At 55.8% G+C, this 57,671-nt stretch carries 48 protein-coding genes, 1 pseudogene and 1 other annotated feature (2 of these 50 running past the window's edge); of the genes and pseudogenes, 13 read left to right on the forward strand and 36 right to left on the reverse strand.

Features of this window, described 5'->3' with window-relative positions:
* From HSX14_RS30710 to HSX14_RS30740, 7 genes are all read right to left on the reverse strand, one after another.
* Positions 1-656: the 5' end (the start) of an SAVED domain-containing protein gene (locus tag HSX14_RS30710; protein ID WP_173178133.1), read on the reverse strand. It extends 892 nt beyond the left edge of the window; 656 of the gene's 1,548 nt are visible here — the first part of the coding sequence; it begins with the start codon at positions 654-656; its stop codon lies beyond the left edge, outside the window.
* Positions 657-691: 35 nt separating this feature from the next.
* Complete coding sequence (locus HSX14_RS30715) at positions 692-1,414, reverse strand: AAA family ATPase (RefSeq protein ID WP_228723519.1); 723 nt, start codon at positions 1,412-1,414, stop codon at positions 692-694.
* A gap of 70 nt (positions 1,415-1,484) precedes the next feature.
* Positions 1,485-2,707, reverse strand: a protein-coding gene (locus tag HSX14_RS30720; RefSeq protein WP_173180457.1) for an IS3 family transposase whose coding sequence is annotated in 2 segments (ribosomal slippage) — positions 1,485-2,422 and positions 2,422-2,707 — 1,224 coding nt in all. Because the reading frame shifts where the segments join, the coding sequence is not laid out codon by codon here.
* Positions 2,313-2,429 (reverse strand) — a sequence feature (AL1L pseudoknot). Its footprint overlaps the gene before it by 117 nt.
* 47 nt (positions 2,708-2,754) lie before the next feature.
* Positions 2,755-3,594, reverse strand: coding sequence for an ATP-binding protein (locus tag HSX14_RS30725; RefSeq protein WP_173174576.1), 840 nt, complete (start codon positions 3,592-3,594; stop codon positions 2,755-2,757).
* A gap of 2 nt (positions 3,595-3,596) precedes the next feature.
* Positions 3,597-5,600, reverse strand: a complete 2,004-nt coding sequence (locus tag HSX14_RS30730) for a hypothetical protein (RefSeq protein WP_173174578.1) — start codon at positions 5,598-5,600, stop codon at positions 3,597-3,599.
* A complete protein-coding gene (locus tag HSX14_RS30735; RefSeq protein ID WP_173174580.1) occupies positions 5,597-6,322 on the reverse strand; it encodes a PDDEXK family nuclease in 726 nt (241 codons plus the stop codon). Before HSX14_RS30735 ends, HSX14_RS30730 begins: the two co-directional genes overlap by 4 nt.
* Positions 6,323-6,845: 523 nt before the next feature.
* Positions 6,846-7,124, reverse strand: a complete 279-nt coding sequence (locus HSX14_RS30740) for a ras-related protein Rab (protein WP_173174582.1) — start codon at positions 7,122-7,124, stop codon at positions 6,846-6,848.
* Between the two features lie 252 nt (positions 7,125-7,376).
* Between HSX14_RS30740 and HSX14_RS31775 the strand changes: the two genes are divergently transcribed.
* Positions 7,377-8,363: a TniQ family protein gene (locus HSX14_RS31775; protein ID WP_173174584.1), complete on the forward strand. Its 987-nt coding sequence runs from the start codon at positions 7,377-7,379 to the stop codon at positions 8,361-8,363.
* Positions 8,329-9,015, forward strand: a complete 687-nt coding sequence (locus HSX14_RS31780; protein ID WP_173174586.1) for a TnsD family Tn7-like transposition protein — start codon at positions 8,329-8,331, stop codon at positions 9,013-9,015. Before HSX14_RS31775 ends, HSX14_RS31780 begins: the two co-directional genes overlap by 35 nt.
* Positions 9,016-9,163: 148 nt before the next feature.
* On the opposite strand, the gene HSX14_RS30755 is transcribed toward HSX14_RS31780, so the two are convergent.
* The 5 genes from HSX14_RS30755 to HSX14_RS30775 form a co-directional block, all read right to left on the reverse strand.
* On the reverse strand, positions 9,164-9,352 hold the full coding sequence (locus HSX14_RS30755; protein WP_173174574.1) for a hypothetical protein: 189 nt from the start codon (positions 9,350-9,352) through the stop codon (positions 9,164-9,166).
* 350 nt (positions 9,353-9,702) lie between these two features.
* Positions 9,703-10,551 (reverse strand): hypothetical protein, encoded by an 849-nt coding sequence (locus tag HSX14_RS31060; RefSeq protein ID WP_197970206.1) that lies wholly within the window; start codon positions 10,549-10,551, stop codon positions 9,703-9,705.
* A gap of 15 nt (positions 10,552-10,566) precedes the next feature.
* On the reverse strand, positions 10,567-11,268 hold the full coding sequence (locus HSX14_RS30765; RefSeq protein ID WP_173174588.1) for a helix-turn-helix domain-containing protein: 702 nt from the start codon (positions 11,266-11,268) through the stop codon (positions 10,567-10,569).
* Positions 11,269-11,279: 11 nt separating this feature from the next.
* Positions 11,280-12,089: a TIGR04255 family protein gene (locus HSX14_RS30770; RefSeq protein ID WP_173174590.1), complete on the reverse strand. Its 810-nt coding sequence runs from the start codon at positions 12,087-12,089 to the stop codon at positions 11,280-11,282.
* A 292-nt stretch (positions 12,090-12,381) separates the two neighbouring features.
* Positions 12,382-12,747, reverse strand: coding sequence for a histone-like nucleoid-structuring protein, MvaT/MvaU family (locus HSX14_RS30775; protein WP_173174592.1), 366 nt, complete (start codon positions 12,745-12,747; stop codon positions 12,382-12,384).
* A gap of 433 nt (positions 12,748-13,180) precedes the next feature.
* Between HSX14_RS30775 and HSX14_RS30780 the strand changes: the two genes are divergently transcribed.
* The gene (locus tag HSX14_RS30780) at positions 13,181-14,155 is read left to right on the forward strand and encodes a hypothetical protein (protein WP_173174594.1); all 975 of its coding nucleotides are present in this window, start codon (positions 13,181-13,183) and stop codon (positions 14,153-14,155) included.
* A 191-nt stretch (positions 14,156-14,346) separates the two neighbouring features.
* Here the strand turns inward: HSX14_RS30780 and HSX14_RS30785 are convergent, their stop codons facing one another.
* Positions 14,347-15,378, reverse strand: a complete 1,032-nt coding sequence (locus tag HSX14_RS30785; RefSeq protein ID WP_173174596.1) for a TniQ family protein — start codon at positions 15,376-15,378, stop codon at positions 14,347-14,349.
* Positions 15,379-15,812: 434 nt separating this feature from the next.
* Here HSX14_RS30785 and HSX14_RS30790 point away from each other — a divergent pair, with 434 nt between their 5' ends.
* The 5 genes from HSX14_RS30790 (at position 15,813) to HSX14_RS30810 (ending at position 25,741) form a co-directional block, all read left to right on the forward strand.
* Positions 15,813-19,142 (forward strand): NACHT domain-containing protein, encoded by a 3,330-nt coding sequence (locus HSX14_RS30790; RefSeq protein WP_049339737.1) that lies wholly within the window; start codon positions 15,813-15,815, stop codon positions 19,140-19,142.
* Positions 19,143-20,330: 1,188 nt separating this feature from the next.
* Positions 20,331-20,588: a hypothetical protein gene (locus HSX14_RS30795; RefSeq protein ID WP_034067233.1), complete on the forward strand. Its 258-nt coding sequence runs from the start codon at positions 20,331-20,333 to the stop codon at positions 20,586-20,588.
* Positions 20,589-20,591: 3 nt separating this feature from the next.
* A complete protein-coding gene (locus tag HSX14_RS30800) occupies positions 20,592-21,404 on the forward strand; it encodes a hypothetical protein (RefSeq protein WP_123809931.1) in 813 nt (270 codons plus the stop codon).
* A 556-nt stretch (positions 21,405-21,960) separates the two neighbouring features.
* Positions 21,961-22,755 (forward strand): Hachiman antiphage defense system protein HamA, encoded by a 795-nt coding sequence (locus tag HSX14_RS30805; RefSeq protein WP_023434378.1) that lies wholly within the window; start codon positions 21,961-21,963, stop codon positions 22,753-22,755.
* Positions 22,756-22,918: 163 nt separating this feature from the next.
* Complete coding sequence (locus HSX14_RS30810) at positions 22,919-25,741, forward strand: DEAD/DEAH box helicase (RefSeq protein WP_223193929.1); 2,823 nt, start codon at positions 22,919-22,921, stop codon at positions 25,739-25,741.
* Between the two features lie 15 nt (positions 25,742-25,756).
* Here HSX14_RS30810 and HSX14_RS30815 read toward each other — a convergent pair whose 3' ends face one another.
* The 11 genes and pseudogenes from HSX14_RS30815 to HSX14_RS30870 all read right to left on the reverse strand — a co-directional run bounded on the left by HSX14_RS30815 (position 25,757) and on the right by HSX14_RS30870 (position 36,327).
* Positions 25,757-26,071 (reverse strand): hypothetical protein, encoded by a 315-nt coding sequence (locus HSX14_RS30815; RefSeq protein ID WP_023434381.1) that lies wholly within the window; start codon positions 26,069-26,071, stop codon positions 25,757-25,759.
* A 379-nt stretch (positions 26,072-26,450) separates the two neighbouring features.
* The gene (istB, locus tag HSX14_RS30820; protein WP_023434382.1) at positions 26,451-27,206 is read right to left on the reverse strand and encodes an IS21-like element helper ATPase IstB; all 756 of its coding nucleotides are present in this window, start codon (positions 27,204-27,206) and stop codon (positions 26,451-26,453) included.
* Positions 27,207-27,223: 17 nt separating this feature from the next.
* Positions 27,224-28,090 (reverse strand): annotated as a pseudogene (locus HSX14_RS30825) (Mu transposase domain-containing protein); the annotation flags it as partial.
* A 27-nt stretch (positions 28,091-28,117) separates the two neighbouring features.
* Positions 28,118-31,036, reverse strand: coding sequence for a Tn3-like element ISPa38 family transposase (locus HSX14_RS30830; RefSeq protein ID WP_049339758.1), 2,919 nt, complete (start codon positions 31,034-31,036; stop codon positions 28,118-28,120).
* Positions 31,037-31,060: 24 nt separating this feature from the next.
* Positions 31,061-31,825: an IS6-like element IS6100 family transposase gene (locus HSX14_RS30835; RefSeq protein ID WP_001389365.1), complete on the reverse strand. Its 765-nt coding sequence runs from the start codon at positions 31,823-31,825 to the stop codon at positions 31,061-31,063.
* Positions 31,826-32,331: 506 nt separating this feature from the next.
* Positions 32,332-32,832, reverse strand: a complete 501-nt coding sequence (locus tag HSX14_RS30845) for a GNAT family N-acetyltransferase (protein ID WP_000376623.1) — start codon at positions 32,830-32,832, stop codon at positions 32,332-32,334.
* Between the two features lie 127 nt (positions 32,833-32,959).
* Positions 32,960-33,799, reverse strand: coding sequence for a sulfonamide-resistant dihydropteroate synthase Sul1 (gene sul1, locus HSX14_RS30850; protein WP_000259031.1), 840 nt, complete (start codon positions 33,797-33,799; stop codon positions 32,960-32,962).
* Positions 33,793-34,140 (reverse strand): quaternary ammonium compound efflux SMR transporter QacE delta 1, encoded by a 348-nt coding sequence (locus HSX14_RS30855; protein ID WP_000679427.1) that lies wholly within the window; start codon positions 34,138-34,140, stop codon positions 33,793-33,795. Before HSX14_RS30855 ends, sul1 begins: the two co-directional genes overlap by 7 nt.
* A gap of 186 nt (positions 34,141-34,326) precedes the next feature.
* Positions 34,327-34,824 carry a trimethoprim-resistant dihydrofolate reductase DfrA33 gene (gene dfrA33, locus HSX14_RS30860; protein WP_071846242.1) on the reverse strand — a complete coding sequence of 166 codons (498 nt, stop codon included), beginning with the start codon at positions 34,822-34,824 and terminating at the stop codon, positions 34,327-34,329.
* Between the two features lie 136 nt (positions 34,825-34,960).
* Positions 34,961-35,365, reverse strand: a complete 405-nt coding sequence (locus tag HSX14_RS30865; protein WP_092376631.1) for a DUF4345 domain-containing protein — start codon at positions 35,363-35,365, stop codon at positions 34,961-34,963.
* A complete protein-coding gene (locus HSX14_RS30870; protein WP_092376627.1) occupies positions 35,362-36,327 on the reverse strand; it encodes a sterol desaturase family protein in 966 nt (321 codons plus the stop codon). Before HSX14_RS30870 ends, HSX14_RS30865 begins: the two co-directional genes overlap by 4 nt.
* Positions 36,328-36,454: 127 nt before the next feature.
* Between HSX14_RS30870 and HSX14_RS30875 the strand changes: the two genes are divergently transcribed.
* Positions 36,455-37,459, forward strand: coding sequence for an AraC family transcriptional regulator (locus HSX14_RS30875; protein WP_092376624.1), 1,005 nt, complete (start codon positions 36,455-36,457; stop codon positions 37,457-37,459).
* Positions 37,460-37,697: 238 nt separating this feature from the next.
* A complete protein-coding gene (gene intI1, locus HSX14_RS30880; RefSeq protein ID WP_000845048.1) occupies positions 37,698-38,711 on the forward strand; it encodes a class 1 integron integrase IntI1 in 1,014 nt (337 codons plus the stop codon).
* A 760-nt stretch (positions 38,712-39,471) separates the two neighbouring features.
* Here the strand turns inward: intI1 and HSX14_RS30885 are convergent.
* Genes HSX14_RS30885 through HSX14_RS30895 form a run of 3 tightly spaced genes read right to left on the reverse strand, consistent with a single transcriptional unit; the run spans position 39,472 to position 43,783 of the window.
* The gene (locus HSX14_RS30885; RefSeq protein ID WP_033874681.1) at positions 39,472-40,821 is read right to left on the reverse strand and encodes a hypothetical protein; all 1,350 of its coding nucleotides are present in this window, start codon (positions 40,819-40,821) and stop codon (positions 39,472-39,474) included.
* Positions 40,818-42,824, reverse strand: a complete 2,007-nt coding sequence (locus HSX14_RS31345) for a hypothetical protein (protein WP_033997546.1) — start codon at positions 42,822-42,824, stop codon at positions 40,818-40,820. The genes HSX14_RS30885 and HSX14_RS31345 overlap by 4 nt, the downstream gene beginning before the upstream one ends.
* Positions 42,821-43,783: a PDDEXK family nuclease gene (locus tag HSX14_RS30895; protein ID WP_050153135.1), complete on the reverse strand. Its 963-nt coding sequence runs from the start codon at positions 43,781-43,783 to the stop codon at positions 42,821-42,823. The genes HSX14_RS31345 and HSX14_RS30895 overlap by 4 nt, the downstream gene beginning before the upstream one ends.
* A gap of 666 nt (positions 43,784-44,449) precedes the next feature.
* On the opposite strand from HSX14_RS30895, the gene HSX14_RS30900 reads away from it, so the two are divergent.
* From HSX14_RS30900 to HSX14_RS31350, 3 genes are all read left to right on the forward strand, one after another.
* Complete coding sequence (locus HSX14_RS30900) at positions 44,450-46,138, forward strand: TnsD family Tn7-like transposition protein (protein WP_096867948.1); 1,689 nt, start codon at positions 44,450-44,452, stop codon at positions 46,136-46,138.
* A gap of 96 nt (positions 46,139-46,234) precedes the next feature.
* Positions 46,235-46,498, forward strand: coding sequence for a BPSL0761 family protein (locus HSX14_RS31490; protein ID WP_071534601.1), 264 nt, complete (start codon positions 46,235-46,237; stop codon positions 46,496-46,498).
* A 62-nt stretch (positions 46,499-46,560) separates the two neighbouring features.
* Complete coding sequence (locus HSX14_RS31350) at positions 46,561-47,118, forward strand: DUF6088 family protein (RefSeq protein WP_071534603.1); 558 nt, start codon at positions 46,561-46,563, stop codon at positions 47,116-47,118.
* A 218-nt stretch (positions 47,119-47,336) separates the two neighbouring features.
* Here HSX14_RS31350 and HSX14_RS30905 read toward each other — a convergent pair whose 3' ends face one another.
* The 9 genes from HSX14_RS30905 to HSX14_RS30945 form a co-directional block, all read right to left on the reverse strand.
* The gene (locus tag HSX14_RS30905) at positions 47,337-48,482 is read right to left on the reverse strand and encodes a TniQ family protein (protein ID WP_123809929.1); all 1,146 of its coding nucleotides are present in this window, start codon (positions 48,480-48,482) and stop codon (positions 47,337-47,339) included.
* A gap of 169 nt (positions 48,483-48,651) precedes the next feature.
* Positions 48,652-50,484 carry a glutamine--fructose-6-phosphate transaminase (isomerizing) gene (glmS, locus tag HSX14_RS30910; RefSeq protein ID WP_173174598.1) on the reverse strand — a complete coding sequence of 611 codons (1,833 nt, stop codon included), beginning with the start codon at positions 50,482-50,484 and terminating at the stop codon, positions 48,652-48,654.
* A gap of 12 nt (positions 50,485-50,496) precedes the next feature.
* Positions 50,497-51,267, reverse strand: coding sequence for a DeoR family transcriptional regulator (locus HSX14_RS30915; protein ID WP_173174600.1), 771 nt, complete (start codon positions 51,265-51,267; stop codon positions 50,497-50,499).
* A 141-nt stretch (positions 51,268-51,408) separates the two neighbouring features.
* Positions 51,409-52,770: a bifunctional UDP-N-acetylglucosamine diphosphorylase/glucosamine-1-phosphate N-acetyltransferase GlmU gene (glmU, locus tag HSX14_RS30920; RefSeq protein WP_173174602.1), complete on the reverse strand. Its 1,362-nt coding sequence runs from the start codon at positions 52,768-52,770 to the stop codon at positions 51,409-51,411.
* 98 nt (positions 52,771-52,868) lie between these two features.
* Entirely contained in the window at positions 52,869-53,294 is a 426-nt protein-coding gene (locus tag HSX14_RS30925) for a F0F1 ATP synthase subunit epsilon (protein ID WP_111259219.1), read from the reverse strand.
* A 43-nt stretch (positions 53,295-53,337) separates the two neighbouring features.
* Positions 53,338-54,714 (reverse strand): F0F1 ATP synthase subunit beta, encoded by a 1,377-nt coding sequence (atpD, locus tag HSX14_RS30930; protein WP_111259220.1) that lies wholly within the window; start codon positions 54,712-54,714, stop codon positions 53,338-53,340.
* Positions 54,715-54,744: 30 nt separating this feature from the next.
* The gene (gene atpG / locus HSX14_RS30935) at positions 54,745-55,605 is read right to left on the reverse strand and encodes a F0F1 ATP synthase subunit gamma (protein ID WP_111259221.1); all 861 of its coding nucleotides are present in this window, start codon (positions 55,603-55,605) and stop codon (positions 54,745-54,747) included.
* Between the two features lie 50 nt (positions 55,606-55,655).
* On the reverse strand, positions 55,656-57,200 hold the full coding sequence (gene atpA, locus HSX14_RS30940; RefSeq protein ID WP_173174604.1) for a F0F1 ATP synthase subunit alpha: 1,545 nt from the start codon (positions 57,198-57,200) through the stop codon (positions 55,656-55,658).
* 21 nt (positions 57,201-57,221) lie between these two features.
* On the reverse strand, positions 57,222-57,671 hold the 3' portion of the coding sequence (locus HSX14_RS30945) for a F0F1 ATP synthase subunit delta (protein ID WP_173174606.1). 87 nt of this gene lie beyond the right edge of the window; only the last 450 of its 537 coding nucleotides appear in the window; its start codon lies beyond the right edge, outside the window; the stop codon is at positions 57,222-57,224.

Genomic DNA, 57,671 nt, shown 5'->3' on the forward strand with positions numbered 1-57,671 from the left:
ACGCTCGCGTTCGGCTCAGGCCTAACCAACCCATTCGCACGACATGCGCTGTCCAAAAGATCGCGCAACCCATCCAACGAGTCGCGGGTCAGGTGGAAAGCCAGACGATTACAAAGTGCCCGTAGCTCCTCTTCTTCTACACCGAGGTGGTCGCGCCACAGCTTACGCAAGCTCCCAGTCGCACTACGCTCAGTTGTTCCTTGAAACAGCTTATCCACATCGAGATTTAGGGACTTTGAGCGAATGCATTTCGCCAAGGCATCAGCTAGATCTGCCATGTGGTTGGTGACTAAAACCAGCCTAGACGTGCACTCATTGGCCATGTCATGTCGATGCGCAGCGAGAGCACGCTGCAGCATAGAGGTGGTAGTCGCATTGATATAATCGGGTCGTACTAGATCCCCATGAGTAAACGAGCCAGGGATCGCGTGCCACTTACATTGCATTCGTTCAATATGAACCGAGTTGCCTCGATGATCTTGAGGCGCGCGACGAGGATCATATTCAACCCAAATATCGTCGAACCCTTTCAACCCGGACTCGAAACCCACGCGGATGATTGGGCCTCCTTCGTCGAGCAAGCGGGCGGCATAAAGCCAGAACATTCGCGCTTGAAACACATCACCATCACGACGAGTGACAACTGCTTGCGTCATAACTCTGCCTCTCTGATCAGTCACACAGCAGTGACTCAGCGATCCTGGAACGCTGGCGTGGGCTTCATTGCTTGAGCGGTGAGCAGTGCCTCACGCGCGTCCACGGCCTTGTTCGGATAGGCAGCAAGAATGATGGAAGGAATCAGTCGCTGGTTGATATCCGAGAATGTAAAGCCAGGCTCATTCGCTTCCCGGGGTCCTGTCAGCTTCACTAGCTGGTCAATCGCAAGAGCCGGAAGACCTAGGCCTTCTAGTTTCGAACTCAACAAATAGCGCCGCTGGGCCTCGTCAGGGCGACCAAACGTCAGTACCTCAGCGGCTCGCCGCTGCACTGCGGGATCAAGAGCTTTGAGTCGATTGGTACACATCAGCACTGCCGCTGGAAGCTTCTGGTTGGCAATGCGGTCAATGCCTCGAATGAAGGCATTTACCCCTGCACGATCCTCGTGGTGCATCTGTGCATTTTCTCGGGATTGGGCCAAAGCATCAGCTTCGTCAATCAGCAGCAACACAGCACCGCGGGCCTTCCCGCTTGAGTTCTTGAGCTTCTCTGCAGCCTCGATGGTGTAGTCGAATGCGGCTGAAACCAGTTGGGTCATTTCTCCCACACGGCCCTGTCCGCGAGTCGCGAGGCTCAAAGGGTAGAGGGTGATGTCGATACCCTCTTGCCGAGCGACAGCATCACCGATGGTTTCAGCAAGTTCGGTTTTACCCGAGCCGACATCACCTGCCAGAACGGCTAAAGGGGGACGGCGCATAACCGCATCAACAGCTGCGCGGGCCTGCGGGTGAATCGCCCCGGCTTTTGTGGAGGCCGTTTCGTTTAAGTCAGGCCGCCATGGCCTGACCTGCTTGTTGCTGGTGGAAGTTTGCCTCAGCCTCCGCAGGCGGGATATAGCCGATTGAGCTCAACAGGCGCTGGTGGTTGTACCAGTGCACCCATTTCAAGGTCGCCATCTCAACAGCCTCGCGGCTCTTCCACGACTGGCGGTAAATCAGCTCGGCCTTGTACAGCCCGTTGATAGTCTCAGCCAAGGCGTTGTCGTAGCTGTCGCCCTTGCTGCCAACCGAGGGTTCAATACCGGCCTCTGCCAGCCGCTCGGTGTAGCGGATCGAGACATACTGGCTGCCACGGTCGCTGTGATGGATCAGACCACCCGTGCAATGCGGCTGGCGGGCATACAGGGCTTGCTCCAGAGCATCCAGCACGAAGTCGGTCTTCATGCTGGTACTGACTCGCCAGCCAACGATCCGCCGCGCAAACACGTCAATCACGAAGGCCACATACAGCCAGCCCTGCCAGGTCGACACGTACGTGAAGTCCGACACCCACAGCTGATTTGGACGGTCGGCATGGAACTGGCGCTGCACACGATCCAGCGGACAGAGCGACTTGTCGCCGGCCACCGTTGTTCGCATGACCTGGCCGCGCCTGATGCCCTGTAATCCAGCCCGACGCATCAACCGCTCCACCGTGCATCTGGCCACCTCGGTGCCTTCTCGCCGGAGCTGCTTCCAGACCTTCATCGCGCCATAACACTGCATGTTGGTGTCCCATACACGCTGGATTTCCAGGATCAATGCGTCATCGCGTCGAGCACGGCAGCAACGTAATGCCGGGTTGCGCTGCTGAGCCGCGTGCCTGCGGTAACCGGACGGGGCGATCTGCAAGACACGGCAGATCGACTCGACCCCGAGACGGTCACGATGCTGATCGACAAATGCCCTCAGGATTTGGTGCGGCGGTCGAGCTCCGCCTGGGCAAAATACGCACTGGCCAGGCGCAGAATCTCGTTGGCTTTGCGCAGCTCGCGGTTCTCGCGCTCCAGGGCCTTTATGCGCTCGCGCTCTTCGCTGGTCTGACCAGGGCGCTGACCGGCATCGGTCTGCTGGCGGCGAATCCAGCCATGCAGGGTTTGCGCTGCGCAGCCGATTTTCGGCGCAATGGCCTCAATGGCCGCCCACTCGGAGGGGTAGTCGTTCAGGTGTTCCAGAACCATGCGCACAGCACGTTCACGGACTTCGGGGGAGTAGGTCGTAGTCTTTCTCATGGCCTCATCTTCTCAAGAGTTGGGGCCTCCACGAAACCCGGGGCGATTCACACTGTCATATAAGACCCCATCACCCTGACACACTCATGCACATAGGCCTTCCAGTCATCGCTTTCTGGATCATCAGGCTCAAGTATCCGCGGGTTTGCTGTAAGTCTCTGTGTATCCTCTGCATTTCGATTAAATAATGCATTTTGCAGACTGTAATTAGAAACATACAGAAGCGGCACGCCCAAATTGGCGAAGGTGAGGATCTGAGCAGTAATCATGGTAGTTGCGCTGCTAAGTGTTACGTGCTGCATCTCGTCCATGATTAGAAGAGGCAGCCCATACTTCCCGGAGAATGACCTTGCCAGCACCATCAGCTGAGGCGCTTTTAGAGCTCGGTTTACCGGATCCTCGCTAGCGCTTTGAACCATGTCGTACAAGATCTGCTTCGGAGTTCCCTTATCACGCCCCGTAGTTACCCAATGAGAAATTATATTTATTTTTGTGCCAAGAACTTGGGATTGATACTCAGCAGGCCCGGGCAGTACCTTTAGCAGGGCACTGATCAATGCGGTCTTCCCAACGCCAGCCAGACCAGTAAGGCAGACCGGCATCACTTCTTCAGAAGCAGGGTGGAATATGCTTCTATTGTACGAGACCTCATCAGGATACTTGCGTGAACAGTACCAAGCAGAGCTTTCAATCATTTCGCAAATAAAATCAAATGCAAAATCATTTGGCAAAAAAATTGCCTTAAGCTGGCTCTCTAACCGAAATGATGCAGTATGTACGTTGCACCCCTCCAACCCAGCTATAGGGTCTGGCCGAACCGTAGTTCGCTCCTTAATGTATTTGCGCTCAGACCGCCCTGCATATCTGTCTACGAACAGGTTGTGCATCTCTATCGCCCTTGAAGCTGCTTCTGGTCAGCTTCAGCTCTGCGAACACTTGCCGTTCTTTTATATCGGCCAGTCTTTCTCTCACCGCTATCCATCGTCTCGCCGGTACTTTCATAGAAATCCTCATCAGCTATTGCATGCACAGCAGGCACTGCTCGTCGATGCTTGGATTTAGTTTTTGCCCTGATCTTTGCTAGCTCCTCCAATTCAAATATCGTAATGAACTTCTCTTCGTCTGCAACGCGAATCGGATACCTAGCGGACAGCTCATAAATGACGCCCCTATGCTCAAGCCAGATGTACCGAACACACATGTTCATAACATACGCACTGGCCGAAATAGAGCCATTACGAGCGACGTAATCGAATAAGCCTGACGATTCGAGCTCTGTTAAGAAGTAGTTAAACCCTTCGAGATAAATTCCATCTCGCTTTATAGTAACTGACCGTGGAGCCAAGAAATTTCGTACGGCGTTGTCAAATGCCATTGCACGAGCCGAAGTTCTCCCTCGCAGGCTAAAATACGACCAAATATTATGTGGCGTTGGTGCAAACTCTTCCTTCCACATTCGCGGTGTTAAACGCGCACTGGCGTCAGAAGAATGATTGTGTGCTATGGCTCTTGCGATTTCTCGTTTTGCGAGTTGGATGTAATCCAGCCTACTCTGAAAATGTCCTTTATCATCTGGCACATTTTTCTTACGCCTATGAGAGGACTCAACCGTCGCCTTCGATTGCCCCGACTCAGAGGGCGTTAGCTCTAATGTGCTAATCCAGTCATGTCCGAATTTAATTTCCAGCGCCGCGCCGGGGCCTCTATCAGTAACAATGTCAGGTCCCAACCCTTCACAAGGCCATTCATGTCGAGACTTGTAGCCGAAAAGAGATTGAAACTTGCCTTTATTTATAGCCATGGAAAACAAAGCCATTTTGTAGGCTTCTAGACTTTCTGCGCCACGCGCAAATCCGATACCAAGAATAGCTCCAGACAAGACGCAAACCGCTTTTACTACGCAGAAAGCGGGGATCATTGTCTCTCCATCCAGCGAGACTACCTTCTCGCAAAGATAATATCCATCAAACTCCACCTTCTCATACACACTGCTTAATCCCTCTGAGAATTTACCCACATGCCCAGATTTGGCCTTGGCAGCATACTTGCCCTTTTGATGCTCTTGAATATCCTTTTCATCAAACATCACACTAACCCAGTAGTTGAACTGATCTATGGACGGGAACGGAACTGAATCCGGATGAATAAATTTTTCATTATCTGAGTCATCCATGATCGCGATACATCCAAACTCTCTTTCAAGTACTTTCCGGTATGTGCTCTTCCTTGACTCGTGCGGTCCGCCATAGCGCTTAAATCCAGACTTAATTTTCTTCTTCATTTCAGAATCAGCATTGAACATTGCTGGAGCACCGTACTGATCACGCCGCCCAAATCGGCTCTCCTGTCCCTTGGCCTCCCGATCCCACCCGCCAATATTGCTAAACTCCGGCATTAACGCCCAGACATTGTCGCTAAACAAGGTATAAGCAAAAAACCAGAGTTTGAATCTGCCAGGATTTTGCTTTCGCCCTTTCTGTGAAGCCAAATAATTAAGCATCCTGTTCGGATTGTCCGACTTAAGAATTTCTTCTCTATTACATATGGCTTCGTGTATGACCTCATAGCGACCCTGCACATACTGAGAGTATGTTTTAACAGTAGAGCGCCTAGACTGCTCCAGAAAAGAGATATCAATATCTTCTAACTTTGAAAGCCAGATTGGAAATTTACGCTGCACTTCTGCATGAGTGATCTTCCCCTCTACTAGCCCCTCTTCAAAATCGTCTCTTGGCATGCTTATAAACTGCGCCGCATACACTGTATCGTGCTTATTGAATACAACCAGCCTTACTCTCTCGATTTCGGCGATGCTACAAAGAAAATAATACTCAACACCCGTAACCAACCCGCAGAACTTCTCTTTCACTATCAACTGGTCACCAATCTTCATTTCTCCACCTCCCTGAACAGGTGAGCGTAGTGATCTAACGCATCTTCAAATTTAATAGAAAATGGGCTATCGATCAGAATTGGTGAGAACATATCTACCGGAAGCTTTCTTTCCCAAATATTCTGGTACAGCCTGGCTAAAAACTCGTGCTGCCTTCCCCAGTGCGATGAGTACCTTTTAATTGTTTCATTCACCGGCAGACCAGAAAGAATCGCGGATTTAACTTCTTCGTCAAAATCTGCCCCTAACGACCTATCAGAAATCGCCGGAGCTCCATGCCAACTGAACAGAAAGTTCAAATTGGACCGAAACTCCTTATCGATGTCATCACGCGAGAGCTCAATAGTGCGAATGCCTGCCGCTTTATAGTGCTCTCGTTCGATTTTCTGCCGCAGCTGCGCTCTCTCTTTGTCTCTCTGTTGCGCGGCCAAACTTTTCATACTCGTGCGGTTCTTCTCGGAGAAGTCGCGGTGGTCAAGTTTGATGGTCCAGTTGACGCAGTACGGCTGCCCGAGATAATTCCTGAGGTACAACAGCAAATCCCCCAGAAAGGGGTAAGGAGCGACGTATGGCTCGCCCTGTTCATCAACTAGGTGGACCCGGTCGTGGCCACAGTTAAGTGCTTGCGCTATCTCCACCGTCCCAAGCACAGGAGGTAGGTCCATGCCTACTGCCAGGGGATGCCCATGTAACGGGTGCACAGCCGATATGGGATGAAGCATTCGCTGCTCGTGGAGCTCGAATAGATCGGGGTGATAGAGCCCAAACTGGGCAAAGACCCGCTCAGTCGTGGACAGTACGTGGATTACCCGGCGTAACCGCGCCGACAATAGTTGGCTGGGCCTCGACCCTCTCGGCGCTTCACCTCGTACAGCACGGATTCCAGGCTGATACTCCATTCCCCACAAGAAGTGGCTTTGCCTGGCCATGATTCGCTGATAGCGCTGAATTTTTGATTGCATCTCCGAACCTCACTTTCTACCCACCGCTCGTCGGATGCGTTTCCGCTGCTTTTCCCCCCTTGTTGCGCTCTGTCGGACACGGAGCACAACCGAGGGATGAACGGGAGCCTCGCCTTGAGCGATTCTGATTTTTTGGGGAAAAAGGGGACCTGTGTGGCGCTTGACGCACCACATGGTGAGATAGAAAATGGATTCGTCGGGTAGCAATCTGACAAATCCGCAAAGGCCCAAGTCTCCACAACTTGGGCTTTTGTCTATCTAGCCCCTAGTAGTTAGCTAGTTCTCATTCGATACCCTCATTGCTGGTAGCAGCCTGGCGACTTTTCACCAGCCAGCTAGCTACTTCCGTTGTTAGCGCAAATCGGCCACGCCGATGCTCAATCTCAAAAATCGGTAACCCTATAGTTCCTCTCGCATAAGCACGCTGAAGTGCCTCCTGCGAAGGAAACCCCATCACGAGCCATAAATCCCGGACACCAATCAGCTCTCCATAACGAGTCGCCAAGCTCTGGCGAATCTCGTTGAACAGCTGTGCGATCTCTCGAGGATCCTGGTCACTCACTGGCTAGGGTCTCCGCCTCATAGCAGCCTTGTTTAGACTCAATAAAGAATTTTCTAGGTTATTAAAAGCAGAGTTTTTACTCCTACTTTTACATAAATTTATACACCGTTGAGTGTCTCATACCTCTTTAGAAGTCGGGGAGACTATAGTCCCGCGCCGTGGCCAGGAACGTAAGGAATCAATCGGGAGGACCTTCTGGTCTCTTTAAATCGAACTAAGCTCGAGAAATGAAGCTGCATAAAGCCATCTCGTATGCCTCCTTTGGCCGCCGAAATCTCGCCTCATCCATCGACTCCAATAAGGTCATGGCTGCCTAACGAATCGCTATTCAGCCTGTGCAGCAGAAACCATATTTTTTGGGGCAACACTCTGCCGGCGCAAACCTGTGAGCGACTGTTCGGTCATGCCCAACAGGGAACGCAGCACGACCTCCCCTCCAATGTGAGGGTCTTGGCAGATCGTACGGGCGGATCACTCGGCTCAGCCGCCGAAATCATTCGGCAGCACACAATCCTGCGCTTTTTTGCACCGTTCCAATCGTATGACGGAGCACTAGCTGCTGAGCAGGCCATGCTCGGCCCCCACCTTGGCTCTTTGAAATTCCGACTCGGCCTGATAACGGGACGATTCGGTGCCCAGCATCCGCTTAGAGCCTGCCCCGAATGCATGGAAGAAGACATAGCCAGGTTCGGGATGACGTATTGGCACCTGGATCATCAGTACCCCGGGGTACTCATCTGCTCCACCCATCTCGAGTTATTGAGGGAGTCGATCTACAAGCGGATGTGGAGAGGCCGCTTCTCATGGTGCCTACCGGCGCTCCATGAGCTGGTCCGCTGTGAGGACCCCGGGCTGAGTTCCCGGTCTCGCCTTCAACACATAACAGATGCCTGCCTGCGACTGGCAGGCATTGGCTTTAACACCTGGATCGATATAACACGTCTTAAGCATGCGTACGCCGCAGCGATTGCTGGAATTTCCCATTGGCCTGGCCGGCACTGCTCGCTACCTTCCTCAGCAATCGAGTCATTCACCAAATTCACGAAGCCTCTGCAGGCGATTCACCCCTTTGATGCGCTGCCCGCAAATGATCAGCAGGCAGAAGCCTATCTACGCTACCTGCTTCTACCACCAAGGTCGCCGGGGCATCCGCTGAGGCATCTGGCGGCGATCACCTGGATGTTCGAATCCTTCGACCAGTTTCTTGAGGCCAAGCAAGGGCCCAGAACCTTCAGATGAACCACAACACTCTAGGCCTTCTCTCCCCGTAACCATCCCACTAGCTAGGCCGGAGTCACTAAAGCTGCAACGGCTGAAGCCAAAACTCCTAAAGCCTCAGCTCCGCCGAGAGGCTCTGGATCTCCTTAAGCGTGGCCACGACAAGAACACGGTCTGCCTACGAATTGGGATGTCCATTTCTACAGTGAACAAGCTGCTACAAGCTGAGCCTGCGGTGAAGGAGGCCTGGAAAGCGGCACTCAAAAAACGGGAATGCGCTCACCATCGCGCTCAGTGGTGCAGGCTTGCACGGAAGCATCCAGGCGACTCACCGCAACAATTACGTAAGTTGATTCCAAGCATTTATGCCTGGCTCTACAGGAATGACAAAGGCTGGCTAGCGGAGCAGACCTCCCGTCTCCCGAGCGGCCGCCACGGTAATCACTCGAAGGTGGACTGGGGCGCTAGGGATAGGAATCTAGAGAAGCGTGCTCGTGAGCGGATTGGGGCGCTCTCTGAGCGCCCTCTAGGTCTCGGACAGGTTCACTTGCTCATCCCTGAACTGCCGTCCTGCCTCAGAAAAAAGGATCGATATCCCCTAACACTGGGGTACCTACAAAAAGTCCTGCATGCTCGGCCCGAAAAAAGAACAGAAGACGAGCCACATAGCTAAGCCAGCAGCGAGAACGTTGAATACACCGTCTAGCCCCACGAAATGCCGGGGTCCAGCAGGGCACTTCAGCTAAGGAAGGGGATGGATGAGGGCAAAAAAGGAGGGGGAACCCCCTCCTAGACAAAAGGCATCACTTCATTAAGTCCGCTCAATGGAGCGGAGAATCGTCATCCGGCTCAATGCTGTCCAAATCAAGCTCACCTTGAAGAGGTGCGCGAGACTTCGCCGGTTTGACTTCTTCTACCTCGAAACAGAACGCCGTTTTGCCTACCTCGTGAGCAAACAAACGACGACCGTTTTTGAGGGTAATGAAAGGCCTACAAATCATGGTGCCCATGTACTAATCTCCAGTACAGAGAACCTCAGAGGCACCGAAGGTCGAAAACCGTCGGTCTAGTAGGCTTGTCAGGGGAAATTAACGTGCGTAATATCTTTCCCCGCAAATGATAAATCCTAGCCTCCAAGGTTGGGTTGCGTTTAGTGCCTCTCGGTTTTGCCGAACCTTGAAAGCACGGTTTAAGGCTCACTGTGACGCTATGCGTCTAGTGGGCTTTTTGCTGCTCAGAAAATTCCTGCAGCAATTCTCATAATCCCATGATATTTGTCTCTAAGTCAATAGGGATTTTTCTCGGGATCATCATATTTTTCAGCTGGTTACCTTTATCGATCAGGCCGGACTCCATAGGGTCAAATTCCCAACACGGGCTGATGAGGGTCAGTACGAAGGCTGACATAGTCGGCCTGCCATTTTTTCAGCACTTGCGACTGGGCATATGAAAGAGCGGTATCGGCGACAACCTCGACGTCTACCAACTCAATCCACTGCCAGACCTCCGCCCCGCCCTCGTTACGCCTCATACACCGCGCCCGAAAAAGGCCCTCAATGTCGCTCTTTGCTCTCTCCGCAATCGCCAGACTGGCGCCTGGATCAACGCCCGTGGAATAGAGCAGAGTAATGACCAGCTCATGCGGGTCATCAGGCCCGTCTCTTCTCACATCCTCCCCCGAATCTACATCGAAGAAGATTGCTGGTATGGAATAGCCGCTGCCCTTTAAGAGCCGCGGAAGGCGTTCTGCCACCCCAACCTTTGCAAGCCGATCATTGAACTCATCAGAAAATGCTGCTCGCCGATATCGAGCCGCCAGCCATATCTGGAATGTGTTGAGCTCTTCCATCGACATCAGGTGCTGTGTGCTCGGCGCATGCCGAAGGAGCAGCTCTTTAGGGACAGCAATTTTTCCAGAGGCATCCAGGTCCGCATGGAGATGTGTGCCGCCTGCCGTAAGGCCGGTATGTAAGCGCCGAAGGCTTTTGCAGCAAGTAAAGGCGCCGTCCAGGGCACTCTCTTCAATTATGCGGCCGAGAATAATCTCGACCCTTGGCTCCAACTCAACGGGGCGAGCTAGATCGCAATCATGCGTAGCCACGATAGCTATCGAGTCGGAACCGTCGCTCGAGAGGCCAATAGCATCCAGCTGGTCTTGCAGCAGAATGTCCCCCTGTCTCCATGGCGTACTTCCGTCCCGATCGGCCATCTAGGGGCTCCGAAATTACACCGACTTGTCGCCGGTGGATGCGCCCATATCACCGAGACTCACGGGAACATCTCGACCTTTGAGTCGCTCGCTCAGGCGAGCCCTTTCTGTCGCCTCTCTTGCCAGCATGCTGATCAGTATCTCTGCAGCATGTCTACCTTCCTCGCCTGATTTCAGATGCTCAAGCATGGTCTTGCCGCCAGGTAGCTTTCGCTTGATAGCAGACGAAGAGCCAGCCAAACCATGCTCCTGAAGCAGGCGAGCGGCATTCGCCAGCTCGGTGAGCAACTGCAGGTTATGATCTGCAAGACGCTCTCCAGCCTGCCAGTTGTAAATGGCTTGCCGGGAAACGCCGAAGAACTGGGCAAGCTCAGTTACTGAGGGCTTCAGAGCCTCTCGCACGAATGCCAGCTCTTCTGACGGGGCTGCTACCTCTGGGGCGACAGCACCAGGGATTACCCCATTGTGATTCAGCTCGCTTACGCGGAAGCTCCTGCTTTCACGAATTGCCGCGCTTAGATTCTCCGAGGTGAGCGCCCCACCAGTACCAACCACGAGAAGCATCAGAGCAGCACTTCCATAGCGTACAAAAGCAGTGGAAATCGCAGATGCCGCATCATGCTGAGGCGTGACGCTCACAGGCTCATGAAGATACTTTGTAACCATAAGGCTCTTTGCCAGCTGGCGTTTCGCAGCGACGTCTTGTCTGATTTGCATTCCATTGCTCCTTAAGCATTCCATGTATTGAGCGCATGCTCTGTAACGCTAGCGTGGAAGCACCGCTTAATGTGCTCGTGCAATGCCCCCATACCAGACTGAATATCACCTAAGTCGAATACACGGCGCTCTATCCGGGACCCGTCTATATCCAGAACAGCATGGACCCCCTCAATGCCCTCGAAGCGAGGCTGTAGTTTCATCATGCTGGGGCCCACTAAGTCCGGAGGTAGCGCGAGCTTTCCGGCTTGAACGATCGCCCTGGCGATAATTTGGCCCACACCCTCAACGAGAAGGGCGGACTCAGTGAAGGTGTGCCCAAAGATGGAGTCGGTCATTTTTTCGGACAGACCCAATAATGCCGGCTCTAAGTAAAGACTCAGCGCCTCTCCGGAACCAGGAACGACTGCATCCAGGTAACGCAGCCCAAGGCGCTCAGAATAACTAAGCCCGCCTACCGCTTCGGTAAGAACCTCGAGGCCGACCTTCAACTGCCCAAAGAACTCCTCATAATTCTCATAGGTAGTCGAGAAGAGCGACAGGGCGGTCTGCTCCAAGATGAAGGTCCGAGAGCCATCCATCGAGGCGAAGTGGTACACCTCCATCTGCTGAAAAGGCGGCTGCCCCTCATGGCCGCCGTCCATACCCGGGAGACCAGACACCACAAATCTCATCTGGTTTAAGCGCTTGAAGTCAGGGAAACCCAGCTTACGCATCCGCTCCTGGATGTGTGGCAGATAGGTGCTCAAGGAAAGCAACGGGTTATGCACCACCTGCCCGATGGTGAAGAACACCGGTGCATTTTTTAGCTGCTCGCCCATTATCATGATCCTTGATTGGTTTACACTCTGCTTGACAGTTTACACCCTGCTTTACACACAGGCAAACCAGCTACCTCCTCTGAGCTGAACGCTTAGAACCTGAAGGCTTGCGCCGGGAGCTGGCCGGCCTGAGCCGCGCCGAGGTGTGGCTTGGCGACCTGCCCGACGTCGAGCGCCTGCACGTCGCCGCGTGACGCGTCACGCTGAAAAGAAAGAGCCCCGCACGAGCGGGGCTTTTTTGTGGCTGGCGTTCAGCGCGAGCCGATGCCGGCATCCGCCTGGCGCACAGCGCTTATTGCAGCCAGCTCTCTACCTTCTCACTGCCATGTTGCTCTTTCCAGGCCTTCAGGACCTTGTGATTCCCACCCTTCGTCTCGACCACCTCGCCGGTCTGCGGGTTCTTGTAAACCTTCACTTGGCGCTGCCGGCGCTGGCCACGAGCTGAAGCAACAGCGGACGCCCCATTCGAACGGGCTTGCGGATCCAGAATAGCGATGATGTTTCTCAAGCCAACACCGTACTCAGCCATCAGATTACGAAGCTTTTCCTCAAACTCGATTTCGCGTTTGAGTTCTTTATCGTTCTTCAGCTCATCCAGCTGCTTAAGCTGCGCGGCGAGTTTAGCTTCGAGGGCTTTGAATTCAGCAAGTTTGGACATACGTTGGCCTTTTTCTGGATGGGAGTGGCATTGCGCTACTGTACTTTGACCACACTGCTAGCGAAAGAATTTATCGAGCTACGTGGCTATCTCGTTGCTGGCCTCCAACAAGCTTCAGTGCGGACTCAGTCAACATCAGTCACCATGAATCAGCGATGGGACTGTTCAGGTTTTCGTTGGTGAGGCTGAACATCTAGGAGAGTGATCCCGCATGCATCGAGCCATGACTCGACGTTGTCACGAGCTACAGACGGACAAGGCTGGTCTGGGTATTCGAGGGTATAGATAGAGAATGCGACAGCTTTCAGATTAGGCACGTTTCGCGCCTGCAGAACCAAATGTCGCACCTCACCACTTACGCAGGGGGCTCTGTGGTCTTGGAAGGAACTCTATTCTGAGCAAACGGAACTGATCTGAGAAAGGAGTCCCGACAGTGGTTTTGTCCGTTTACGGCTCTCAAGCTGCAAGCGTTTTTCGTCTACTCGGATCTGATGAGAACAGTGGAACATATGCCCTTGGTTGGGCTTTAGAGCAGAGCCCAACGTTACTAAAAGCATTGCTTCATCGAGTGTTCGGAAAGGGACTCGCGGTTCGCCAGGTTCAGATCGATCTACAGCGCCATGACAAGAATGGTGGGTTCACAGACGTCGAAATCATGGGCGAAGATTTTCACCTGATCATCGAGGCGAAGCGCGGATCCTCGGTTGCCGGCGAAGCACAGCTCTCCAAGTACTTGCCGCGCCTACGGAGCGACGTCCAATTCAAGTGCATTCTTTCGATCAGCTACAGCTCGGAGCTCAACGCAACTCGACGGTTGCCTGAGGCGTACCGGGAGTCTGTACCCCATGTCTCTTGGGATGACCTTCGGAAAATGGCCATTCAGGCACGCGCCAAGGCTTCCAGCTATGAAGAGAAAATGTGGCTCCGCGAGCTAATCGAGCACTACAAGGAGTATTCACCGTTGCAGCGTGTATTGAGTAACCAGGTGTACATGGTCGTATTGTCGCATGAGCGCATCCATCCTGGTGATCCCTATTTGTACATTGATGTCGTGAAGGTCGATGGCCATTACTACCACCCCATCGGCAAGAGCGGATGGCCGGAGGAAGCCCCCAATTACATTGGCTTCAGGTTCGGTGCCCGACTGCAATCGATACATCACATCGAGAGCTACCGGAGAGTTAAGAGCCCATCTCTGATAGACCCGCGATGGAGCATCGGCTCAACACATGAGTTCGTTGTCTACAAACTTGGGCCGGCGATGGTTCCGGCTAAGGCCCTGGTTAACGGCAAGATCTACCCCACCAGCCGGTTCTGGTGCGCTATCGACACCTTGCTTTCAGGTGCGTACTCCTCAATTGCTGAGGCGCGCTTTGAGACTGAGAGACGAAGGAAGGAGTCTAGTTAGGGCTCTGCCAGCGCCTGCCTTTGGTTAAACATTGCAAGTTGCGATGGCAGCAATCGGCCGATTCTGTTGAAAAAGTAGCGACCTCCCCGTGCCGACGGCAGAATCACTCTGTCGGTGAGCGCGGAGGCGAACAACATGATGGGACAGCTACCGAGTGGGCAGCAGCGCCTGTTCTCGAATTGTCACAGCCTTTAACTCAGAAGAGTTTTCGATCTGGACGGCGGAATGGTTTCATCGGCGTGGTAGATTGGGCCTGCGGCAATAAAATTAATATAGTTAGCACAGTATCGAAAAAACTGCCTATAAATATGGCACCTTTCGACATCATCTTTAACGACCGTATTTGCGAAATCATTGAAATCATCGAAAATTGCAGCCAAAACGTAAGGTAACCCCCAGACTTTAAATTTTCCAAACTCTATTATTTGCAAGCAGTTCCAAGAAAAAACGTCATAATGAACATCATTCATTGAATGTTGGAATTTGAGCTTTATATTTTCCTGATCAACCAAACCAAGCGCAAACAGCCTTCTCTTTATAAGCCCTGCTAACTGATCCTGCTTAAGCTGATACTTATAACTGAAAAGATCAATAACAAACTTCGATAGCTTCCACTCTGCCAAGTCATTGTTAGCCTCAGGTTTAAGGTCGAGCACGCTGAATCCGCACTCGCATGTGGTCCAAGGGGTCTCAAAAAAGTGTCGATATATAAGATAAGGCTTATGACAGCCTCCGCAAGCACTAACCAGCTTAATATTGTGCTGTGCGCACACTGCTATGTCGAATCCCTGATGGCTTCTTCTCCAATAAATGAATCCATTTTTTTCATAGTCACTTTGCAGGCAAGCTGGGCATAGCTTAACATTTTTTTGAGCAGCAACTAGGCGAACAGCAGAAGCGGAAAATCTTTCCGGTGGATATCCCCAACTCAAATCTTCTTGTGCAAAAATGGCTCGATAATAATTTGTATGATAGTGATATAGATAACAGTCACCACCACGTCCGGCCACACCTAACATATCTGCTAAGTTACTAATTTTTGAAACTGTCCAATGCCCAACACCGCCAAAGGCATACCATTTATTAATCGAGGTATCTCTCCAGCGTTGAGCATAAACAAAATTTCGAGACAAGAACGAATCCAGTGCCTCGTCGGGCAGTAACTTCAGCTGCATTAGAAAAATACTGGGCTTAAAAAACCAAGATAGGGGAGTTCGAGCCATGGCTGGCTCGAACAGACTTTATTCCCGTCGAACTGACTTTATTACTAAGGATCAGGGGTGGAACTAAACAATAAAAACTGTCGCAAGGGGATCCCGGAATCTGTGGTCTCCAGAGTGTTCGAACAAAACCGCAAAGCTGTCGCAATCCTTCCAAATCGACCCTAGAGGCTATGCATCAACTAATAAAAACTGTCGCAAAAACATAACCAGTTGAATCATAAGATTTTTTCTGCCAAGCAACGCGGCGTGCCCGCCTCTACGCACTACTGTGGTTTGGCCTGGATGTCGGGCCAGTTGGTGATGCTGCTCTCCCGCTTGAACTCGGCGTAGTACTCATCGGCCCGGTGAATACCCGGTGGCCTCTGGATTTCCCAGTTTGATTTACAGCTATGCTAGCCGGACGAACCAACCCTCGAATATTTCGTCTCGCTCCCATGATCCCTAGTCAAATCGCTGTCTTTATAGGCTCTCCGATCGAGCATGAGTCGGAGCGGGCTGTACTCCTTGAGCTGCTGCGATTGCTCGAGGAGTCCGGCGAGACCGCCACAGTTATGGTCAACCTAAATCTTAAAGGGCGGCAGCTAGACTTAGTGGTCGGGACGGATCGTCTAACTCTGGTCCTTGAAGCTAAAGCCAGTACGGTGCCGCTCAGCGGAACAACAAATGGCCCATGGATCGCTCATACCCGCTCAGGGCGCTCGAGAACCACGGGTAATGCCTACGCCCAGGCCCTGGGCGAAAAAAACGCTCTCTGCAGCGCTCTCCGCGATTTTCTAGGTGAGGTTGAAGGGTATCCAGATGCCCATGTGGTGTTCGTCCCCGAGCTGGCAGAAGGCTCACAGCTGTCGTTTGATTTCAAGGTCAGCTATGGAGGGATAGGCGGGCTCGCTACACAACTGACCGGACGTTCCGAGCTCCGTTGCTCTGCCGACCAATGGCGCGCGTTTGCTTTACGGCATGGCCTTGAACAAGTGTTCGATCTTACCTGCGCCCTAGATCCTCGCTCGCTCGATGCGCAGCGAACACTTGCGCGTTACGTCGCCGCGTTCACCGCTACATATGCTTCGGCAGCAGCCGAGTACAAGGCGGATCGCTACGACGTTGACGGAGAGCTCGTAGGTTTGCCATTCCTTGAGCATTTGCTGCAGGAGGCTCGTACAGACCTTCTAATTCAAGGACCTTCAGGCTGCGGTAAGTCACTACTTTCGGTTGTACTGGCAAATCGGTTGTGCGCCAAAGATGTGATACCGATCATCGTGGAGGGAAAGCTATTCGAGGGACAACTTGGCCTTGCGCTGGAGCGCGAAGCAGCGTTGCTGGAAGTACCATCAGCCAAGAGTCTATTGTCTGCAGTTCGTACACTATCGCGACCAATCGCCATAATCGTGGATGGCTACAACGAATGCCCTTCCAGCTTGAGGTTTAAGTTGATCCGGGCGCTCCGCGCCGCTTCGATCATGTATGACGCGGCAATTGTCGTAAGTTCGCAAATTGAGATCGACAGACCTGATTTGCTTCCGCTTCGGAAGGTTACCGCTTCAGTTCCGAGCCATGATCTCAAGGTCGAAATTGCGTCCCTTGATGCCACCTCTGCTGAGTTGCTCGCTCCTCTACTGCAAACAATTACTTCCGGTATTGAAGCCAGCCTCATTGGTCAAATGGGGCGTGAAGTTAACCAAGTTGCGAGCAGATCAGCGTTATTTGACGGATTTGTCCGAAGGCGCCTCGGAGCTAACGCGAGCGAGGGCGTAACGCTCTTGTGTTGCGTTGCGGAACTCCTGTTTGAACGCATGACTTTTAGCTTATCCACGCGCGAGGTTGACCGCATCCTAGCTAGGGAAAGACTCGGGGTTGAGGTTCTCCAGGAGGTTCTCCGGGCGCGACTGCTGATCTTGCGAGGAGAACGCCTCAGCTTTGTCCATGAAATGTACCTCAATGCATTCACGGCCGAGTCTATTGTGCGGCACGCTAATTCGGACTTCGACGCATTGACTCGGGCACTGGCGTTGCCACGATTCAGTGAGCTGCGGGCATTTGTGGCCGGCGCTATCGAGGATCGGGAGTTGCTCGCCCGCTTGATTAGCACGACTACGGACGCGCAATTGCTGAAGGCGAGCATGAAAGGAGAATGTGGAAACGACGCTAAATGGTTCATGATCCAAGGATTGAACGCCGTAATACGCAAACTGCGGAGTGAGGTCGAAACGGTTCGTTTCTTCATTGCTCCGGACCAGCTCTGGAAGATTGGCGTTGAACCCTCCAGTTGCATAGCCTGGACAGAGCATGAACGAGCGATGCTGTCTGCTTTGCCCGCCGCATTGGCGCTCGATCAGTACTCACGGGAGTTGCTGGATATCTTCCGATTGCTTGATCAGACGCTGGACGGAGAGCGAGCGAGGCTTCGAGGTGAGGCAATTGAAAAGGGTTTTAAGCAGCTAAGAACCAGTTTATTTGCTGTTGCCTATGTATTTGGCCAGGGCGACCTTGGAATTTCGCTTGTCATGTCGGTTCTCCACAGCGGTGGTTTAGAGCGCTTTTCGCAGCTTGCCGAGCTACAAGCGAACCTGCGGTACATATGGCTAAACGCGGCTACACCGGGACAAATCTATTTTGCGCTGGCGTTGTCGCGCGAGACCTACAAGCTGGAGCGTGACATTCTGAAGATGGCGGTTGACCAGACGCTGCCGCTATTCGAAATCGAGCGCTGGAAGTATCTGCCTTATCACGTTCAGCTAGATCTCATGCATTTCGTGCACTTTCTTCCGCGGGATGACATTGCCCTGCGAGAGAAGCTATCGAAGGCGCTCGAAAGTCTGCTTCCAACGCTGGATCCCGTTCTGGCAGGCACGGCAGTCGAAGCCCTCAGCGGCCTGGGGGCAATGGATGACGAGATCAGTGAGCACGAGGCGCATGTTCGACTACAGGTTGCCGAAGTCCTCAGTTCGCCTGGCGCCGAGGGTGCGGCGGAAATCGCCTGGGAGATCTATAGCGGCCAGTTCGATCACCCCTTCGACTCAGCGTACATCAACGTTGTTGACGACCTTCCAAACGAGCAGCGACTGACACTGATGCGATTGGCCTGCATGGGAGCCTCCGAGTACAGCTTCTTTGTTGGATCGCTAATGGACAAGCTTGCTGGTGAAGGTGATGCCCTCGCGGTTCCGGTGATCTCGCGCTGGGCACGCTTGCCAGATCCGACCACTCCTGTAAGACAGAACGCGGTTGAAATCTATATTTCCGCACTGATGGCCTTGGGGAAACTTCAATCAGATCTGCCGGTGGAGTCGTGTCCGATGGGGCTCGGATCCCGTGAAGATGCAATGTCCGCATGCGGGATGATCTACTACTGGCTGCAGCGGCGAACCTGCGAAGCAGGAGAGACGGAACCACCAGTGGTGGCTGCGCTCGAGGCTCTTTCCGTCGATCCATCGCGCGCGATTGGCGTGCTGTGCGAGATCTCTCAGTCGATCATTGGCCATGACCCACGCGGCACATTGCTGATTACAGCCTTTCCCGCCCGGATGGTCATGCTCGCTCGCGCAGCCCTCCAGCAAGGAGGCCCTATAGAAGGATACTTTTCTGGACCGCACTTCTTCGGGCGTAGCGATGCCGAGCGATTTGCGATATCCATGATTGGTTCTTACGGGGGGGCAGAGGACTTGCCGTTGCTTCGTACTTTTGTAGATCAAGTGGAACTCTCAGGGAGTGCTCTTAAAGCACTTGCAGCGATCGAAACAAGAGCCTCATTCGCTGCACAGGGGTAGCCACTGAAAAGTCCCCTGAGCTCCGAGCCTCTATCACGTGCTTCGCTGAATTGCATTTCCACAGCAAACTGCAGCTCCGGGCGACAGCTGCATCGCACCCGCGTCAGGTCCCGCCCGATTCTGTTGAAAAAACCGTCGCGATTACTGTCCATGAAAGAAGGCGTTAGCAACGTTGAAATCTGGTTCGTTCAGCGACGGAGGCGCTGTCTTGGTTTTACGTAGCAACGCCAGTAATAAGTGGTTTTTGAGCTGCCGAAAAGCAAATATCTCTCAGAAACTGACCTTTTCAACAGAATCGGTCAAAATCGCACCACTGATGGCTTCCCGGTCAAAAGCAGACCTTTTCGCCACCGGCAGGCTCACAAAAAGATAAGGCATCAGTTCCTGCGATAGCTCTTTCCGGTAGGTATCAGGTAGTACGGTGCAAAAGGTGTGGTGTAGGTACCGCATTGGCAATCGCCACTAGTACCCAGAATCTGCTGCGGATGGGCTACTGAGCCACTGCCTCTAGCTGCCAGTCCCGGGGTTGCAACGCTCTCACCCTTCCAGTGGACGGTATAGTCCCTGCGTCAAACAAAGCGCTAGGTAGACTTTTTTCGAGATCACAGGCAGATTGCACTGGCGGCCATTAGCCATATTTCCCCATTTGATTGGATATCTGATTTTGAACATGGACCTTTCATATTTACTAAGGATGAAGTTTGGTACAGCTCCAAACGAACCTACAGCATCTCAAGTGCGTTCTATTGCTCTTCATATAAAAAGACTACATGACAGCGGCGTAAGTGTCACGGCAGCTCATTGGGCGCAAGCGGTACAGACCAATTGCCCATCAGCTGGTCAATGGGCATATCGTGGAGTTGACAACAGCGATATAAGCACGTTGCTTGCGCTTGCCATAAAAATTGTAGAGTCGAGGGATGCATGATAGATCCAATATTAAAACAAGAAATCGAACGCGCCTCTGGTGTAAGAGAATGGAATCCTAGTGAGGCTGATCTAATTCAAATCAGCAGAGAGATCGCACTACTAAAATCTCGCAAAAGTACGATCACCCGGAGCGATATTTCCGCAATTGTGGCACTGCGCTGCCCTGGTGCTCGCTTCCATGTCACAGCCGGAGTTGATAACAGAGACATCACCTCACTTCTTACTATGGCAATGCGGCAAACTAGAAGGTAGACACGAATGGAAGATCTTAAGCAATGGAAAGAAATACTAGAGAGTATTTGTGAAATAATTAAGTGGCACCCGTCCGACGAGGTGCTCTTGAGAATCAAGCGGGATCTCCGCAGAGCTGCGGAAAAAGGCAGCTTAACAGAAGAAGAGGTTCGTAAGTCTGTCGCCGAGCATGCGCCAAATGCCCTCTATAAAGCCTTTGAAGGCATTGACCAAGCCGATATTCAAGCTCTACTCGCCATTGCGGTGAAACTGACGAGAAAATAGATTTTGAGCACCACTCAAGAACAAGACGTTGTTGCAGCCAAAGAACGAGCGCAAGCCCTTAAGGATGGCTATCTTGGTGCGTTGAGCCACTTCATTGAAGTCTCCGACCGGAATAAAGATAGGAATAAATCGGAAGAACAACGTGCCTTGCTAGCAGCCCAGCAGAAGATTACCGCTTACTTTAATTTTTATGAAGAATTTGTTGGGAACAGCAATCTTCTTGGTGCTCATGAAAACACGCTTTGGGCGCAAGGCTTTGCAGAGGACTGCTTGGCGGTACTTAGCATAATGCCTCAAACATATGAATGGCTTAAAAAAGGATTTGATGATCTAGAGCTCGGACTGGATCCTAGACCCACTGGAGCGGCCTATGCGAACATGCAAAGGATGTGCATTAAATATCTGAAAGATGAGCTCACCAAACCTGTCTTTCAGTCATTTGAAAGCTCAGGATTGCCCGTCTATGGTTTTTGCAATAAGGAGCGTTTTGCATTGAGCAATTCTTCACGAATTATCTTTGCCTTTACATTTGGAATCGTATTTATACTGATTCTACTGGGCGTGGTTCTATTTAACCCTAACCCCTCCCCTTTCCAGCAGTTTGTCCTCAGACTAATTGCAGCTCTGGCTGCAGGGGGCGTTGTGGTAATGCTACCTGGGTTTATTGAGCTTAAACTCGGGAAGTGGCTCAGGGCGGGTGGTGCTGTAGCCGTGTTTGTTTTGGTTTATAAATCAAGCCCCAGCATAATCGAACAGCCTGAAGGTCAAATCCCTCCCGCAGTAGAGCGGGCCGCTATCTCAACGCCAAAAATGTAGACCACGCTGCGAATTTCGCGGCGAAATTGAATTTATACAATCGAAAACCTGTCTCGAAAAAGAGCTCTCAATTGAGCGCTTGAGGAGGCCATAGGATTAGCCGCAGTTGGTTTAATTCTTCTCGTCGCGCAGAAAGCTGGCAGCTATACGGGGTCAACTATCTGAAACACCTAGAGAACCGAAACCGCCTGCTACGCAAACTGGAATTTCTTGGTGATCGGATTATTGACTTGGCGAAGTCGATTTCCGTTTAGAAGACACTTTCAGCCCAGCATCCAATGCGAGGTACATCTGCTCCGACACCAACACCCACAGTGTTATAGGATGGCCGGAAGATATCGACCTCATTCACTTCATTCGGCATCTGAACGGTCGTTTTGGTTTAGAGGTTTGGTCACATCGGCGTCGTCAACCAAATCGCCGTTCTTTTTGGGATGCTTCACGAATTCCGTGAAGAACCTTTTTAGCGTACCGTGGCGGCTACGCCACTACTAGGTAACTCGGTGCTGGGGGGAATATGGGCCTGCTGCTGAGCCTTCTAGGATGACCATTACTCATGGATGATCTCGGTTTCGACTTCAGTAATGCTGTTCCGTGGTTCCCACATGAACAGGAGCAGCCGTACGTGCTGGTCAGGATGACTGCCCAGCAGGTGGCGCTCCTGGAGGAGGCCATGGCCGAGCCGTTGCGCCGATGCTACATCACCGATGAGGTGCTTCAGGCTGCTGCGGATCGCCATGGTCTCACCCTTTCCGATGTTTTGGCTGGAAAGCTCCCGGATGCCGGGGCAACCATGGCTGGGGATTTCGGCGAGGTGCTCGGCTACTTTTACCAGTCAGCCATGGAGTATCCGGGAAACGCCATAGGCCCCAAGAAATGGCGGCTCAAGCAGGACAGAACCAAACCGGCGCCCAAGTCGGATGTCATTCACTTCCTCATGCCCCAACGTCCTGCCGCCAGTGCTGCTGACCAAGTTCTTTGCTCTGAGGTAAAGGTCAAATCTACTTCCGCCTCCTCCGATCCAATCGGCTCTGCAATCACAGACTGCGCAAAAGATCGCACCAGTCGGCTCGCGAGCACATTGGTGTGGCTACGTGAGCGTGCCATGACTGAGGATCTCGGTGACGTCGACATTCCGCTTCTCAACCGGTTTATCAACGCAGTTGATCATCCGCCTGCTTCTCGGCGATACAGAGCTGTCGCTGTCATCTGTGAGAGTTTTGTTACTGCTGAACTCAGCAATGCGCCTACCACGGCCAGTGACGATTACACACTCGTCGTGATCTCAGTGCCGAATCTGCATACCACCTACAACGCGGTCTTTGAAGCCGCGCGAGCGTCGGTACGCTGATATGAGAGCTTCCCTTCAGACTTGGATCAATGACGCAGACATGGCCCGGCACCTGGGTCAGTTTTCCGTAGCAGCATTGCCCCTCGAGCTCGCCCAGATCGGGAGTCGCCTAGCAGACTATTACATCTCGCTAGTAGGAGAACTGTTCGACGGAATCCACTCCATGGATACCCCCAGCGACGACTGGGCGCAGTTAGGAAATGCCTTTCTCCAGTTTTCGAAAGAGACACCCGCCGAGCAACTTGAAGCGTTGGGTATCTCGAAGGATGAAGCAGCGTTGTTTGCAGCTGCAGCTTTCTACTTTGGAGACTTTCCAGCGTCCGCCTGCCTGGCCATGCGGCAGTCAGCTCGGCCATCTGATCCACAGAGCTCATGGGCTGCGTGCTATGACTTCCTGGCTCGTCCGAGCAACCTGGGCTCCCAAACTGCAATCGACGTGCAAGAACACCTTCGAAGTGGGGACTTGGTCGGTCTTAGCGACAAAGTAGAGGCGAGCACTACCGCAGCGCAGAATGCGTTGGCGGATGGACCGGATGTATGGGTGGCAGCGGCCTTGCTCAACCGACTATTGGCCCGCTTCGAGAGATCGAATATTCGGGCTGTGCTGCCGGAGGGAAAAACTGCCTTCTGGACCCCTCTTATCAATTCCTTTATTGATCGTAAACCATCGACTTGGGAATTCTTTCCCTCTCAGATACAGGCCATCGAGAGAGGATTGCTGGGCAACGCCGAGAGCTATTCGCTACAGATGCCAACAGGGGCTGGCAAAACCACGCTCTGCGAGACTCTGCTGTATTGGCACCTGAAGCGAAATCCGACCCATGTCGCGATCATGATGGTGCCGTACCGATCTCTGGCTTCGGAACTCCGAAACTCTCTGGTGCGTCAGCTGAACCGATTGGGGATAGCGGCGCGCTGTGCCTATGGCGGCACGATTCCATCGGGAGACGAAGTGCATGGCCTTGATCACATCAATGCGCTGATCGCGACCCCTGAGTCGCTGTCCGGAATACTCAGTGCTGACCCAGCATTCGCCCAGCGGATATCTTTGGTCATTTGCGATGAAGGGCATTTGCTCGACAGCTCGGGTAGGGGTATTGGCCTGGAGCTGCTATTGGCGCGGATGAAAGCACGCCTGGCTAATCCGATCCGTTTCGTGTTCATGTCTGCCATCATTCCGAACATCGAAGAAATCAACGCATGGCTTGGCGGCGACGAGAATACTGTCATTAGAAGTACCTATCGACCGGCTATCGCTGAATTTTCCGTTCTTCGATCCTCCGGTACCGGGGTAAACAAGTCCGTACGTCTTGACATGCATCCGCATGCTCAGCAGCGGCACTACGCGATCCATGGATTCTTGGATCGGAGCAGCTTTCAGTACGTGAATCCCCAAACGGGACGCACAAAGACCTACACCTTCACGTCAACCAAGACGCTGGCCGTGGGCGCTGCGAGAAAGGTGTTGTCGATGGGAACGACGGCGATTTTCGCCGCTAACAAGCGTGGTAACCAAGGTGCGATCGGCTTAGCGGAGGAGCTCATCAAGCAGCTCGAGTGCCCGCTACCATTACCCAGGCCTGTAGATTATGCGGATATCGAAACACTCCGGACACGCGTTGATTATCTCGAAACTGAATTCGGTGCAGGTTGGATCGGCGCGATGTCGCTGCGCAATGGTGCTGTACTGCACCACGGTGATATCCCTCAAGAGACACGAGAGGTTTTGGAGCAGCTCTTGCGGGAGCGGCGTATCCAACTGGTCATCTGTACCAGCACCCTTGCGGAGGGGGTAAATCTACCGATCCGCTCGCTTGTTCTTTATTCGGTTCAGCGACGCGTTGGCAGCGGACAGCCGGAGAACATGCTAGCCCGTGACATCAAGAACCTGGTTGGCCGAGCCGGTCGTGCCGGCGCGAATACCAGAGGCTTGGTTATCTGCGCAAATCCCGATCAGTGGTGGCTAGTTCAGCCCGTCGCCACTGCTGGTGCAGGAGAGCCGGTGAGAGGCTCACTGCGTAACTTGATCGAAAATCTAGAGACATTCCTGAGATCACAAAATCTCGCTCTCGATAACCAATTCTTGGAGTACCAAGCTGTCATTCATCCGCTAATTGATGGGGTGGATGCAACGCTTATCGAGTTGATTGCGGATGAGATCGGAGATGCTGAGTTTCTGAGGCAGGCTGCCGACCTGTCTGACCATACTTTCGCGGCCCATCAGCTTCCCCCCGGCTCCGCCGTTACGCTGCGTAAAGTGTTTGAGTTACGAGCCCAGCGCATGATCGCACTGAGGGCCGATGGCAAGATCGCCTGGCTGCGAGATACTGGAGCCAAGGTGCGCCTTCTGGACTTCGTCGAACAGGTTCTGCTGCCAAGCAGGGTGGACTGGATGAGCCCTGTCGATCCCGTGTCAGACGAGCTTGTGTCGACGATTCTGGAGTGGGCCTGGCAAGATAGAGAGCTCAAGGAAGACGTGCGTGTGGCATTCCGACTAGACGATGGCCAGGATCCTGATAGCGTGAAGCTCAGTTTCTTCGAAATCATTCGGCAGTGGCTACATGGCGCAACGTTTGCGCAGATCGCCCAATCAACGCAGATTGATGTAGACGACATCTTGGGAATCCATACTCGTGCGATCACCTATGCGTTACAAACACTGGTCGAGCAGGGCATCTCACTCCTTTCTCGACTATTGCTTGAACGCGGCATTGAGGTGAACGAAGGGGTGCCGGCATTCATCGAGCATCTAAAATTCGGTGCCCCCTCAAGTATCGGAGTTTTGCTTGCGAATGCGGGGGTGCGGCATCGAAAAGCTTATGTCGAATTGGGTAATGCGATGCGGAGTCTCGCCATTCCGATCAACTCAGCGAATGCCAAGTCAGTAGCGTTGCAGTCGCTTGAAGCTCACTCAGAAGCATGGCGTGACGCGTTGGGTGAATTCGTTTTCTCCAACACCCTGACCGATGTCGGCAGAGTCGATTGAGTGCATGTCAAGAGATCAGGCCGCTGAGCTACCACCGTCATTGAAAAAATCATCGCGATCAACGCGCCCGAAATCGCTGATTTCTTGCTCCTCATCGCTGAACATAAAGTTCACCATGCGCTCTCGTTTGAGGCCGGAAATCGTCCTGAAAAAGCAGGGCTCGCAAAGATGGACTTCGTAGCGCTCGCCATCATGAGCCGAACCATAACCCCAGCTGGCGCGCAGAGTGCCGAATTGCAACCCATACCCTTCCACACGCGTGCTGTCGCCACAAACGTCGCACAGTACATCACTGACCGATTCGGTCTGTTCCATTGCTGTGGTCTTCATTAGCAACCTCCCACCTGAATACAGGTCTGTATTCGTCTAACCAGCACCGATGCTTCTTCTGGACCTTAGCTCTAGAACCGTAATAAGCCTGCCTGCGCTTCGGAGCAAAGGCAGACTGCAGTTCTCAGCCCGCCTGGATCGGTAGCGCCGTTAGCCGATTTAGCGGCCACCTCAGGCACCTGCGCTGCTCCAAGCTTGAAATTTTCCGTTCCGAAACTGCAGCCATGATGCAGGCGGGTTTCGACTCTGCTGAAGCTATGACCGTAGCCTAGCTTGCGGATTCCACGCCATTCGGACACTCAGCCCACGCTGATCCGGACACCTGTTCCACGATCATTCGGACAGGCAGTCGGAGCGCAGCGACGCAGAGGTGGCATTGTTAGTCTGAGGTGTCCGGCGTCGTCAATTTCTTCGCTCGCTTGCGCATTGATTCGCCCTTGAGATTGATCCGGTAAGCGTTGTGCACCAGGCGGTCGAGGATGGCATCGGCCAAGGTCGGATCGCCGATCAATTCGTGCCAATTGTCCACCGGCATCTGGCTGGTCACGATGGTTGAGCGCTGGCCGTAGCGGTCGTCCAACAGTTCCAGCATGTCGCGCCGTTGCTCGGCGGTGAACGGGGCCAGGCCCCAGTCGTCGAGGATCAGTAGGTCGGTCTTGGCGTAGCTGCCCATCAGTTTGACGCAGCGCCCATCGCCGTGGGCCAGACCCAGCTCTTCCAGCAGGCGCGGCAGGCGCAGGTAACGCACGCTGTAGCCGTCCCGGCAGGCCTTGTGAGCCAGGGCGCAGGCCAGCCAGGTTTTGCCGACGCCGGTGGGGCCGCCGATGATCAGGTTGAGGCCGTCGCGTAGCCACTGTCCGCTGCTCAGTTGCAGGATCAGTGCCTTGTCCAGCCCGCGTGGGCTACGGTAGTCGAGGTCTTCGAGGCAGGCGTTGTGGCGCAGCCGGGCATGCCGCAGGCGGCTGCTCAGGCGCTTGTCGTCGCGCTCGGTCAGCTCGCGGTCGACCAGCAGGCCGAGGCGTTCCTCGAAGCTCAGGCTGTCGATGCCCGGGGTTTTCAGTTGCTCGGCGAGGGCCTTGAGCATGCCGTGCAGGCGCAGGGTCTGGAGCTTGTCCAGGGTCGGATGGGGCAGCATGGTGGGATTCCTTGGGGTCAGTGGTAGTAGCCGGGGCCACGCAGGTTGGCGTGGTCGTCCGGCAACAGCGGCAGGTTGGCTTGAGCCAATGGCAGGTTTTCCAGACCCTGGCGCAGGATCGATTCGAGGCTTTTGTAGCTGCACGCGCCGAGGCTGATCGCGCGACGGCAGGCCAACTCCAGGCGCGCCTCACCGTGGGTTTTACCCAAGCGCAGGATGCCCAGGCAGGCCCGGTAGCCATGAGTCGGATGGATGCGGCGTTCGAGGATGTGGCCGATCACGCCGGCCGTGTTCGGCCCGGTCTGCTCGGCCCAGCGAATCAGCCGTTGCGGCGTCCACTCGGCATGCTCGCGATGGCTCTTGGGCATGTGCTCGGTCTGCGTGCTGTGCCGGCCTTTGTGCAACGAGCGCAGGTGGCTGGCCACCCGCTGGTTGGCGTGGAAGCACTCGACGGTGCGCGCCGTCAGGCGCACCTCCAGTTGCTTCTTCACCAACTGATAGGGCACCGAGTAGTAATGGCCGTCGACCTCAACGTGATAGTCGATGTGCACCCGCGCTTTCTTCCACTCGGCATAGACGTAGGGTTGCTCTGGCAATGGGCGTAGCGCTGGTCGATCCAGGGCTTCGAAGGCCGACTGCCGGGAGCCCGGCAGCTTGCGAAACGGGCGGCGATTGAGCCGCTCCAGCAACCCGGCGATAGCGCTGTTGAGTTCGTCCAGGGAGAAGAACTGGCGGTTGCGCAGGGCGGCGAGGATCCAGCGTTCAACCACCTGCACGCCGACCTCGGCCTTGGCCTTGTCGCGCGGTTTACGTGCCCGCGCAGGCACCACCGCCACGCCATAGTGCTCGGCCAGATCGCGGTAGCTCGGGTTGATATCGGGGTCGTCTCAGAAAACGGAAAATAAAGCACGCTAAGCCGGTTGCAGCGGCCGTAGCGGCCTGAACTTGCCCGCGCCGATCTTGGCGCTGCTGCGCCAGAGGTAATCGCCGGTCAGGTTGATGTGCTCCCAGCCGAGCGGCGACAGGTACTGCAACAGGCCGTCATCGACGGCTTGACCGTGGCCACGCAAGGCGTTCGCGGCCCGCTCCAGATAGACCGTGTTCCATAGCACGATGGCCGCCGTCACCAGGTTGAGGCCGCTGGCCCGGTAGCGCTGCTGCTCGAAGCTGCGGTCGCGGATTTCCCCCAGGCGGTTGAAGAACACGGCGCGGGCCAGCGCGTTGCGCGCCTCGCCTTTGTTCAGCCCGGCATGCACGCGGCGGCGCAGCTCGACGCTTTGCAGCCAGTCCAGGATGAACAGTGTGCGCTCGATGCGTCCCAGCTCACGCAGGGCGACGGCCAGGCCGTTCTGGCGCGGGTAGCTGCCAAGCTTCCTGAGCATCAGCGAGGCCGTCGCCGTGCCCTGCTTGATCGAGGTGGCCATCCGCAGGATTTCATCCCAATGGGCGCGGACGTGCTTGATGTTGAGCGTGCCGCCGATCATCGGTTTCAACGCCTCGTAGGTGGCATCGCCCTTCGGGATGTAGAGCTTGGTGTCGCCCAGGTCACGAATGCGCGGGGCGAAGCGGAAGCCCAGCAGGTGCATCAACGCGAAGACGTGGTCCGTGAACCCTGCCGTGTCGGTGTAGTGCTCCTCGATCCGCAGGTCGGATTCGTGATACAGCAGGCCGTCGAGCACGTAGGTCGAGTCGCGCACGCCGACGTTCACGACCTTGGTGTGGAACGGCGCGTACTGGTCGGAGATATGGGTGTAGAACGTCCGCCCTGGGCTGCTGCCGTATTTCGGATTGATGTGGCCGGTGCTCTCGGCCTTGCTGCCGGTGCGGAAGTTCTGGCCGTCCGACGATGACGTGGTGCCGTCGCCCCAATGCTCGGCGAAGGGATGTCGGAACTGCGCGTTGACCAGCTCGGCCAGTGCCGCCCCGTAGGTTTCGTCGCGGATGTGCCAGGCTTGCAGCCAGGCCAGCTTGGCGTAGGTCGTGCCGGGGCACGATTCCGCCATCTTGGTCAGGCCCAGGTTGATCGCGTCGGCGAGGATCGTGGTCAGCAACAGGTTTTTGTCCTTGGCCAGGTCGCCTGACTTCAGGTGGGCGAAGTGCCGGGTGAAGCCCGTCCATTCGTCTACCTCCAGCAGCAATTCGGTGATCTTGACGTGCGGTAGGATCATCGCCGTCTGGTCGATCAGGGCCTGTGCGGTATCGGGCACCGCCGCATCGAGCGGCGTGATCTTCAGGCCCGACTCCGTGATGATGGCGTCCGGCAGCTCGTTGGCCAGCGCCATGCGGTTGACGGTGGCGAGCTGCGTTTCCAGCAGCGTCAGCCGGTCATGCAGGTACTGGTCGCAATCGGTGGCCACGGCCAGCGGCAATTCGCTGGCCTGCTTGAGGCTGGCGAATTTCGCGGGCGGCACCAGGTAGTCCTCGAAGTCCTTGAACTGGCGCGAGCCTTGCACCCAGATGTCGCCGGAGCGCAGCGCGTTCTTCAGCTCCGACAGCGCGCACAGTTCGTAGTAGCGCCGGTCGATGCCGGTGTCGGTCATCACCAGCTTCTGCCAGCGCGGCTTGATGAACTCGGTCGGCGCGTCGGTGGGCACCTTGCGGGCGTTGTCGCTGTTCATGCTGCGCAGCACCTCGATGGCGTCGAGTACGTCCTTGGCGGCGGGCGCGGCCCGCAACTTGAGCACGTCGAGAAATTCCGGCGCGTAGCGGCGCAGCGTGGCGTAGCTCTCGCCGATGCGGTGCAGGAAATCGAAGTCCTCGGGTTGCGCGAGCCGCTGCGCTTCGGTGACGCTCTCGGCGAAAGCATCCCAGGACATGACGGCCTCGATGGCGGCGAACGGATCGCGGCCCGCTTGCTTGGCCTCGATCAGCGCCTGGCCGATGCGCCCGAACAGCCGCACCTTGGCATTGATCGCCTTGCCGGATGCCTGGAACTGCTGCTGATGCTTGTTCTTGGCGGCATTGAACAGCTTGCCCAGGATGCGGTCATGCAGGTCGATGATTTCGTCGGTGACGGTGGCCATGCCCTCGATGGCGAGCGCCACCAGGGTCGCGTAACGCCGCTGCGGCTCGAACTTCGCCAGGTCGGCGGGCGTCATCTGGCCGCCCTCGCGGGCGATCTTGAGCAGCCGGTTCTGGTGAACCAGCCGCTCGATGCCGGAGGGCAGGTCGAGCGCCTGCCACGCCTTGAGGCGTTCGATGTGTTCCAGCATGTGCCGCGAGTTCGGTTTGACCGGGGATTGCCGCAGCCAGGCCAGCCACGTCGTCTTGCCGTTGTCGCGGCGCTTGAGCAGATCGTCGAGGCGACGGCGATGCACGTCCGTCAGCGGCTCAGCCAAGGCGTCGTAGAGACGCCGGTTGGCGCGGGTAATCGCTTCGGCGCTCGCCCGCTCGACGGCGTTGAGGGCGGGCACAATGACCGACTGCCGCCGCAGGTGCTCGATCAAGGCTCTGGCCAGCACGATGCCCTTGTCGGTTTGCATGGCCAGCTCGGTCAGCAACTGGACAGCCTGCCGGTAGTGGCCAATCGTGAACGGCTGGAAGCCGAACACCGTTTGCAGCTCGACCAGGTGCTCGCGTCGGGTCTGCTCACGCTGCCCGTACTCGTCCCAGCTTTCGATGCCGACCTTGAGCTGGTTGGCGACCAGTCTCAGCAATGGCGGGAACGGTGGCTCATCAGCGCCAAGGATGACGCCGGGAAAGCGCAGGTAGCAGAGCTGCACCGCGAAGCCCAGCCGATTGGCCGGGCCGCGCCGCTGCCGGATGATGGAGAGGTCGCTTTCGCTGAACGTGTAGTGACGGGCTCTGTTGCAAAGATTGGCGGCAGTCAGAGGTAGGCTGTCGCTCTGCGCCGATCAGGCGGCTGCTGCGAAATGGTGGTTGAGCATGCCCATGGCCTCCGTCAGCGCCGAGGGCCCAATGCCAAAAGCTCTCTCCACAAGGCGCACCTCGCCCCTGATGCCGGGCTGCAGGCACCAGGGGCGAGCCTGTCCTTTGCGCAGGGCTCGCATGACTTCGAATCCCTTGATCGTGGCATAGGCCGTGGGGATCGATTTGAAACCGCGCACCGGCTTGATCAGTATCTTGAGCTTTCCGTGATCGGCCTCGATCACGTTATTGAGATACTTCACCTGCCGGTGGGCCGTCTCCCGGTCCAGCTTTCCTTCGCGCTTCAATTCGGTGATCGCTGCACCATAGCTCGGCGCTTTGTCGGTATTGAGCGTGGCAGGCTTTTCCCAGTGCTTCAGGCCTCGCAGGGCCTTGCCCAGGAACCGCTTCGCTGCCTTGGCGCTGCGGGTCGGCGACAGGTAGAAATCGATCGTGTCGCCCCGCTTGTCGACTGCCCGGTACAGGTAGGTCCACTTGCCCCGCACCTTGACGTAGGTTTCATCCAGGCGCCAGCTCGGATCAAAGCCACGCCGCCAGAACCAGCGCAGCCGCTTCTCCATCTCCGGGGCGTAGCACTGGACCCAGCGATAGATCGTCGTATGGTCGACCGAAATGCCGCGTTCCGCCAGCATTTCCTCAAGGTCGCGATAGCTGATCGGATAGCGACAATACCAGCGCACCGCCCACAGGATCACATCACCCTGGAAATGGCGCCACTTGAAATCCGTCATCGTTCCGTCCGTCCAATCTCCGCCAAGCATGCTCAAGCTTCACGATTTTTGCAACAGAGCCCACACGAGTATTGAGCATAGTCGAGATTGGTGCAGATCACTTCTGATATTGAACTGTCAGGAGCTGGCTGCACAACAGCCATTACGCCCAATCAACTGGTGCAGTCGTCTTCTGAAAATGACATTTGGTATCTCTCATAAACGGATGTTTTTGAGAGAACTATCTTCGGCCTTCACACGCACGAAAGGCGGCGAAGCTCCGCCGTTAATCCGTCCGCCGGAGATCTCGCCCAGGCAGGCTGAAGGCCGAGCAAGCCTGACAGGCCCGAAAAGCCCGGCACGGGCGTCGGCGGCGATGACGGCGGCGGCATTATCCAGGGTTGATGATGGAAGTGGAGGATATCGACAACCTCTCGCGCAACCAAGACATCGCGGTCGGACTGCAAGTGATCTTGAAGCCACGGGCCCGTCCCACCCCGACATGGACCTCGATGCCCGAACGGACGTTAGATTTCGAGTTCTAGGCGTTCTGCGATGAAGGTTGGATCCCAGCCGGGATTGAAAGTGTCGACGTGGGTGAATCCGAGCCGCTCGTATAGGCCACGCAGGTTCGGGTGGCAGTCGAGCCGCAGCTTGGCGCACCCCTGCGTTCGCGCGGCATGGCGGCAAGCCTCGATCAGCGCGGAGCTGACACCCCGGCCCGCATGTGTCCGTCGCACCGCGAGCTTGTGCAGATATGCGGCCTCCCCCTTGAGGGCGTCGGGCCAGAACTCGGGATCCTCGGCCGACAAGGTGCAACAGCCGACGATGCCGTCGCTGCAACTCGCGACTAGGAGCTCGGATCTCAGGACGAAGGTCTCCGCGAATGTCCGGTCGATCCGCGCGACGTCCCAGGCGGGCGTTCCCTTGGCGGACATCCACGCCGCAGCGTCGTGCATCAGCCGCACAACCTCGTCGATATCACCCGAGCAGGCGACCCGAACGTTCGGAGGCTCCTCGCTGTCCATTCGCTCCCCTGGCGCGGTATGAACCGCCGCCTCATAGTGCAGTTTGATCCTGACGAGCCCAGCATGTCTGCGCCCACCTTCGCGGAACCTGACCAGGGTCCGCTAGCGGGCGGCCGGAAGGTGAATGCTAGGCATGATCTAACCCTCGGTCTCTGGCGTCGCGACTGCGAAATTTCGCGAGGGTTTCCGAGAAGGTGATTGCGCTTCGCAGATCTCCAGGCGCGTGGGTGCGGACGTAGTCAGCGCCATTGCCGATCGCGTGAAGTTCCGCCGCAAGGCTCGCTGGACCCAGATCCTTTACAGGAAGGCCAACGGTGGCGCCCAAGAAGGATTTCCGCGACACCGAGACCAATAGCGGAAGCCCCAACGCCGACTTCAGCTTTTGAAGGTTCGACAGCACGTGCAGCGATGTTTCCGGTGCGGGGCTCAAGAAAAATCCCATCCCCGGATCGAGGATGAGCCGGTCGGCAGCGACCCCGCTCCGTCGCAAGGCGGAAACCCGCGCCTCGAAGAACCGCACAATCTCGTCGAGCGCGTCTTCGGGTCGAAGGTGACCGGTGCGGGTGGCGATGCCATCCCGCTGCGCTGAGTGCATAACCACCAGCCTGCAGTCCGCCTCAGCAATATCGGGATAGAGCGCAGGGTCAGGAAATCCTTGGATATCGTTCAGGTAGCCCACGCCGCGCTTGAGCGCATAGCGCTGGGTTTCCGGTTGGAAGCTGTCGATTGAAACACGGTGCATCTGATCGGACAGGGCGTCTAAGAGCGGCGCAATACGTCTGATCTCATCGGCCGGCGATACAGGCCTCGCGTCCGGATGGCTGGCGGCCGGTCCGACATCCACGACGTCTGATCCGACTCGCAGCATTTCGATCGCCGCGGTGACAGCGCCGGCGGGGTCTAGCCGCCGGCTCTCATCGAAGAAGGAGTCCTCGGTGAGATTCAGAATGCCGAACACCGTCACCATGGCGTCGGCCTCCGCAGCGACTTCCACGATGGGGATCGGGCGAGCAAAAAGGCAGCAATTATGAGCCCCATACCTACAAAGCCCCACGCATCAAGCTTTTGCCCATGAAGCAACCAGGCAATGGCTGTAATTATGACGACGCCGAGTCCCGACCAGACTGCATAAGCAACACCGACAGGGATGGATTTCAGAACCAGAGAAAGAAAATAAAATGCGATGCCATAACCGATTATGACAACGGCGGAAGGGGCAAGCTTAGTAAAGCCCTCGCTAGATTTTAATGCGGATGTTGCGATTACTTCGCCAACTATTGCGATAACAAGAAAAAGCCAGCCTTTCATGATATATCTCCCAATTTGTGTAGGGCTTATTATGCACGCTTAAAAATAATAAAAGCAGACTTGACCTGATAGTTTGGCTGTGAGCAATTATGTGCTTAGTGCATCTAACGTTGGACGTAACGGGCGCCGAGGCGCAGCCGAGGGAACCCAAATGCGCAGCATTTGGGTGTCCCGTTGACGGACTTGTTAGCCGTTACGACGTGCATAGACGGAGTGCGTGTACGTGATTGTGGCTTGAACGGTTTCGGCTGAGACAACGTCGAATTCTGCTGCGTCGAGCACTGGGAAGAAGGCGTCACCCTCGAAGGTTTGATGTACCTCAGATAGAAAGACGCCATCGGCACGAGGTAGTGCCAGTGCATATACCTCGGCTCCGCCGGCCACGTAGAGTTCCTTGCCGTGTTCGGCTGCGATGGCAATAGCCTGCGACAGCGTTGAAACAACTGCACAACCAGCAGCGCTATAACTAGCTTGGCGCGAGAGCACCACTGTGCGACGGTTTGGTAAGGGCTTGCCTATGGACTCAAACGTCTTGCGGCCCATAACGACCACTTTGCCCTCGGTGAGCCTGCGAAAAATCTTTTGCTCACCAGGGATATTCCAAGGGATATCAGGGCCATTGCCAATAACCCGATTGGCACCCATGGCAGCGACCAGATAAATGCGGACCGATTCCGGGTTCATACGGCTAACGCCTGAGTTGAGGGGCTTTTGCGAAGCAGGCGCAGCCTGTGTAGCAAAAGTCCCTCTCCAACGATTTGTTGGGCAGCAACGCGCCCCAGCACACTGCGTTTCACTATGCCAGGCGCCGACCTTTGTCTCACGCATTACCGCCAGCAAGGCGCAAGCGGACGCCGTGCTGCAGGAAGGCCGCCGCGATGAGGGCCAGGCTTTCAAACACCAGTAGCTGGTTGGCCAGCGTGTTGGGTTGCCCATCCAGCAGCAGGCTGGAGACTCGCCCGGCCACCAGGCCGCCGAGAAAGGCGGCACAAAACCACAGTGCATGGCGCGTCAGGCCGGAGATCAGCGCACCCGCCAGCATCATGCAGCCGAAGCTGAAATGCATGCCGCCGTAGATGGAGCGGATCTCGTTGGATGCCGTCACGGTCCGGGGCGAAAGATCCAGGGCGGCCATGGCCGCCCCCGGATCCAGCGTCGTGTTGATGCCGATGAACATGAACGCGACGGCGTTGAGGATCAGAAAAACCTTGGCCGCGGTTTTCATCGAACCATCACTTCATCATGCCGTTCGACGGTCCAGGTATGGATGGGCTGGTGGCCCTCGCGTTGCCAGGCCGGCGGCTTCCAGAAGTGCTTCAGCCGCTCACCGATCGGCCCGGGCGCCATCGCGTCGCGAAACATGTCAACGAACTCGTGCGTGTTCAACACCCACCAGTTGTGGCTCTTGATCTGCCGCGGGGTGCCGTATTCCACTTTTTCCTGCTCGGGCTCGTAGCTGCCGAACAAGTGGTCATACAGCATGATCACGCCGCCGTAGTTCTTGTCGATGTACTGCGCGTTGCGCCCGTGGTGCACGCGGTGGTTGGAGGGCGTGTTGATCCACCATTCGACCCAGGGGTGCAACCTGGGCACCGATTCGGTGTGCACGAACCACTGGAAGGCGAGGTTGGCGCCGAGCAGGCCGAGCATCAGCTCCGGGGTGAAGCCCGCCAGGACGGCCGGCACATAGAACATCCAGGTGCCGACGATGCCGTTCAGGATGCTCTGCCGCGCGGCGGTCGACATGTTCATGATCTCGCCGGTGTGGTGCGAGACGTGCTGGGTCCAGAACCAGCGCACGCGATGGGCGGTGCGGTGATACCAGTAGTAGCACAGCTCCTGGACGAAGAAGGCCAGGATGATGGTGCCGACGTTGATCGGGATGGTATAGAAACGGTGGTCCCAGACCACCGTGAACAGGGCGGCAACGAACAGCAGGTTCATCAGGCCGCCGGATACGTAGTAGCCCACGCCGAGCGAGAAATTCGCCAGCACCTCGCGCGTCCAGAATGGCTGCCCCTGCCCGGTGTTCCAGCTGCCAGTTTTGCGGCGGAAATACAGCCATTCGAACAGGAATGCACTGCCGAAGACGGGGATCATCGGGATCAGAATCATCTCGTTCATGGTGGGCGGGCGACCGAACAGGGCCGTCATGGCTGCTACGACCGGCTGAAATACTGTTTCCATAAGGGTTTCCTCGTACCTGTTACCACTTGCTTCAGAGGTGGGATGGCGAGGATTTTGTGCTTTTGACTGGTTATGGTCTTGACAGTCGCCTACTATTTTTTGACATGGCGTGCCAAGAGTTTCGGCAATGAGTCACAGCGTTCTGGTTTTCGCGAGGATCGCCCACATCCTGACCCGCTTCATGGAGGCGGAGGGTGTTGCCTGCGCGCCGTTGCAGTACAAGCTGAATGCGGCGACCCGGGCCGAGCGCATCCCCATCGAGCAGTGGTGGGAACTGCTGGAGCAACTGGCCGAGACCAGCGGCGATCCCCTGGTCGGCCTGCGCGTCGGTCGTCACGCCAGGTTGCAGGACGCTGGCGTGCTCGGCTATCTGGCGGCCTCCTGCGCGACGCTGGGTGAGGCCTTGCAGCGCATGCAGCATTATCAGGCCCTGCTGCAGAATCTGTCCTTTGTCTGGCTGCGCGCGGACGGCCCCCATCTGCATCTGGGCTGGGCCGGCGATAAAGGCCCCTCGACCGATGCGTCGAATGATGTGCTGGTGTCCGGCATGCTGACCGTGCTGGATACCCTGGTATCACCACACCGGGTTCGGCCGGTGCAGATCGAATTCCCCAGGCCGGCGACCGCAAACCGGACAATCCACGAGCGAGCACTGGGCTGCCGGGTGCATTTTGGCGGTGACACCCTGGCCATTACCATCCGGCTTGCGGATCTGGGCTTGCCGATCAACAGCCAGGACGCGCATTTGCGTCAGCTGCTGGATCAGCAGGCAGCCGCGATGCTGGAAAGCCTGGCCCACCCCGATGCGTTCCTGATCGAATTCCAGCGCGCCATGATGCGGGGGCTGGAGGAGGGCGCGCTGAGCATGCAGTGGCTGTCGCGGCAGCAGCAAACACCGGTTCGTTCGCTGTACCGCGCCCTGCGGCAACGTGACAGAACCTACAAGGGCATGCTGGATGAGCTGCGCCAGCAACTGGCCAAACAGTACCTGGCCGACCCGGCCTTGTCGCTGAGCGAGATTGCGCTGATGCTTGGCTATTCGGAACAAAGCGCGTTCAGCCGCGCCTTCCGGGGCTGGTACGGGGAGACGCCGCTGCGCTACCGAAAGAAGCCGACGGGCGGAAAGTGCTGAAAGCGCCCACCTGTTTGAGTTACCGCATCAGCTGGTCAGTCGCGATTGCCGTTGCGCCGCAGCCAATTTGGTGACGTGAACTTTCACCATCGTGACGCCCAACTTTGTTTTAGGGCGACTGCCCTGCTGCGTAACATCGTTGCTGCTCCATAACATCAAACATCGACCCACGGCGTAACGCGCTTGCTGCTTGGATGCCCGAGGCATAGACTGTACAAAAAAACAGTCATAACAAGCCATGAAAACCGCCACTGCGCCGTTACCACCGCTGCGTTCGGTCAAGGTTCTGGACCAGTTGCGTGAGCGCATACGCTACTTGCATTACAGCTTACGAACCGAACAGGCTTATGTCCACTGGGTTCGTGCCTTCATCCGTTTCCACGGTGTGCGTCACCCGGCAACCTTGGGCAGCAGCGAAGTCGAGGCATTTCTGTCCTGGCTGGCGAACGAGCGCAAGGTTTCGGTCTCCACGCATCGTCAGGCATTGGCGGCCTTGCTGTTCTTCTACGGCAAGGTGCTGTGCACGGATCTGCCCTGGCTTCAGGAGATCGGAAGACCTCGGCCGTCGCGGCGCTTGCCGGTGGTGCTGACCCCGGATGAAGTGGTTCGCATCCTCGGTTTTCTGGAAGGCGAGCATCGTTTGTTCGCCCAGCTTCTGTATGGAACGGGCATGCGGATCAGTGAGGGTTTGCAACTGCGGGTCAAGGATCTGGATTTCGATCACGGCACGATCATCGTGCGGGAGGGCAAGGGCTCCAAGGATCGGGCCTTGATGTTACCCGAGAGCTTGGCACCCAGCCTGCGCGAGCAGCTGTCGCGTGCACGGGCATGGTGGCTGAAGGACCAGGCCGAGGGCCGCAGCGGCGTTGCGCTTCCCGACGCCCTTGAGCGGAAGTATCCGCGCGCCGGGCATTCCTGGCCGTGGTTCTGGGTTTTTGCGCAGCACACGCATTCGACCGATCCACGGAGCGGTGTCGTGCGTCGCCATCACATGTATGACCAGACCTTTCAGCGCGCCTTCAAACGTGCCGTAGAACAAGCAGGCATCACGAAGCCCGCCACACCGCACACCCTCCGCCACTCGTTCGCGACGGCCTTGCTCCGCAGCGGTTACGACATTCGAACCGTGCAGGATCTGCTCGGCCATTCCGACGTCTCTACGACGATGATTTACACGCATGTGCTGAAAGTTGGCGGTGCCGGAGTGCGCTCACCGCTTGATGCGCTGCCGCCCCTCACTAGTGAGAGGTAGGGCAGCGCAAGTCAATCCTGGCGGATTCACTACCCCTGCGCGAAGGCCATCGGTGCCGCATCGAACGGCCGGTTGCGGAAAGTCCTCCCTGCGTCCGCTGATGGCCGGCAGCAGCCCGTCGTTGCCTGATGGATCCAACCCCTCCGCTGCTATAGTGCAGTCGGCTTCTGACGTTCAGTGCAGCCGTCTTCTGAAAACGACAACGGCCCTATCCAGACGCACGGGAGCCGGTTTTCAGGGTGTACGGATAGGGTATACCGCAACTGAACATCAGGCGAGCGGCCCACTCTGCGTCAGAGTGCGGCCGACTTCACCGGCTCCTGACACGTTCGTGTCAACCTCTATGACTTCAGCCTAACAGGCCCACCCTTAGCGTATGATTTTCCGTTCTCTCTATTCCCCCTATCAGGTCGAGTCAGCAGCGAAGGAAAAAGAGCATGCTACTACTAGGTGCTGAAGCACTGGGAATGACCCACAACCAATGCCTGTATCGAGCTGAGCTACTGAGCATCGATCATCTATCGCTGGTGTTTGCCGAATCCAGCCAACGTTAGAACTCCACACACAAACTTCAGATTATCACTGTGTAGCAAGAACGCCCCTACACAGTAAGGGTCGCATAGATTCTAATCAGCTCTCTTGGCGAACACACTGGTAACCAACAGCGTCCTAGCCGGATGCTGGGGCTCCTGCCCTCACTACCCTGACCAAGTAACTGGGCGCTTCTAGTTCGCGCACGGAGAGTAGCTGCAACCCGAACTTATTTTGGCTTCTTCGGTTTAGGCGGAGAGCTTGTAGACTCGACAAATTGGTGAAAGGCGCTGGTCAAATCCTCGACTGACGCCTTTGGCAAGCGAGGAGCACGAGGAGCCTTGGTCGACAGAGTAGTTTTCGAAGTGGCCTTCTCAATGTGATCCATAGCTGCCCGCTCGCTTTCATTAAGGGCTGAATCAAAGACTTTGGCTACGACACGGTTATCTCGATCTGCGCGGGCAAATGCCACAATGTTGGATCGGACGGTTACGGGAAGCTCAAACGGACAACGAAGATCTAACCGGCCACCTGTCCTACGATTCTGCAGCGCTTGTAGCTGCAGTTCCTCCACATCCTCCCGATTCGCCGCATATGCGACGGAGCGATATGCCTGGCTAATGTCTGACAGAGTCAGGGACTCACGTCCGGAGCTACGCGCTTCGATGTAGGCGTGCTTTATAAGTTGAACAACGAGCCGCTTGATTCCAAACGTAGACTTATAAATTTCGTGAGCGAGGTCATCAATTGATCCAGATATGTGGCCGCCCGACACCCTAACGCATTCAACAATGTAATTCCTCCACCCAGAGCTCTCTGGATCATCGGGTAGCATGATCCTCGGCTCCGAAAGCAGGCGCTGCTTGTCTTCGCTGTTGCGACCCAAAAGCTTGTGCAAAAGACTGTAGTTGGAGACAAACACCATCGGAGGGCCAATCGCGGCCAACGTTAACAAGATGTCTGTGACTCGTGAAACACCCTGCCCAGCGTTGATGTGCTGAGTTTCTTCTAGAAGGAGTAGCGATACACCATCTCTATTTGCCCGACGGCGGCACTCGACGAGTAATTTAGCAACGTTATGGCTAGTTGACCTTTGATCACCCAAAACAAAGTCCGCCAACATCTGCCTACCGCCAGCTTTGCCCCTGGCGCTCGCATACCAGTGAGAGGTCAACTTCAAGCTTCCCTCAAAATGGTTGCAGGCGAGGTCTACAGGTGGAGGCAAAACCTTCCGCAGAGCTGCTATGGTCTGGGTCTTACCTATTCCGGCTAGGCCCGTCAGGCAGATAGGAGCGACTTCCACGTCAGGGGGGTTATAAATTCGAGAAATGTATTCCACTTCACTCGAAAATAGTCTCTGGCTGTGCAGCGACGCCTTCGTTGCCATTTCCTTGATGAACGCTAGGGAAAAATCATTGGGTAGATAAATTTCCTTAAGAGCACCTTCGAGTGCTTCGGCAGCGACCAAAACGTCCTTGCCACCTAAATCTCTAACAGCACCGGGCTTTACAGTTACTCGCTCGCGAATACGCTCGACATCCAAGCAGCCGTCAAAACGGGTATTGATGACCTCGTTCACTTTGCCTTTCCTCTGAGGCGGTTGAAATCAGCCGTATCCCGCAGCGCCGCACCACCTTTAGAGGGTCGGCCTAGCTTTCGCTGACCGCTGTCCCATTCCTCTCCGGTTTCTCTCTCGAATCGATCCCTAAATTCCTGTTGAATCGCCGGCCTTTCATGTCGAAGATCTGCCGCAACTGCACGACGCATCTTGTCGATTTCTTTCAGATCATGCAGTGAAATATCGACACTACTTTCCGGTGTACTTGCAGGACGAATAAAGTCCAATTCGTATAGCAAACCTTCTACCTCGACCCAAATATGTCGCACGCACATCGTTAGTGCGAATGCAGAAACAGAAACTGTACCATTTCTGGCAATACGATCGAACACTCGGGTGTTTACTAGCGCCTGAGATCTATATTTACGACCATAAAAATATACGGCATCTTTTTTAATTGTAGCAGGATGCTCGGTTAGAAATAACCTAACAGCTCTATCATATGGCATACCAATAGCACTATTTCGACCGCGACTATCGAGATAGCACCAAATATTGTGAGGTGTAGGTTTGAAACCTGTCAGTAACATTTCCTCCGTCATCCGCATAGCCGCATCAGAGCTATGATTATCAGATAGTACACGCATGATCTCACGTCGAGCCATCTGTACGAAGTTCAACTTACTGTGAACATAGCTTGGCTGATCTAGCGTCTTCTTATCCCGTGGATGAGACGACTCCACAGTTGCCTTGGACTGTCCTGAAAAGGAAGGAGTTAACTCAAGACTTCCAAGCCAGCGTATTTCCGACGTGCAGTCGTAGCCAGCTCCAGGCCCTCTATCGAAAACGATACTACCGGAGAGTCCTATACTCGGCCACTCACCAGGCTTTATCACCAACCCAAATAATTCGCCAAACTTCACCTTATCAATAGCCATTGAAAACAGGGCCATCCTATAGGCTTCCATGTTTTCTCGACCCTCTGAAAAGCCGATGCCCAGTATGGCTCCCGATAGGCCACAAACCGCACGCACTACGCAGAATCCATCCACTGCACTGCCTTCAGTGATACCTGAAAGCTTTTCAGAGAGATTATAGCCATCGAACTCTACACGCTGATTCAAGTTAGTCAGGCTCTCAGCAAAGCTACCCTCTGATCCGGCTTGAGCTCTCGCTATATGGGGCCCTTTTAACTCATAGGCGAGCGCTTTCGGATTGATAAGTTTGCGTACCCAATATTTGAACTGCGTAATCGAAGGAAAAGGTTTTCCATCAGGATGAATGAAAGACTTTGAATCCCCCCTTGTTACGACGGTGCAGCCAAACTCTTTGGTTAATACATCACTATAAAGCCTTTCTTGGCTGCCATACGCCGATCTAAACCTCAAGAACCCTGAAAGAATCTTCTCTTTCATTTCAGCAGTGCATGGATACCCAGAACTTCGTCCTTTCGGAGAAGGCCTGCCTAATTTCCTTGAATTCGTATGGGCCTCGCGGTTCCAGCCGCCAATACGGTGAAGCGGAGGCATTAACGCCCATTTATTAAAACCAAAAACTATATAACTATAGAACCACAGCCTAAGCCTCCTCGCATTCTGCTGTGGAATAGATTTCTTGGCGTGAGCATTGATAATAGCATTGGGATTATCGCTACTAATTACAATCAGATAATTAGCTATCAACTCCGAAATAGCCATATATCTACGATCTACCTTCTGGCTATAACTTTCCTTCGTGGAGATTCTACGGCGCTCCAAGTGAGAGACAGAATAACCTTGAATAGGTCCTAACCACGGCGGGTAGTCATCTCGCGCGTCTTCAACCAAAAAACCCTGTTCAAGACCTTCCTCAAAATCAATCCTAGAAACTGTAATAAGCTCTACACTCACATCTTCGTTTTCATTGGCAAACAAGACAAGCCTGACTCGGTTTCGATCAGAGTCGCTATTAAGAAAATGATAAGCTTGTCCTTGATCAAAACACTTGAAACCCTGAGGCGCGACAATTCGCGCTCCTAGCATCATGCTTCAAACTCCACGAACAGGCTGCCATATACTGACAGTAGGTCTTGTTCTGATGGTTTGAGCGGATGATCTATTAGTATTGGCTCGAAGAAATTTATCGATAATTTCCGACTCCAAATATCCTGATAGATCGCTGCAATAAACTGATCACGACACCCCCAACGAGCACCGTACTGAAGAGCCACATGTGCCAGCGGTATCCCATTCGCAAAAGCTTCCTGTAGCGAGCAACTAAAATCCGACATTACGGTAGAATCGTGCGTTACTGAGAGTTCGTGCATACTAAAGAGTAGATCCAGATTAGCTATGACTACCGGATCAATCATATCTAAGGAGACTTGAACCGTCCTTATTCCTGCGCTAGCGTAATACTCCAACTCAAGCTTGGCTCTGAGTTGAGCATGATCTCTATCTTTCTTCTGCTGAATTGGGCTCTTGGCGCTTGAGAGCCGTCTTTCCGAAAAAGCATTTCTTACATCCTTCACAGACCAATTCACGGCATAAGGCATCCCCGTGTGGCTAGCCATAAAGAGCAGAAGATCCCCTTGATAGGGAAATGGTACTTTCTTACGCTCGCCACTGGAGTTAGTAACTACAATCTCGTGATGCTTGAATCCAATCTGCGTTGCAATTTCTAGCGTTCCACGCAATGGCGGTGGAAATGTACCAACTGTCAAAGGGTGACCATGTAAAGGATGAATCGTCGTTACGGGCGACAACATTTTTTGTTCGTGAATATCAATAAGTTCAGGATGATAAAGCGCGAGCTGAGCGAACACTCGCTCAGGGGTGGACAAAACATGTAGCGTTCTCCCAAGTTTCCGGCTGTTCAGCCGACTTATACGAGAACCCTTTGGCGCTTCACGAGTAACAGCCAGTGTGGAAGGCGTATAGATTTCCCCCCACCTAAAGCGGCCTTGCCGGCTTACTATCAGCTCAAATCTCTGCTGAGGGGTCATCCCTTAAATTCCAATGTCATCGGGCTGTTCAACGCGCTAGTCATTTTCAAAAATGGCTATAGACGGCGCGAAACCATTTATCCGAGGTGGGCATTCTTAAGCCTCGCCATTCACGATCAAAACTTTTCTAAGGATGAGCGAGAACATACGAGGCTTGACGCCCCGCACTGAGCGGATAGACAATGGAAAGGTCAGGCAGTCAAATCTGACGTTTCCACGGAGGCCCAAGGTCGCACTTGGGCCTTTGTCTATCTAGCTTTTGGCTCTCCTTGATTGGCTAGATGTCACATATTCACTTCTTCCTCTCAAACCAACCAACGTACCCCTCGTCGCCCACAAGAGTGGCTGATTCCTAGGATTTTATATGTCCTAGAAGTTCTAATCTCGCGTGAGAGCGGGGCATGTTAACGCCGGAAAAAGTAGGCTGACAACAAAAAAATGGCGAAAAAATCCGCCTCCGGAGGCGGATTTGCACGCAATTTTACGCAATTTTTTTAAAAACACACTGTTACTAGGTGGTTTGGAGAATTAGGAATTTAGACAGTCTACGGTTTACCGTAGACTTTATAACAAAAAATAGTGACACTAAATTTTCTTATCTCCTCAAGTTATCTCAAGAGCATAGACGTACTACTATCCTCATTGCTTTGGAAAGGTGAGCGGCTTATGCGAATCTATGATCAAGGCTCTGTACATTGGCAGCCAACTGTCGCCTTAAATTGGCTGGAGGATGAGACATTTTTTAGCGTTTGTAGTCGTCATCATGTGATTTGGGGCAGCCCTGACGCGATGACTACGTTTCGTGGATTATTCCAGTCAGAGGGTAATTCACTACCTCATGATTTTCCGCACAGTTTGGACGCGCTCCGACACCCGATGCGGGCGGTGCTAGGTGATCCAGACGTGATTATCTCTCGAAGAACCATCTTCCCCTTTTTTCGTCCGTTCCAGTCACAGGAACACATCCAGGCAGCCCTAAATATAATGAAGGGATTGCAGCTTGGATCAATTAAATACAAGCTTGGCCTGGTAACAGGGCGCTTTGGCGCAGAACATCCTTTAAAAGCATGTCACGCCTGTATTGATGCTGACATTAATAACCACGGAACTTCTTACTGGCATCTTTGCCATCAATATCCAGGCGTAAGCATCTGCCCTATACATAAGCAGATGCTTCAGGAAAGCATCCATAATAGGCAATGGTCTGGGCGCTTTCGTTGGACTTTGCCAGACAAAGGCGATCTGACATCATGGGACTTTGCAGGTTTCAATTCCATTACCCAACATGCTCTTCTACAGTTATCAAATTCCGTTCTTGATTTGGCTGCTCTTGGAAATGTCAGATCCTTTGACCCATTTATTGTAAGCTCGGTCTATCGCAACACTCTTCAAGAAATGGACTTTCTAAATTCAATTTCACAGAAGGCAGCGCCATCACTGGCCAAATATGCTGCATTGCTTCAGCCTTACCACTCTCTTACGTCGCTACCTCATACTGCGCAAAAGGCTCGTACCTACATAGAGCATCTTGTCAGGAATCCTCGCGGCCACAGTCATCCGCTCAAGCACCTCGTGATGATCAATTGGCTGTTCGGACAAGTCCGCGATTTCATTGATGCCTACGACCGTGCGAAAGCAGAAAAAGCAGAAAAAGCAGAAAAAGCAGAAAAAGCAGAAAAAGCAGAAAAAGCAGAAAAACAATCTGTTCAATTCGGGAGGGTAGGTCAATACTTACAATTTGAAGGATCTGCGGAGTCTACGGAGACATTACCGCAAAAACTTAAACCGAAAGTCCTCAAACCTCATACCCGATCTGAAATATTGAGACGGCTTCGCAAAGGTACTCCAAAAAAACTTATTTGCTCAGAATTCAAACTGACCATATCAACAGTTAATAAACTTCTCAGATCTGAGGCGTTAGTTAAAAAAGCTTGGACAGAATCCACACACAACAAAACCCTATTAAAAAATAGGTCAGAATGGAAATCCTTGATCAAAAAACACCCTAACTCTAGCGCTAAACTCGTACGCTCCGAAAACCCCAAGCTCTACGCATGGCTTTATCGCAATGATAAGTCTTGGTTACTAAAAGAAACAGAGAGACTTCCAACCGGGAGAACTGGAAACAACTCAAAAGTTGACTGGGCCTTAAGGGACGAGGCACTAGAAGCTCTTCTTATAACGAAACTTAATGAAGACCCTTGCTCTATTAGAAGTAGTAAAGTTAGCAACAAGGATATTTATACGCTAGCACCCGAGCTATCTATCTGTCTAAAATCTCGCAATCAATACCCGCGCACACGTGCGCTATTACAAAAAGTAAAGAACTGCCACCAGCCTTCCAAGCTGCATTAATCTTTTACTGATAGGAGCATCACTGGAGTAGATGTCTTGAAGCATGCAGGTTAGTCAGGTATTTCAGGTGAAAACTGTCATTTGGAGATCGCTTAATTGACCCTTCCCCATGAAAGAACCCGTGCCATCATCAAAACTGAAGAATTTCTGAGAGAGCTAACTCGTAGCCCCGAACTGCCTCAGGATATCCGGAGCTATGCGAAGAGTCTTCTCAGGCACTATCCATCTGCCGATCAGATATTTTCGTTGGGGCGGCTAGAGGAATGTTTGGAAAGCGACACCCCTGACGACGAATTTCGAAGACGTGTGATTGCCTGGCATCAGACCTTGCTGAGCTCGTCATTGGAGCCACCGAAATAGTGATTCGCCACATGGATTCTAAACTTCCGGTCTCATATCGCGTGGCACAGCAGGTCCGGCGCATGCCCAAAGGGCGGGTCTTCAGCACCAGGCGCTTTGCAGCCTTGGGAACGAAAAACGCTATTTCAAAGGCTTGCGCCCGGCTCGTAAGCGTAGGCGAGCTCGAGCGCGTTTATCCCGGCATCTACATGCGGCCAAAGCGAAGCCCGTACACCGGCTGGGTTCGTCCCTCGGTTTTGGACTTGGTAAAACTGCTTGCCAAGCAGAACAGTTGGACGCTGCAGATCCATGGCGCTAATGCCATCAGAGGATTCGGACTCAGCACTCAAATGCCACTCATCCCAATTTATTACACTAGCGGCCCCAGCAGATCTCTGTTTGTCGGGAATGCCGAAGTCAGACTCGTGCATGCCGCACCAATGACTTTGCAGCACCCTGGAACTCGTGTTGGCATGGCTATCAGCGCTTTGCTGTATTTAGGAAAAGGAGGGTCTAAGCCGGATCACGTCGAAAAAATAAAAAGAGCGCTTAGTGCTGACGAACTGGTTACATTAATGAACTGCAGATTGCCGATATGGATGCACGAAGCATTAGGGACTGCCTTGAACACACACAAATAGCCACACGCAGTATCGTCAGCGGCTACAGCACGTGGGTGGCGTGTACGCCGCTTTGAGGAGACTCCAACTAATCGTCATTCGCCAACAATCTCTATCTTCCAGTTCAAGGAAAAGCGACCTATCTGCGCCGATGCGAGACGCGTCATTTATTCAACTGCGCAACGACATTTTCGAACTGCTTCATGATTCTCTGGCTGCGCCCAGATCCTGGCTAACGGTTAAGTTCCTGAGCTGCTATCTTTGTGATTGGCCAGCACCGGAACCGCTGGTAAAGGAGGGCCAACTCTCCTTGGACTCAGCTGATGCCCCTTCCGGCGAGGCGATGGAAAATTGCAACACGGGTACAGCGTCGGGCGATCATATCTGTCGTTACTATGGCTAAGTTGAGAGAGAGGAGATGGGTACGGGCACAACCAGTGACCTACGCCATGAACATAATCCTCTTCAACATATTGAGCGGACTCGCTACCCCAAGCCCGATAAGTAGACCAAAGGGAGGATACCGGGCGAGGCTCATACCTATAACGCTTCACATCCTCCAGAAAATGATTAAAACTCTCGTAAAGAAATAAAACTGAGTCCAAAGCCAAGCCTGAATATTCACTAAGAAACATTGCATTGTTCTCAGCGGCATGTGCCTCTATAACCTTAAGTACGTGCCTTACCTTAGATCTTAACTCCTCTGCTACTCCTTTACCAACCTCGCCGTAAGAAGAAATTAAACACAAGAATTTATCATTCACTGCTAATAAGGCGGACTCGATAGGAATAACAAAACCGAAATCAAAAACGTCCTTAAAAAATTTTGCCTTTTTTAGCTCTAAGGAGTCTTCATTCTTGACAGATAGTATCTCACTAAGATGACGGCCAGCGCAGCCCTTCCACATTACCTCCAAACCATGGCCCTTATAGGCAAAGGTCCTGCCGCAGAATGGGCAGTTGCTCACTAGATGAACATTATGTTTGGCGCAAACCTTGATGTCTGGGCGGGGTGCTCTTCGCCAATATGAAAAACCGAGGACGTTCAAATCCTCTTTCACACACTCCGGGCAAAAGGCTGCGGAAACACGATCCGACTCGAAATGATGGTATTGGAAGCGATATTCTGTGTGTGAATAAGAAATATCTTGGCTGCTTTTAAAAATTGAATACCTCGGGTAGAAGGTGTGGTGGTGAAGAAGACGGTTGAAGCCATAACAACCAAACCACCCCATAGCCGCAGCTATTACTTTTACATCATTAGAACAGACAGCAAATTTTGTTAGGCGATCAAGAGCCTTTATCTCGGGATCATGCCAATTCAGAAATATGTTTCGCGCGATAAATGAGCGCAGAGACTCATCGCTTTGGATACGCAAAAGCATGGCTATCCTGCAGATGGGATTGACGGACTGACCAACGAGCGATGCTAGGGTGCAGATGTTCGTAACAGGTGGTGAGCCCGGTCGGCCCCCCACCTTCTGCGACAGTTTTTATTGTTTAGCGACAGTTTTTATTGTCTAAAACCAGGGGGCCTTCTGCATCAGCCGGGAATCATTCCACAGTGACGGACTTGGCCAGGTTGCGCGGCTGGTCGACGTCGGTGCCCTTGAGCACGGCGACGTAGTAGGACAGCAGCTGCAGCGGCAGGGTGTAGAGGATCGGTGCCAGGGTATCGAGGATGTGCGGCATGGCCACCACGTGGGTGCCCTCGCCGTTGTCGATGCCGGCTTCACGATCGGCGAAGACGATCAGCTGGCCGCCACGGGCGCGGACTTCCTGGAGGTTGGACTTGAGCTTCTCGACCAGCTCGTTGTTCGGCGCGACGGTGACCACCGGCATGTCGCTGTCCACCAGCGCCAGGGGGCCGTGCTTGAGCTCACCGGCCGGGTAGGCTTCGGCGTGGATGTAGGAGATCTCCTTGAGCTTGAGCGCGCCTTCCATCGCCACCGGGTACTGGGCGCCGCGGCCGAGGAACAGGGTGTGGTGCTTCTCGGCGAACAGTTCGGCTACCTTTTCCACGGTCTTGTCCATGGCCAGGGCCTCGCCCAGGTGGGTCGGCAGGCGACGCAGGGCTTCCACCAGCTCCGCCTCGCGGGCCTTGTCCAGGCTGCCACGCACCTGGCCGAGGCTCAGGGTCAGCAGCAGCAGGGACACCAGCTGGGTGGTGAAGGCCTTGGTGGAGGCGACGCCGATCTCCGGGCCGGCCAGGGTCAGCAGGGTGAGGTCGGACTCGCGCACCAGGGAGCTGGTGCCGACGTTGCAGATGGCCAGGCTGGCGAGGTAGCCCAGCGCATTGGCATTGCGCAGGGCGGCCAGGGTGTCGGCGGTCTCGCCGGACTGGGAAATGGTCACGAACAGGGTGTCGGGCTGCACCACGACCTTGCGGTAGCGGAACTCGCTGGCCACTTCGACCTGGCAGGGGATGCCGGCGAGGTCTTCGAGCCAGTAACGGGCGACCATGCCGGCGTGGTAGCTGGTGCCGCAGGCGACGATCTGCACGTTGCGCACCTTGGCGAACAGTTCGGCGGCTTGCGGGCCGAAGGCCTGGACCAGCACATGGTCGGTACCCAGGCGGCCTTCGAGGGTGCGTTGCACGACCTTGGGCTGCTCGTGGATTTCCTTGAGCATGAAGTGGCGGTACTCGCCCTTGTCGGCGGCCTCGGCGCCTTCGTGGTACTGCACGGCCTCGCGTTGCACCGCGTTGCCTTGCTGGTCCCAGACCTGGACGCTGTCGCGGCGGATCTCGGCGATATCGCCCTCCTCCAGGTACATGAAGCGGTCGGTCACCTGGCGCAGGGCCAACTGGTCGGAGGCGAGGAAGTTCTCACCCAGGCCCAGGCCAATGACCAGCGGGCTGCCGCTGCGGGCGGCGAGCAGGCGGTCGGGCTGGGCGCGGTTGATCACCGCCAGGCCGTAGGCGCCGTGCAACTGCGGGACGACGGCCTTGAGGGCGACGGCCAGGTCGCCGGCCTCCTTGAGGGTGTGGTGCAGCAGGTGGACGATGACTTCGGTGTCGGTGTCGGAGGTGAATGCGTAGCCGAGCCCCTTGAGGCGCGCGCGCAGGGCTTCGTGGTTCTCGATGATGCCGTTGTGCACCAGCGCCAGGTCGCCGGAGAAGTGCGGATGGGCGTTGTGCTCGGTGGGTGCGCCGTGGGTGGCCCAGCGGGTGTGAGCGATGCCGAGGCGGCCGGCCAGGGGCTGCTCGACCAGGGCCTGCTCCAGCTCGCTGACCTTGCCCACGCGGCGGCGGCGCTGCAGGCCACCGTCGTTGTCCAGCACGGCGACGCCTGCGCTATCGTAGCCGCGGTACTCGAGTCTCTTGAGGCCTTCCACGAGGATGGCGGTGATGTTCCGTTCAGCTACTGCGCCGACGATGCCACACATGATGTTCTCTCCTCAGTTATCCACAGGCGCGCAGACCAGGGTGATGCCCCGCGCCTCTATCTGTTGCCGAGCGTCCTGGGGCAGGCGCTCGTCGGTGATCAGGGTATGGACGCTGCTCCAGGGCAGCTCCAGGTTGGGGATGCGCCGGCCGACCTTGTCCGCCTCGACCATGACGATCACCTCGCGGGCCACCTCGGCCATGACCCGGGACAGGCCGAGCAGCTCGTTGAAGGTGGTGGTGCCGCGCTGCAGGTCGATGCCGTCGGCACCGATGAACAGCTGGTCGAAGTCGTAGGAGCGCAGCACCTGCTCGGCCACCTGGCCCTGGAAGGACTCTGAATGCGGATCCCAGGTGCCGCCGGTCATCAGTAGCACCGGCTCCTGTTCCAGGTCACGCAGGGCCGTGGCGACGTTCAGTGAGTTGGTCATCACCACCAGGCCGGGGCGATGGCCCAGCTCGGGAATCAGCGCGGCGGTGGTGCTGCCGCTGTCGACAATGATCCGGGCGTGTTCACGGATGCGAGCGGCAGCGGCGCGGGCGATGGCCTGCTTGTGCCGGGACACCGGCTGGCTGGCCTCGACCATGAACTCCTGGGGCACGGGAACGGCGCCGCCGTAGCGACGCAGGAGCAGGCCGTTGGCTTCCAGGGCGGCAAGATCCTTGCGGATGGTGACTTCCGAGGTGGCGAAACCCTTGGCGAGCGCATCGACACTGACTTCGCCCTGTTCGGCGAGCAGGGCGAGGATGGCATGGCGGCGCTGAGGTGTGTTGCGCTTCGACATCTCGTAAGTTTCGATTCGAAAGAAAAGTCTGCGAATCAAAACTCATGACTCTGGCCGAGTCAACCCCGGAAATGACAGAAGGCGACCTGGGTCGCCTTCTGCAGAGCCTGCCGTTTATCCACAGGCGGGGTTATCCACAGCTCACTTCTTCTTCACGGGCCGCTTCCAGCCTTCGATGTTGCGCTGCTTCGCGCGACCCACGGCCAAGGCGTGGGCGGGGACGTCCTGGGTGATGACGGAGCCGGCACCGGTGGTGGAGCCGTCGCCCAGGCTGACCGGGGCGACCAGGGCGCTGTTGGAGCCGATGAAGACATCCTCGCCCATGACGGTGCGGGACTTGTTGGCGCCGTCGTAGTTGCAGGTGATGGTGCCGGCGCCGATGTTGGTGCGCGCGCCGATCTCGGCGTCGCCCAGGTAGCTCAGGTGGCCGGCCTTGGCGCCCTCGCCCATCACGGCGTTCTTCAGCTCGACGAAGTTGCCCACATGGGCCTTGGCACCCAGTACCGCCCCCGGGCGCAGGCGGGCGAACGGGCCGCAGTCGGCGCCTTCGCCCAGCTCGGCGCCATCCAGGTGGCTGTTGGCTTTGACTATGGCGCCGCGGCGCAGGGTGCTGTCCTTGATCACGCAGTTGGGGCCGATCTGGACGTCGTCCTCGATCACAACGCGGCCCTCGAGGATCACGTTCACGTCGATCAGCACGTCGCGGCCGACGCTCGCTTCACCCCGCAGGTCGAAACGCGCAGGGTCCAGCAGGGTCACGCCCTGGGCCATCAGGCGGCGGGCGGCACGCTTCTGGTAGTGCCGCTCGAGGTCGGAAAGCTGGATGCGGTCGTTGGCGCCCTGCACTTCCATGGCGTCCAGGGGCTGCTCGGTGGCCACCACCAGGCCGTCGGCGACCGCCATGGCGATGACGTCGGTGAGGTAGTACTCGCCCTGGACGTTGTCGTTGGAGAGGCGCCCCAGCCAGTCGGCCAGGCGCTTGCCGGGCACGGCGAGGATGCCGGTGTTGCCTTCGCGGATGGCACGCTGCTCGTGGCTGGCGTCCTTGTGCTCGACGATGGCCTTCACCACGCCCTGCCCGTCCCGCACGATGCGACCGTAGCCGGTGGGGTCTTCCAGCTCGACGGTGAGCAGCGCCAGTTGCTCGGGGCCGACTTTCTGCAGCAGGCGCTCGAGGGTCTCCACTTCGATCAGCGGCACGTCGCCGTAGAGGATCAGCACGCGCTCGGCGCTGATTTGCGGCAGGGCCTGGGCCACGGCGTGGCCGGTTCCCAGCTGCTGTTCCTGGATCACGAAGCCGAGGTCGTCGGCCGCCAGTCGCTCCTTGACCCTGTCGGCGCCGTGGCCGATCACCACGTGGATGCCCTGGGGCTTTAGCTTGCGGGCGCTGTCGATGACGTGGCCGAGCATAGGCTTGCCCGCGACGGGGTGGAGGACCTTGGGCAGGGCCGAGCGCATGCGGGTGCCCTGGCCGGCGGCGAGGATGACGATATCGAGCGACATGGAGGGTGGTTCCGAGCCTGTGGATAACCGGCTGAGCCGGAAAAGAAAAAGGGTAGCCAAGGCTACCCTTTTACTCGCTTGCGATGAAGAGCGCGGGATCAGCCGCCGAACTTCTTGCGGATCTGCTGGACGGTGCGCAGTTGTGCCGCAGCCTCGGCCAGACGAGCAGCAGCAGCGGAGTAATCGAACTCCGCGCCCTGCTCGTGCAGGGCCTTCTCAGCAGCCTTGAGGGACTCCTGAGCAGCCGCTTCGTCCAGGTCGCCAGCGCGCAGAACGGTGTCGGCCAGGACCTTCACCATGTTCGGCTGAACTTCGAGGAAACCACCGGAGATGTAGTACACCTCCTCCTCGCCACCCTGCTTCACCACGCGGATCGGGCCCGGCTTGAGGTCGGTGATCAGCGGGGCGTGGCCCGGCGCGATACCCAGATCGCCGAGGTTGCCGTGCGCAATCACCATCTCCACCAGACCGGAGAAGATCTCCGCTTCGGCGCTGACGATATCGCAATGGACAGTAATAGCCATACGCTTGCCTCACGTAAGCGCCCGTTGCCGGGCGCCCAGGGGGTTACAGTTTCTTCGCTTTCTCGATGGCTTCTTCGATGCCGCCGACCATGTAGAACGCCTGCTCGGGCAGGTGATCGTAGTCGCCGTTGAGGATGCCTTTGAAGCCAGCGATGGTGTCCTTCAGGGAGACGTACTTGCCGGGCGAACCGGTGAATACTTCAGCCACGAAGAACGGCTGGGACAGGAAGCGCTGGATCTTACGAGCACGGGATACGAGCTGCTTGTCCGCTTCGGACAGTTCGTCCATACCCAGGATCGCGATGATGTCCTTCAGTTCCTTGTAGCGCTGCAGGACGTACTGGACGCCGCGAGCGGTGTCGTAGTGGTCCTGACCGATCACCAGCGGGTCGAGCTGGCGAGAGGTGGAGTCCAGCGGGTCAACGGCCGGGTAGATACCCAGGGACGCGATGTCACGGGACAGAACGACGGTGGCGTCCAGGTGGGCGAAGGTGGTCGCCGGGGACGGGTCGGTCAGGTCGTCCGCAGGAACGTATACGGCCTGGATCGAGGTGATCGAACCGGTCTTGGTGGAGGTGATGCGCTCTTGCAGAACGCCCATTTCCTCGGCCAGGGTCGGCTGGTAACCCACAGCGGACGGCATACGACCCAGCAGCGCGGATACTTCGGTACCGGCCAGGGTGTAGCGGTAGATGTTGTCCACGAACAGCAGAACGTCACGGCCTTCGTCACGGAACTTCTCGGCCATGGTCAGGCCGGTCAGTGCAACGCGCAGACGGTTGCCCGGCGGCTCGTTCATCTGGCCGTATACCAGGGCCACTTTGTCCAGAACGTTGGAGTCCTTCATCTCGTGGTAGAAGTCGTTACCCTCACGAGTACGCTCACCCACACCGGCGAACACGGAATAACCGCTGTGCTCGATGGCGATGTTACGGATCAGTTCCATCATGTTCACGGTCTTGCCGACACCGGCGCCACCGAACAGGCCGACCTTACCGCCCTTGGCGAACGGGCAGACCAGGTCGATTACCTTGATGCCGGTTTCCAGCAGCTCGTTGGAGCCAGCTTGCTCGGCGTAGGACGGCGCGGGGCGGTGGATTTCCCACTGCTCTTCTTCGCCGATGGGGCCGGCTTCGTCGATCGGGTTGCCCAGCACGTCCATGATCCGGCCGAGGGTCGCTTTGCCCACCGGTACGGAGATGGCCTTGCCAGTGCTGCCGACGTCCAGGCCACGTTTCAGGCCTTCGGTCGAACCCATCGCAATGGTACGTACCACGCCGTCGCCCAGCTGCTGCTGAACTTCGAGGGTGGTTTCGGCGCCTTGAACTTTCAGCGCCTCGTAGACGTTCGGTACCTGGTCACGCGGGAATTCCACGTCGATGACGGCGCCGATGATTTGAACGATACGTCCGCTACTCATCATTTGGTCCTCTGAATATTTGAACCGTTCTTAAACCGCGGCAGCGCCGCCGACGATTTCCGAGATCTCTTGGGTGATCGCAGCCTGACGGGCCTTGTTGTAGACCAGCTGAAGTTCGCTGATCAGGTCACCGGCGTTGTCAGTGGCGTTCTTCATCGCGATCATCCGCGCCGCTTGTTCGGCTGCGTTGTTCTCGACGACCGCCTGGTACACCTGCGACTCCACGTAGCGCACCATCAGGCCGTCCAGCAGCTCTTTGGCGTCGGGTTCGTAGAGATAGTCCCAGTGGTGCTTGAGATCCTGGTCGGCATCTGCCACCAGCGGAACCAGCTGCTCCACGGTTGGCTTCTGGGTCATGGTGTTGATGAACTTGTTGGACACCACCGAGAGACGGTCGATACGACCTTCCAGGTAGGCATCCAGCATCACCTTGACGCTGCCGATCAGGTCGTTGATCGAAGGCTCTTCGCCGAGTTGGCTGATGGCTGCGACGACGTTGCCGCCGAAGTTGCGGAAGAATGCCGCACCTTTGCTGCCGATCACGCAGAGATCGATCTCCACGCCCTTCTCGCGGTTCGCCGACATGTCCTTGACCAGGGCCTTGAACAGGTTGGTGTTCAAGCCACCGCACAGACCACGGTCACTGCTCACCACGACATAACCGATGCGCTTGATTTCACGCTCGATCATGAACGGATGGCGGTACTCCGGGTTGGCGTTGGCCAGATGACCAATCACCTGACGGATACGCTCCGCATAGGGACGGCTGGCAGCCATGCGCATTTGAGCCCTGCGCATCTTGCTGACGGCCACCTTTTCCATGGCGCTGGTGATCTTTTGCGTGCTTTTGATGCTCGCAATCTTGCTGCGAATCTCTTTTGCGCCTGCCATTTGACACCTATCGGGTTAGCAGGCGGGCGTCTTGCGACGCCCGCTGCGGCTTACCAGGTTTGGGTGGCTTTGAACTTCTCGATGCCGGCTTTCAGGCCTGCGTCGATTTCGTCGTTGAAGTCACCCTTCTCGTTGATCTTCGCCAGCAGAGCGGCGTGATCCCGGTTGAAGTAGGCAATCAGGGCCTGCTCGAAGGCGCCGACTTTGGCGACTTCGATGTCCTGCAGGAAGCCACGTTCGGCCGCGTACAGGCTCAGCGACATGTCGGCGATCGACATGGGCGCGTACTGCTTCTGCTTCATCAGCTCGGTAACGCGCTGACCGTGTTCCAGCTGCTTGCGGGTCGCTTCGTCCAGGTCAGAGGCGAACTGGGCGAAAGCCGCCAGCTCACGGTACTGGGCCAGGGCGGTACGGATGCCACCGGACAGCTTCTTGATGATCTTGGTCTGGGCTGCGCCACCGACGCGGGATACCGAGATACCGGCGTTGACGGCCGGACGGATACCCGAGTTGAACATGGCGGATTCCAGGAAGATCTGACCGTCGGTGATGGAGATCACGTTGGTCGGAACGAACGCGGAAACGTCACCGGCCTGGGTTTCGATGATCGGCAGAGCGGTCAGGGAACCGGTCTTGCCAGTCACGGCGCCATTGGTGAACTTCTCGACGTACTCTTCGGAAACGCGGGAAGCGCGCTCCAGCAGACGGCTGTGGAGATAGAACACGTCGCCCGGGTAGGCTTCGCGGCCCGGCGGGCGGCGCAGAAGCAGTGAGATCTGGCGGTAGGCAACGGCTTGCTTGGACAGATCGTCATAAACGATCAGCGCGTCTTCGCCGCGGTCGCGGAAGTACTCGCCCATGGTGCAGCCGGCGTACGGTGCGATGAACTGCAGCGCAGCGGATTCGGAAGCCGAGGCAGCCACCACGATGGTGTTGGCCAGGGCGCCGTTCTCTTCCAGCTTGCGAACCACGTTGGCGATGGTCGATTGCTTCTGACCGATGGCAACGTAGACGCAGCGGATGCCGCTGTTCTTCTGGTTGATGATGGCGTCGACCGCGAGGGCGGTCTTGCCGATCTGACGGTCACCGATGATCAGCTCGCGCTGGCCACGGCCTACCGGGATCATGGCGTCGACGGACTTGTAGCCGGTCTGTACCGGCTGGTCGACCGACTTACGCCAGATCACGCCCGGCGCGACCTTCTCGACAGCGTCGGTGGCGACGTTGTTCAGAGGGCCTTTGCCATCGATCGGGTTGCCCAGGGCATCGACCACGCGGCCCAGCAGTTCCGGACCGACCGGGACTTCCAGGATGCGACCGGTGCACTTGGCGCTCATGCCTTCGGCGAGGGTCAGGTAGCTGCCGAGGACCACGGCACCCACGGAGTCTTGTTCCAGGTTCAGCGCCATACCATAGACGCCACCGGGGAACTCGATCATCTCGCCGTACATAGCGTCGGCCAGACCATGGATACGCACGATACCGTCGGACACGCTGACGATGGTGCCTTCGTTACGGGCTTGAGAGGACACGTCGAGTTTCTCGATGCGCCCCTTGATGATTTCACTAATTTCGGAAGGATTGAGTTGCTGCATTGCTCTGCTGCCCCTTCAAACTCAAGATTTCAACGCTTCGGCCAGTTTCGCGAGCTTGCCGCGAACCGAGCCATCGATAACCAGGTCGCCGGCGCGGATGACGACACCGCCTATAAGGCTGGCATCCTCCGCGGCGTGCAGACGCACTTCCCGGCTGAGCCGTGCGCTGAGAACCTTGGCGAGTTTGTCTTGCTGTTCAGTGTTCAATGCGAAGGCACTGGTGACTTCCACATCGATCGACTTCTCCTGCTCGGCCTTGTACAGCTCGAACAGGTTGGCGATCTCCGGCAGCAGCACGAGGCGGCTGTTCTCGGACAGGATGTGGACGAAATTACTCGCCGATGCATCGAACTTGTCACCAACCACCTCGACAAAGGTGTTGGCTTTTTCTTCGCTCGTCAGACGCGGGGCTTTGAGCACTTGCTGCATGGTGGTGTCCTGGGACACCGCAGCGGCCAGGCCTAGCATGGC

Origin of the sequence: Pseudomonas tohonis, from assembly GCF_012767755.2 — a bacterium.
GTDB classification, from domain to species: domain Bacteria; phylum Pseudomonadota; class Gammaproteobacteria; order Pseudomonadales; family Pseudomonadaceae; genus Metapseudomonas; species Metapseudomonas tohonis.

Excerpts from the sequence above, each read along its gene's own strand:
- HSX14_RS30775 (WP_173174592.1), bottom strand. The coding sequence starts at position 12,747 with ATGTCCAAACTTGCTGAATTCAAAGCCCTCGAAGCTAAACTCGCCGCG.
- HSX14_RS30875 (WP_092376624.1), top strand. The coding sequence starts at position 36,455 with ATGAGTCACAGCGTTCTGGTTTTCGCGAGGATCGCCCACATCCTGACC.
- HSX14_RS30790 (WP_049339737.1), top strand. The coding sequence starts at position 15,813 with ATGATCCCTAGTCAAATCGCTGTCTTTATAGGCTCTCCGATCGAGCAT.
- HSX14_RS30915 (WP_173174600.1), bottom strand. The coding sequence starts at position 51,267 with ATGTCGAAGCGCAACACACCTCAGCGCCGCCATGCCATCCTCGCCCTG.
- HSX14_RS30835 (WP_001389365.1), bottom strand. The coding sequence starts at position 31,825 with ATGACGGATTTCAAGTGGCGCCATTTCCAGGGTGATGTGATCCTGTGG.
- glmU (WP_173174602.1), bottom strand. The coding sequence starts at position 52,770 with ATGTCGCTCGATATCGTCATCCTCGCCGCCGGCCAGGGCACCCGCATG.
- HSX14_RS31350 (WP_071534603.1), top strand. The coding sequence starts at position 46,561 with ATGCCCAAAGGGCGGGTCTTCAGCACCAGGCGCTTTGCAGCCTTGGGA.
- atpD (WP_111259220.1), bottom strand. The coding sequence starts at position 54,714 with ATGAGTAGCGGACGTATCGTTCAAATCATCGGCGCCGTCATCGACGTG.
- HSX14_RS30715 (WP_228723519.1), bottom strand. The coding sequence starts at position 1,414 with ATGCGCCGTCCCCCTTTAGCCGTTCTGGCAGGTGATGTCGGCTCGGGT.
- HSX14_RS30730 (WP_173174578.1), bottom strand. The coding sequence starts at position 5,600 with ATGAAGATTGGTGACCAGTTGATAGTGAAAGAGAAGTTCTGCGGGTTG.
- intI1 (WP_000845048.1), top strand. The coding sequence starts at position 37,698 with ATGAAAACCGCCACTGCGCCGTTACCACCGCTGCGTTCGGTCAAGGTT.
- HSX14_RS30895 (WP_050153135.1), bottom strand. The coding sequence starts at position 43,783 with ATGACCCCTCAGCAGAGATTTGAGCTGATAGTAAGCCGGCAAGGCCGC.
- atpA (WP_173174604.1), bottom strand. The coding sequence starts at position 57,200 with ATGCAGCAACTCAATCCTTCCGAAATTAGTGAAATCATCAAGGGGCGC.
- glmS (WP_173174598.1), bottom strand. The coding sequence starts at position 50,484 with ATGTGTGGCATCGTCGGCGCAGTAGCTGAACGGAACATCACCGCCATC.
- HSX14_RS30845 (WP_000376623.1), bottom strand. The coding sequence starts at position 32,832 with ATGGACAGCGAGGAGCCTCCGAACGTTCGGGTCGCCTGCTCGGGTGAT.
- HSX14_RS30810 (WP_223193929.1), top strand. The coding sequence starts at position 22,919 with ATGGATACCCCCAGCGACGACTGGGCGCAGTTAGGAAATGCCTTTCTC.
- HSX14_RS30755 (WP_173174574.1), bottom strand. The coding sequence starts at position 9,352 with ATGGGCACCATGATTTGTAGGCCTTTCATTACCCTCAAAAACGGTCGT.
- HSX14_RS30870 (WP_092376627.1), bottom strand. The coding sequence starts at position 36,327 with ATGGAAACAGTATTTCAGCCGGTCGTAGCAGCCATGACGGCCCTGTTC.
- HSX14_RS30765 (WP_173174588.1), bottom strand. The coding sequence starts at position 11,268 with ATGCAAATCAGACAAGACGTCGCTGCGAAACGCCAGCTGGCAAAGAGC.
- sul1 (WP_000259031.1), bottom strand. The coding sequence starts at position 33,799 with ATGGTGACGGTGTTCGGCATTCTGAATCTCACCGAGGACTCCTTCTTC.
- atpG (WP_111259221.1), bottom strand. The coding sequence starts at position 55,605 with ATGGCAGGCGCAAAAGAGATTCGCAGCAAGATTGCGAGCATCAAAAGC.
- HSX14_RS30725 (WP_173174576.1), bottom strand. The coding sequence starts at position 3,594 with ATGCACAACCTGTTCGTAGACAGATATGCAGGGCGGTCTGAGCGCAAA.
- HSX14_RS30900 (WP_096867948.1), top strand. The coding sequence starts at position 44,450 with ATGCGAATCTATGATCAAGGCTCTGTACATTGGCAGCCAACTGTCGCC.
- HSX14_RS30865 (WP_092376631.1), bottom strand. The coding sequence starts at position 35,365 with ATGAAAACCGCGGCCAAGGTTTTTCTGATCCTCAACGCCGTCGCGTTC.
- HSX14_RS30905 (WP_123809929.1), bottom strand. The coding sequence starts at position 48,482 with ATGCTTTTGCGTATCCAAAGCGATGAGTCTCTGCGCTCATTTATCGCG.
- HSX14_RS30770 (WP_173174590.1), bottom strand. The coding sequence starts at position 12,089 with ATGGGCGAGCAGCTAAAAAATGCACCGGTGTTCTTCACCATCGGGCAG.
- HSX14_RS30805 (WP_023434378.1), top strand. The coding sequence starts at position 21,961 with ATGGATGATCTCGGTTTCGACTTCAGTAATGCTGTTCCGTGGTTCCCA.
- HSX14_RS31060 (WP_197970206.1), bottom strand. The coding sequence starts at position 10,551 with ATGGCCGATCGGGACGGAAGTACGCCATGGAGACAGGGGGACATTCTG.
- HSX14_RS30815 (WP_023434381.1), bottom strand. The coding sequence starts at position 26,071 with ATGAAGACCACAGCAATGGAACAGACCGAATCGGTCAGTGATGTACTG.
- HSX14_RS31345 (WP_033997546.1), bottom strand. The coding sequence starts at position 42,824 with ATGATGCTAGGAGCGCGAATTGTCGCGCCTCAGGGTTTCAAGTGTTTT.
- HSX14_RS30735 (WP_173174580.1), bottom strand. The coding sequence starts at position 6,322 with ATGCTTCATCCCATATCGGCTGTGCACCCGTTACATGGGCATCCCCTG.
- HSX14_RS30785 (WP_173174596.1), bottom strand. The coding sequence starts at position 15,378 with ATGGCTCGAACTCCCCTATCTTGGTTTTTTAAGCCCAGTATTTTTCTA.
- dfrA33 (WP_071846242.1), bottom strand. The coding sequence starts at position 34,824 with ATGAACCCGGAATCGGTCCGCATTTATCTGGTCGCTGCCATGGGTGCC.
- HSX14_RS30795 (WP_034067233.1), top strand. The coding sequence starts at position 20,331 with ATGGAAGATCTTAAGCAATGGAAAGAAATACTAGAGAGTATTTGTGAA.
- HSX14_RS30855 (WP_000679427.1), bottom strand. The coding sequence starts at position 34,140 with ATGAAAGGCTGGCTTTTTCTTGTTATCGCAATAGTTGGCGAAGTAATC.
- HSX14_RS30925 (WP_111259219.1), bottom strand. The coding sequence starts at position 53,294 with ATGGCTATTACTGTCCATTGCGATATCGTCAGCGCCGAAGCGGAGATC.
- HSX14_RS31775 (WP_173174584.1), top strand. The coding sequence starts at position 7,377 with ATGCCTCCTTTGGCCGCCGAAATCTCGCCTCATCCATCGACTCCAATA.
- istB (WP_023434382.1), bottom strand. The coding sequence starts at position 27,206 with ATGCTGCCCCATCCGACCCTGGACAAGCTCCAGACCCTGCGCCTGCAC.